This is a genomic window from Acinetobacter sp. UC24323, from assembly GCF_024151445.1.
Classification (GTDB): domain Bacteria; phylum Pseudomonadota; class Gammaproteobacteria; order Pseudomonadales; family Moraxellaceae; genus Acinetobacter; species Acinetobacter baumannii.
This window is the reverse complement of sequence record NZ_JAHIBY010000005.1, coordinates 1-57671: the sequence shown is the minus strand read 5'-3', so window position 1 is coordinate 57671 and position 57671 is coordinate 1. Positions and strand designations below refer to the sequence as shown.

Below are 57671 nucleotides of genomic sequence, written 5' to 3'. Positions count from 1 at the left end.
GATGATTTATTGGCTTGGGGTGCAATTGGAGCTCGTACTAGTGAGTCCCAGATTCACCGTGAAATCTCAAGTCATATGCCATACAGTATCGGTTTCAAGAATGGTACGGATGGTTCAATTCAAATTGCTTTGGATGCTATTCAGTCTGCACAAAATGAGCATCAATTTTTAGGTATGAATCAGCAAGGTTTGCCTTCAGTGATTCAGAGTGCTGGAAATCCATTGCCACACTTGATTTTACGTGGAGCCAATCATGGCCCTAATTATGATTTGGCTTCAATTCAGGCAATTAGAGAAAAGCACAAACAAAACCTACCTGCCTTAGTTATTGACTGTAGTCATGGTAACAGTGGTAAAGATCCTTTACGTCAGCCAGAAGTTTTGCAGCAAATCGTTGCTGAACGTCTAAAAACTCAGGTAAAGGGTGTCATGATTGAAAGCCATTTAGTTGATGGTAACCAGAAGATTTCATGTGAAATGACTTATGGTCAGTCGGTAACGGATGGTTGTTTAGGGTGGGATAAAACTGAACAGCTTTTGTTAAATGTTGCTAAACAATTAAAAGCAAGTGAATTAGCTCATTCGGCTTAATGATGTAAACATTTAAAAAGGGATCTGTTTTAGCAGATCCCTTTTTTTAAGAAGCATGTTTAAGTTCGGATAAAAAAGTAGTGATTTCATGCCCGAATTTTTTTGGCTCGGTTAATAATGGCGTGTGGCCTGAACGTTCAAAATAAATTGTTTTTGCATGTTCGACACTATGTGCAATCAGGGTTTGGCCCGTTTCTGGATAGAGTGTCGAATTGCGTCCAATAAAGAAAGTTGTTGGGCACTGTAATTGCTGAAGTGCTTCACGATAATCTTCGTTGTGGAAAAGATAATTTTCGACATACCAAAATAAGTAGTCTAAACGCTGAATCGGAAGAAGATATTTTTGTAAAAATGGTTGTTTTAACGCAGTTTTAAAAACAAAAGGACTAAACGGATTGCTACTTTGCAATTCAATAAAATCTACCCACAAACGCACCAACTTTTGACGGTCCGGAAGTGATAATTCATAAAGATATTTAGCATTTTTATGGATTGATAATAACTGATAAATATCATTGAGTAATTGTTTAAATTGGGCATGTAATGGCCCAAATAACCCATATTGCCATGTAGCATCTACTGAAATTTTAGGCGTTTGATCGATATGTAAATAGGCCTTTAACTGCTGAGCGAGATGAGCATGTTTCATGCCATGCATTGCAGTGGTGGCTCCCATTGAGTAGCCCATTAAAATAAATTTATCTAATTTTAATTGCTCAATTAAGTGAGCAACATCTTGCCAGTGGCTTGATATGGCATCTTGCTCGGGAATTGCACAATTTTTTGAACCGCCAAAGCCCCGCCAGTCGGGAATAATAAACTCGTATTCTTTACGATTTGCATAGATAAAAGGTAGCCATTGCCAACTTTGCATACCTAAGCCAGATAAAACTAATACCGGTTCACCACGACCAACACGGCGTACAAATAAACTTTCCTGATCGGGCATGGTGTAATAAGGCATGATTATTCTCCAGATACATTATCTTGAGCAAAGAGTTTTAATTGCGGGATGACTTGTTCCAACCATTTGATCCACTCAGTTTCCATAGTAATGCCGAGTTCTAAGATCATTTTATGAATATATAACACTCGATTATTCAAATCATCGCTATCTTTAAAATCTTTATCGTAAATAGTTTGGTAAAGCTTAAGCTTTTCTTGGTGTAGACCAAGATGTCGTAACAGTTCGGGTAATATTTGATTATTGCCCAATTGCGCCTCAGCGCGCAATCTTACCATTAAGTCATCTCTAAGCTGTGCGGGTTCGCTTTGCTGCGTCATCCATGAAGCGAGTTCAATACGGCCAAGTTGTTCGACTTGATAAGTTTTTTTTCGGCCACTATCCATCTCATTTTCTAAAGTGGAAACCCAGCCTTTTTTAAGCATGTTATTGAGTTCACGATAAATTTGCTGATGTGTGGCATTCCAGAAAAAGCCCATAGATCGGTCAAAGCGGCGGGCGAGTTCAAAGCCCGTGCTTGGCCGTTCTAGTAAACTGGTCAATAAAACATGAGGAAGTGACATGGCAATCCGTTTGTAAGCAAAAGTAAAGTGTGACTCATTAGATTATGCAACATGTTGCATAAAAGTCAAAATTTGATTATAAATTTGTGCAACAAGTTGCATTAAGCAAGCAGATTAGCAAGCCAAGGAGTTGTTATGTCGTTATATCCACATTTATTAAAACCATTAGATTTAGGTTTTACGACATTAAAAAATCGCGTATTGATGGGGTCTATGCATGTTGGTCTAGAAGAAGCGCCTGGTGGTTATGAGCGTATGGCAGCTTTTTATGCAGAACGTGCTAAAGGTGATGTTGGGCTCATTGTTACTGGCGGTATTGCACCCAATCAGGCAGGTTTAACCTTTGCTCATGCTTCTAAGTTAGATAGCACAGAAGAAGCCGAAAAACATAAAGTCATTACCGAAGCTGTACATGCTGCAGGCGGGAAGATTGCATTACAAATATTACATACGGGCCGATATTCTTATCAGCCAGAGATTGTTGCGCCTTCGGCAATTCAGGCACCTATTAATCCCATTAAGCCTAAGGCAATGACTTCTGCTGAGGTTCAACAAACGATTGATGATTTTGCAAACTGTGCGAAGCTTGCTCAATACGCTGGATATGACGGCGTTGAGATTATGGGTTCAGAAGGTTATTTAATTAACGAGTTTATTGCAGCCAGAACAAACCATCGTGATGATGAATGGGGTGGTAGCTATGAAAACCGTATTCGTTTTCCTGTTGAGATTGTAAAACGTACACGTGAAATAGTGGGTGAAAACTTTATTATTATTTACCGTTTATCGATGCTTGATCTGGTTGAAGGTGGTTCTACTTTAGAAGAAGTTATTCAACTTGCTAAAGCGATTGAAAAAGCTGGGGCTACGATCATTAATACGGGTATTGGCTGGCATGAAGCTCGTATTCCAACAATTGCCACCAAAGTTCCAAGAGCTGCATTTACTTGGGTCACTGAAAAATTAAAAGGTGAAGTTTCAGTTCCATTAATTACATCGAACCGTATTAATACACCAGAAATGGCTGAACATGTATTAGCGTCGGGTCATGCGGATATGGTTTCAATGGCACGTCCAATGCTTGCAGATCCTGATTTTGTTTTAAAAGCAAGTGAAGGCCGTAGCGATGAAATTAATACGTGTATTGGCTGTAACCAAGCTTGTCTCGACCACATTTTCTCTATGAAAATTGCAACATGTTTGGTTAATCCTCGAGCATGTTATGAAACAGAACTAATCTTTAAAGAAGTACAAAGTCAGAAAAATATTGCTGTCATTGGGGCCGGACCAGCAGGTTTAAGTTTTGCTGTATATGCGGCAGATCGTGGACACCAAGTTAAAATCTTTGAAGCAAGTCATCAAATTGGTGGTCAGTTTAATATCGCTAAAACTGTGCCAGGCAAAGAAGAGTTCTACGAAACATTGCGTTATTTCAATCGTCAAATTGAATTACGCCCGAACATTGAGCTTGTATTAAACCATCCAGCCACTTATGAAGAGTTAAGCCAATCAGACTTTGATGAAATCGTAGTTGCAACTGGTGTAACACCTCGTCAATTACAATTTGAAGGTATTGATCATCCAAAAGTGTTGAGCTACTTACAGGTGCTTAAAGAGCGTGTACCAGTAGGTCAGCGTGTTGCCATTATTGGTGCAGGTGGTATTGGTTTTGATACGGCTGAGTACCTAACCCATGAAGGTGAAAGTGGCAGTTTAAATCCAGAAAAATTTTATGAAGAGTGGGGTATTGATACTCACTATGAACATGTCGGAGGTTTAAAGCAGCCAAAAGTTGAAGCTTCTGAACGAGAAATCTATTTGTTGCAGCGTAAAGCTTCCTCAGTAGGCGCGGGGCTGGGTAAAACGACTGGTTGGATTCACCGTACCGGGCTTAAGAACAGAAACGTGAAAATGTTAGCAGGTGTGCAATACGACAAAGTAGATGATCAAGGGCTTCATATTACTGTTGATGGCAAACCAACAGTGCTTGAGGTTGATAATGTTGTGATTTGCGCGGGTCAAGAATCATTTACTGCGATGTATGACCAATTAAAAGCAGATGGTAAGAGTGTTCATTTGATTGGTGGCGCTAAAGAAGCAGGTGAGTTGGATGCTAAACGTGCTATTCGTCAAGGTGCTGAACTAGCAGCGGTTCTTTAATGACTTAAATGAGCATTGTCTTGGGTAAGAGAATGCTCATTACTAAAACCTATTTGAAGGAAAAATAAAAATGACACTCGAAATAACTAAACAGTCATTAGAAAAATGGCATCACATGATTCAATCAAATGACTTATCGAACTTAAATGATTTGCTAGCAGATGAAGTCATTTTCCATTCACCGGTTGCTTATAAACCTTATGAGGGAAGACAAGTTGTTTTCTTTATTCTCACCAATGTAATTCAGGTATTTCAGAATTTTACCTATCATCGAGAATTTTATACGGAAGATGGTGAAAATGTAGTGCTAGAGTTTAGTGCGAATGTAGGTGATAAGTCATTAAAAGGTATTGATATGATTCGTTTTAATGAGCAGGGTAAAATTGTTGATTTTGAAGTAATGATTCGTCCAATGAGCGGTTTAGCTGTATTAGCTGAGCAAATGGGCATACGAATAGCTCAATTTAAACCTCAATAATTTTGTTAAATAGCCTAAGAATATTGAGGTATATAAAAATGTGGTTAAAACTTTCAACGTTGTTTTTATTACCCGTATTATTCATACAAGGCCATAAAGTTCGGAAGAACACACCACGTTTAGCAGAAGCTAAAGGTGAACGAGAAGGTAGAGCTGGTCAAGGTAAATCTTTATCTCTGCTTATTTTGGGGGATTCTGCCGCAGCAGGTGTTGGTGTAGAAAATCAGAAAGATGCCTTGTCTGGTGCTATTATTCAAGAACTGCAAAATGAATTTTCCCTACAGTGGAAACTTCATGCTAAAACTGGTGATACAACTCGACAAGTTTTTAATGCTTTGCAGCATTTGGAAGAGCAGAAGTATGATGTGATTGTGACATCTATTGGTGTAAATGATGTCACAAAGTTGACCTCTGCTAAATCATGGATTAAACAACAGAAGCAATTATTTGAGCATATACAGAAACGTTTTCAGCCAAAGTTGATTATCGTTTCCGGTGTGCCTCCAATGCAACATTTCCCGGCTTTACCGAATCCATTAGCTTGGTTGTTTGGGCAATATGCAGAGCAAATGAATCAAAAATTACAACAATGGTTAGCACCACAAAGCCATTTTAAGTTTCTTGAATATGATGTTGAAACTTTTCAAGCCATGAACTTGCATATGGCAAGTGACGGTTTTCATCCAAGTAAAGAAGTTTACGCAGTTTGGGGACGGCAGGTTGCAGCCATAGTGCGGCAATCATTTAACTCATAGTCATAGGTAGTTATTGGATATGGGCATATCTGTTTTTAATAAAATTAAAGATTTCGGTTCGGAGCTGTTCGATTTAGTGTTGGGCGCTGAGCATCCAAAAGTCTATTATCATCCTCAAGGAAAAATAAAAGATATTTTGGATAAGTTGCCACAACTTAAACAGAAATATCGTCCTACGCCTTGGCTCACAAATAGTCATGTTCACTTACTTTATTTTGATCTTATTAGAAAACAAACAATAAAGTTGGCATATGATCGAATTGATCAACTCACTATGAGTGATGGTGGTATTACCGCAATTGCTTGGTATGGCTATAACTTACCGCCAGATACACCAACAGTTGTAATTATGCATACCATTACAGGTACACCTGAGAGTATGCGTGAATTGGTACGCGATTTAAATCAATACACAGGCTGGCGAATTGCATTATGCCTGCGTCGTGGTCACGCAGGTTTGCCAATGCCTGTGCCGCAAATTTCTCTTTTTGGCTCTACGAGTGATTTAAAAGAACAACTTAACCATATTCAAAGTTTATTTCCGGCATCGGATCTATATGCGGTAGGTTCTTCGGCCGGTACGGGGCTACTAGTTCGTTATTTGGGTGAACAAGGCGAAGACACACCTTTTAAAGCTGCGTTTGCGATGTGTCCGGGCTATAACACGGAAATTGGTTTTAAAAATGTCCATCCTTTTTACAGTAAAATGATGACTAAAAAGCTCTTCAAGTATTTTATTTATCCGTACCAAAATACATGGAGTCAGATTGCATCTTTAGAGAGGGTTTTATCAGCAACCAATTTGGAAGAATTTGAAAAAGAATACTTCGAAATGGCGGGTTTTGAAGATTATGAAACTTACTGTAAATCTATTAACCCGATTTATGTGTTCGAAAATATTAAAATTCCTTTAATGATTTTGAATGCTGAAGATGACCCTGTATGTTCTATTAAAAATTTAGAGCCATATAAAGAGCCAATTCAGCAGATGAGCAATGTTGCTGTGGTGACAACGAAAAAAGGAAGTCATTGTGCATTTTATGAGGGATGGCGCAGTACATCGTGGGCAGCACGTCTCATGGCTGATTATTTTTTAATTGAACATAATAAATAGATAATCTTTGAATATAAATAAAGCCCAGATCTTGGGCTTTATTTTTTATACCTTAAGATAAGAGGAGTGATCTATCATTTATTCCAAGTTTTACTTTTGTAGCGGCAACTAAAGCTTTTTCATCTGTTTGATTAGGGTGAAAATCAAAACGGTAGTATTCAAGAAATTTAGGAATCAACACTTTATATTGTTTGCTCGCAAACTTAAAAAAGTTGCGCCAAGTTTTGAAATTGGTCAGTTGCTTATCTCGTTTCATTAAAACAATATGGTAAATAGTTGAAAAGGCTGTAATCAAAACTAAACTGAATGTAAAAATTCCAACACGTGGAATATATGCATCTAATCCGTTGCCATATAGATGTTGATATAAATCGAATGCAACAGCTTTATGCTCGGTTTCTTCTACACTGTGCCATAACCATAGGTTGCGAATAGTGTTGTCGGTCATAAGCTCATTTACGGATTGCATCATGCTGACTACCAGAACAGCTGTATAGTGTTCTAATCCAACAGTTATCAATAAATTCCATTTTTTACTAAAAACTTTCTCAATAGCTTTAAGAACAATACCTGTAGCTTTCTCTAGTGATTCTGGGTTTAAACCATATTGTTGTGCACTGACATGGAAAGCATGATGTTCTTTAGAATGCATTGCTTCTTGACCAATAAATGCGCCTATTTCTCTGTCTAGAATTTCATTCTCTTTAGCTTTAGCTCGTAAAGCACGGACAGATCTAACAAAGTATGATTCACCTTCAGGAAATAAAGTCGAAAGACCCGTGAAATAGTGGGTGAGAGAAGGCTCATGATTGCACCAATAGCGCGGAGTATCTTCAAAATTGTAGTCCATGCGGCGGACAGGAAAAGAGGCTGGTGTACGGTTTAAAGCTGTTTTCATTTTCTTGCTCCAATCTTCTTTTAGATTAGGTTCCAAAAAGGAACTTGTTAATAAAAATTATAAGCAGACTAGATTGGAGTCAATAAATTTCGAATGATTGAAAATAGATTGTCCTAAAATGATAGACAGGAGAGCTTTAAAGACAAAAAGTAATAAAATTAAATTTATTTGTATTATGACTATTTATATAAATACCCAAATTAAAAAAATAATTTGGGCATTCTTGAACAGAAGCTTAGTTCTTAAGTGCTGGTGTTGCAGCAGCAATAGCAGCAGCAACGGCATCATCTTCTGTGTTCGCAGGTTCAGTTGCCTTAGCAGCTGGTTTTGACTGAGCTTTTTCCGGTTTAGGTTCAGCTTTAGGCTCAGGTTTTTTTTCTGGTTTAGGTTCTACTTTTGGTGTCTCAGATTTAGGTTGTTCAGCAACTTGTGTCTGTGAAGATTCATCAGAACGCGCAGGACGAGTTTCACGGCGAATTTCAGTTGTCGTGTTAGCAGTTTCTTCACGATGAACTTCAACTTGTGGTTGCTCTTGAACTTGAGCTTCTTGAGTATCTACACTCTCTAAAGATTCAAATTTTGCAGGCTTCTGTGGTTGAGGTTCTGAAACAGCAGTTTCAACCTTGTCTTGCTCTTCTTCTTTCGGTGTCTCTTTTTTAACGCATGCGGTTAACAATAGTCCAGCCGCAATTGCAGCACAGATTAAAAGTTTTTTATTTGCCATTGCCCTAAACAACATTTAATTGAGGAATTGGCATTATAACAGTAAATAGCTATGAAAAAATCATGTCAGATTGAGCTAATTTTTTATTAAAAATGCTGATAGAATAACCAGTTGTTTATTGTTCTTTGAATTGATGCGGTTTGACTTTGCTTTATAGGGGCAGAGTACAGTAAAATTGCCAAACATTGTAGGCCGATTTCGGCTTGATTGTACGAGAAACTTAATGACCCATTTTATTTTTGTCACTGGTGGTGTGGTTTCATCGCTAGGTAAAGGTATTTCTGCTGCTTCTGTTGCTGCACTTTTGGAAGCTCGTGGCTTAAAAGTCACAATGGTTAAAATGGATCCTTATATTAATGTCGATCCAGGGACAATGAGCCCATTCCAGCATGGTGAAGTTTTTGTTACCGAAGATGGTGCAGAAACAGATCTGGATCTGGGTTATTACGAACGTTTCTTACGTCGCGCGAAAATGACCAAACTAAACAACTTCACTAGTGGTCGTGTATATCAAGACGTTTTAAATAAAGAGCGTCGTGGTGATTACTTAGGTGGTACAGTTCAGGTTATTCCTCATATTACCGACAATATTAAAGAACGTGTACTCCGCGCGGGCGAAGGCTATGATGTTGCTATCGTAGAGATCGGTGGTACCGTAGGTGATATCGAATCTTTACCGTTTATGGAGTCGGTTCGTCAGTTAATGGTTGAGCTTGGTCATAAACGTACCATGCTTATGCATTTAACTTTGTTGCCATATATTAAGTCAGCAGCGGAGTTAAAAACAAAACCAACTCAGCACTCTGTAAAAGAGTTACTTTCAATCGGTATTCAGCCAGATATTCTTATCTGTCGTACTGAGTATGATGTTGATGCTGACACTAAACGTAAGATCGCGTTATTCACGAACGTAGAAGCTCGTGCGGTTGTCGTGTGTAAAGATGCGAAAACGATCTATCAAATTCCACGTGGCTTCTATGAGCAAAATGTAGATGACCTGATTTGTGAACGTTTTGGTTTTACTGATTTACCAGAAGCTGACTTAACTGATTGGGATAATGTTGTAGAAGCATTACTTAACCCGGAATACACAGTACGTGTAGCAATGGTCGGTAAGTATGTTGAATTACCGGATGCTTATAAATCTGTAAACGAAGCATTGTTACATGCTGGTATTAAAAATCGCGTAAAAGTACAAATTGATTATGTCAATGCTGAAGAGCTTGAAAGTCAAGATGTTTCTATTTTGAAAACAGCTGATGCGATTTTAGTTCCTGGTGGTTTTGGTGAGCGTGGTACTGAAGGCAAAATGAAAGCTATTCAATACGCACGTGAAAATGGTATTCCTTTCTTGGGAATCTGTTTGGGTATGCAGTTGGCTGTTATTGAATATGCTCGCCATGTTGCAGGTATGCCAGAAGCTTCTTCTACAGAATTTAACCGTTCTACAAAATATCCATTGATTGGTTTAATTACCGAATGGTTAGATGAGCGCGGTGAATTACAACAGCGTAGCCTTGAGTCTGACTTAGGCGGAACAATGCGTTTAGGTGCACAAAAATCAGAATTGGTTGAAGGCACAAAAACTCGTGAAGTTTACGGAAAAGCTGAGATTACCGAACGTCATCGTCACCGTTATGAAATGAATAATCGTTTCATTGAAGCGATTGAACAAGCGGGCATGAAGATTTCTGGTTATTCTTCAGCGCAACATTTAGTTGAAACTGTAGAAATTCCTGAACATCCTTGGTTTATTGCTGTACAATTCCACCCGGAATTTACAAGTTCACCACGTGATGGACATCCATTGTTTGCTAGTTTTATTGACGCTGCAAAAACACAGCATCAAAAAAGTAAGTAATGCGATTTAAAAATAAACTGGGAAAGTTTAAATGTCACAATTAAAACCACAAGAAGTTGTACGTTTAGGCGATATACAAATGGCAAATCATTTGCCATTTGTACTATTTGGCGGAATGAACGTACTCGAGTCAAAAGATTTAGCTTTTGAAATTGCTGAAACTTATATTGATATTTGTAAACGCCTAGATATTCCTTATGTATTTAAGGCGAGTTTTGATAAAGCAAACCGTTCTAGTTTGCATTCATTCCGTGGTCCTGGACTTGAAAAAGGTATTGAATGGTTAGGCGACATTAAAAAACATTTTAATGTACCCATTATTACCGACGTTCACGAACCATATCAGGCAGCGCCAGTTGCCGAAGTCGCTGATATTATCCAGCTTCCTGCTTTCTTAAGCCGTCAAACTGATCTTGTTGAAGCAATGGCGAAAACCCAAGCTATTATCAACATTAAAAAAGCACAGTTCTTGGCTCCTCATGAAATGCGCCATATTTTGCATAAATGTTTAGAAGCGGGAAATGACAAACTTATTCTTTGTGAGCGTGGCTCAGCATTTGGCTATAACAATTTAGTTGTAGACATGCTTGGCTTTGACATCATGAAAGAAATGAATGTACCTGTATTCTTTGACGTGACTCATGCTTTACAAACTCCAGGTGGTCGTTCAGATTCAGCTGGTGGTCGCCGTGCTCAAATTACAACTTTAGCGCGCGCAGGTATGGCAACAGGTTTAGCGGGATTATTCCTAGAGTCTCATCCAGATCCAGATAAAGCGAAATGTGATGGACCATCTGCATTGCGCTTGTCACAGCTTGAGCCATTCTTGGCACAACTAAAAGAATTGGATACTTTAGTTAAAGGATTCAAAAAGTTAGATACTCATTGATGCAGGAATTTGCATCGCGTTATTCATTCAACTGAGGAATTGTTCATGAGCCAAATCGTTGACATTCGTGCACGTGAAATTTTGGACTCTCGTGGTAACCCAACCATCGAAGCAGACGTCATCTTAGAATCTGGGGTGGTTGGTCGTGCATGTGCACCATCTGGTGCTTCAACTGGTTCTCGTGAAGCTTTAGAACTTCGTGACGGCGACAAATCTCGTTACTTAGGTAAAGGCGTTCGTACTGCTGTTCAGAATGTAAATAGCTCAATTCATGAATTGCTTGTTGGTCAAAGTGTTTTTGAACAAAAAGCGCTTGATGAAAAAATGATTGCTTTTGATGGCACTGAAAACAAATCTAAATTAGGTGCTAATGCAACTTTGGCGGTATCTTTAGCAGCAGCTCACGCAGCAGCAGCTGAACAAAAACTTCCATTGTTCCAATACATTGCTAACTTACGTGGTCAAACTACTTTGACTATGCCTGTACCAATGATGAACATTTTGAACGGTGGTGCTCACGCAGATAACACTGTTGATATTCAAGAGTTCATGATTGAGCCAGTTGGTTTCACTTCATTCGCTGAAGCATTACGTGCTGGTGCAGAAGTATTCCATTCTTTGAAATCAGTTCTTAAGAAACAAGGTTTGAACACAGCTGTAGGTGATGAAGGTGGTTTTGCGCCTAACCTTCGTTCAAATGAAGAAGCGATTACAGTAATTCTTCAAGCAATTGAGCAAACTGGTTATAAAGCTGGTTCAGATATTATGCTTGCACTTGACTGTGCATCTTCAGAATTCTACAAGAATGGTCAATATATTCTTGAAGGTGAAGGCAACAAGTCTTTTACAAGCAATCAATTTGCTGATTACTTAGCTGGTCTTGTTAAGCAGTATCCAATTATCTCTATTGAAGATGGTTTGGATGAGTCTGACTGGGAAGGCTGGAGTTACTTAACTTCAATTCTTGGTGATAAAATCCAATTGGTTGGTGACGATTTATTCGTAACTAATCCTAAGATTTTACAACGTGGTATTGATGAAAAAGTTGGTAACTCAATTTTGATCAAATATAACCAGATTGGTACATTGACTGAAACTTTAGATGCAATCTACCTTGCTAAAGCAAATGGTTACACTACTGTTATTTCTCACCGTTCTGGTGAAACAGAAGATTCAACTATTGCTGATTTAGCAGTAGGTACAGCAGCAGGTCAAATTAAGACTGGTTCACTTTGCCGTTCTGACCGTGTTTCTAAATATAACCAATTGCTTCGTATTGAAGAGTTAACTAAAGCGGTTTACCGCGGTAAAGCTGAATTCAAAGGTTTAAACTAATCTTTTGAATAAAGCTTTATATATTTAAATATTGATGAAAAATTAATATCTAAATATAAGTGCTATTTCTAAGTGTTAGAAATAGCACTTTTTATTTACCCTAAGCGCCGGGTTTTTAAAGATTCAGCCCAACTGTGGTGATGACAACGAGAGCATTCTTGGTCTAGCTTATTTAAAATTTTAGTTTCGCCACATTTCATACAGGAATAAAAAGTATTAATTTTAAGAACTTCTGCTTTACGATAAGCATCAGGGAATAAGGGAAGTCCCCATTTGACATCTTCATCTTCATAATAAAGCAAGCTCAGAATACCATCCGATTCAAGCAGGGCTGTTCTGACTTGGCCTAAATGTTCAACGTTTTGTTGGCGCATTTCCGAAAAAAACTCATCATGAGAATAAGTCTGTTTTTGGAAATCTTTGTAGACTAAAAGGCCTTCTTTAACGACACAGAGCGCTTTTCCTTCCAATAAATCTTCAATTTTTTTATGTTTTACCATACCCCAAGTGACCAGGCGATATAGAGAAAGAATAGCGATAAAAGCTATCAATGCATGGGCAATCGGTAAATCTTTAGTAAACATAGGATCGCCAGCAGCAGAACCTAAACATAAAATAATGGCAAGCTCAAATAAGGAGAGTTGCCGAATACCACGTTTACCAGATAGCCTTAGAAAACTAATGATAATGATAAACATGATGGTACAACGGACCAAAATTTCTAAAACAAAGGACCACGTTGTGTCACCTATAAGAATATTAGAAAGATCCATCTTTTTCTCACTTGTTTAAATATGTATAAAAAATACATTTAAAATTCATATCAGAATAAAATTAAAAAAAATATACTTTTTAAGTGGTTATTGGTTAAGAAATTGATATATGTGTATTGTTATATGAAATTAAAAGATATAAATCTCATATATAGAATAGAAGGGCCGAGCTTGAAAAAAATGACGATACAGCTATTAAATTTTAAAAAAATTCTGTTTTATTAATTTATCATCTTGAATAAAACTACGGCCGGAATCAAGCATTGTAAGTAATACAATATTTAAACTTTGGTCATTGGTGGTAAGAAGATAGTCTTTATGTTCAGAGAATCTATTTCTTTATATCTTTCAGGAAGCTTTTTTATATTTACTGAGATGCTTTTTTTGTTAATTAGAAGTATTTTTATATGCATAGATTGATTTATAAGCAGTTGTGTTCATAAACATTATTTTCCTTTCCAATTGAGTTGAATTTTGACAAAATGAAACATGTCACAATGGTCAATTTAAAGTAATATGATCATTCATCGTTTTGCAGGAACTTTGCAGGAATTTTGCATGCTGCTTGTAAATTGTCATACAATACAAAAACTTAATCAAAGTTTTTAATTAAAGCTCTTAATGCTATGTTAGAAGTATTTCGTTCCACTTCAAGCAAACTTATATTGCTACTGGTTATTGTTTTAGTGGTTATATTGCAATATCAGTTTTGGTTAGGTGAGGGTGGTTATTTTCCTCATCAAGCGCTTATGCAGCAGATTCAACAACAAGCCGAAGTAAATGACGAGCTTAAAGAGCGAAACCGTATTTTGGCAGCTGAAGTTTTCGACCTAAAGAATGGTACGGAGGCGATAGAAGAGCATGCTCGCCTAGATCTAGGTTTGGTTAAGCCACATGAGACATTTGTTCAAATGAGTACAATTAGTACCCATTACAAACCTATTTATATTGACCCGAACGCTAAAGTAGATTTGGAAACTAATGAGACACCTCCATCACCAGACATCCCAGACTAAATTATGGGCAGTTATCCCTGCCGCTGGTTCAGGAAGTCGGTTTTCCAAAACTGAATTAAAGCAATACCAATATATTCAAGATGCTACTGTTATAGAACATACGGTTAAGCGTTTAAGTCAGCTTCCGCTTACGGGTTATGTTTTGGCAATTGGAAAACAAGATACTTTTGCCTCAACTTTATCTTTTCAAGATAAGCATAAAGCGCATTTTTGTAATGGTGGTGTTGAACGTGTGCACTCGGTATTAAATGCGCTGAATTATCTATCACAGATTGCGGATGAGGATGATTGGGTATTAGTACATGATGCAGCAAGGCCTTGTGTGACTTTTGAATGTTTGAATACTCTTGTTAAAAATGCAATTGAGACTAATCAGAGTGCTATTTTGGCAATTCCGGTACGCGATACGCTAAAACAAGTAAATCAGGAACAGCAAATTGATAAAACTGTGAGTCGAGAGCTGTTGTGGCAAGCTCAAACTCCTCAAATTGCTAAAATTGGAATTCTTAAAAAAGCAATAGAAACAGCGCTAAAAAATAATTTGATTATTACAGATGAGGCGAGTGCACTTGAATCTATAGGAGAGAGTGTACAGGTGGTCATGGGGCGTTCTGATAATATAAAAATTACTTACCCTGATGATTTAGAACTTGCTCGCTTGATTTTACAATCACAAAATTAAGATTTTATATACAGGATAGATGGTAATTTTTACTTATAAAATAGCCTAAGTGAATATGGTGTTTCTACATATCTATCCAAAATAATTAGTATTTTTTTACAACTTGTATTTGTAAGATTGAATAAGTAATTTACTTAGATAATGTTCGATAGTCGAACAAAAAAATCCTAAATCGAACAAAACTATATATAGCTGACTAGATCAAAATCTGAAAATTATCAAAAATGTTTAAAAGGGAAATCTAAGGGAAACACTCGGGATTGAGTGAAATATTTATCTATTCTTCTCGCCTCAGTGTGCCTAAATCTCTTACCTCTCTCTTCTTCAATGAGCACAATGGAGTTGTCTAATGATTGACAAAAGTAAGTCCTCACTAAGCGAGGTTTTATCGCAGATTAAAGATGGTGCAACCATTCTGATTGGTGGTTTCGGTACCGCAGGACAACCCGCTGAACTCATTGATGGTCTGATTGAACTAGGTGTTAAGGACCTGACCATTGTGAGCAACAATGCCGGTAATGGGGATTATGGTCTGGCTAAACTGCTCAAAGCCGGTTCAATTAAAAAAGTGATTTGCTCTTTCCCACGTCAGTCGGACTCTTATGTGTTTGATGAACTGTACCGTGCCGGAAAGGTTGAACTTGAACTGGTACCGCAAGGCAATCTGGCGTGCCGTATTCAGGCAGCAGGTATGGGTCTTGGGGCGGTGTTTACCCCAACAGGCTTTGGAACACTTTTAGCTGAAGGCAAAGAAACCCGTCATATTGATGGTAAAGACTATGTGCTTGAGTATCCAATTAAGGCTGACTTTGCCCTGATTAAAGCCTATAAGGGCGACCGCTGGGGCAATCTGGTTTACCGTAAATCTGCACGTAACTTTGGCCCGATCATGGCCATGGCTGCTGATGTCACCATTGCTCAGGTTTCTGAAGTGGTTGAACTGGGTGGATTAGACCCGGAACACATCATTACCCCAGGTATCTTTGTACAGCATGTTGTACAAGTAACGCCAGCACAGTAAGCAATAAGGAGAAATAACATGAGCTACCAGAAACTCAGCCGTGACCAGATTGCACAACGTGTGGCACAAGATATTCCAGATGGCGCCTATGTGAACTTGGGCATTGGCTTACCGACTAAAATTGCCAGCTACTTACCTAACGATAAAGATATTTTCCTTCATTCTGAAAATGGCCTGTTGGCTTTTGGCCCGCCACCAGCGGCAGGTGAAGAAGACCCTGAACTGATTAATGCGGGTAAAGAGTTTGTGACTATGCTTGAAGGCGGCAGCTTTTTCCACCATGGCGATTCATTTGCCATGATGCGTGGTGGTCACCTTGATATTGCGGTGCTTGGGGCATTTCAGGTGGCAGCGAATGGTGACTTGGCGAACTGGCACACGGGTGCGCCGGATGCGATTCCTGCTGTTGGTGGTGCGATGGATTTGGCGGTTGGTGCCAAGAAAGTATTTATCACTACAGACCATGTGACTAAACAAGGTGAGCCGAAGATTGTGGCTGAGCTGACCTATCCGGTAACGGGTAAACACTGTGTTGACCGTATTTACACTGACCTGTGTGTGATTGATGTGACCAAAGCTGGTTTAAAGGTGATTGAGAAAGTTGAAGGTCTTAGCTTTGATGAGTTACAGGCTTTAACCGGTGCAACTTTGATTGATGCGACTCAAGGGTAAGGAAGTAGGGAAATGACATTAAAAAACGCTTATATCATCGATGCCATCCGTACTCCATTTGGCCGTTACGCCGGTGGCCTTGCACCCGTCCGTGCCGATGACCTTGGCGCTGTGCCGATTAAAGCGCTCATGCAGCGTAACCCAAGTGTAGATTGGGAACAGGTCGATGATGTGATCTATGGCTGTGCCAATCAAGCCGGTGAAGATAACCGTAATGTCGGCCGTATGTCAGCACTGCTTGCTGGGTTACCGTATCAGGTTCCAGCAACCACCATTAACCGTTTGTGTGGTTCATCACTCGATGCCATTGCTATTGCTGCCCGTGCCATTAAAGCAGGTGAAGCGAATCTAGTGATTGCAGGTGGTGTGGAAAGCATGAGCCGTGCACCTTATGTGATGGGTAAGTCTGACAGTGCCTTTGGCCGTAGCCAGAAGATTGAAGACACCACTATGGGCTGGCGTTTCATTAACCCTAAACTTAAAGAATTGTATGGTGTAGACACCATGCCCCAGACTGCCGAAAACGTCGCTGAACAGTTCAACGTCAATCGTGCAGATCAGGACCAGTTTGCCTTGGTGAGCCAACAACGCACCGCAAGCGCGCAAGCCAAAGGCTTTTTTTCTAAAGAAATCGTGGCAGTTGAAATCCCTCAACGTAAGGGTGATGCTGTTGTGATTGATACCGATGAACATCCTCGTGCATCAACCACCCTTGAAGGTTTAAGCAAACTTAAACCTGTGGTTAAAGCAGATGGCACAGTTACTGCGGGGAATGCTTCAGGCATTAATGATGGTGCAGCGGCTCTGCTGATAGCTTCTGATGATGCAGTTCAGGCTTACAACTTAAAACCGCGTGCCAAGATCATTGCCTCAACAGCGGTGGGTGTAGAACCACGCATTATGGGTTTTGCTCCGGCTCCAGCGATTAAAAAATTACTTAAACAAGCCAACCTGACTTTAGAGCAAATGGATGTAATTGAGCTCAATGAAGCCTTTGCTGCACAGGCTTTGGCAGTGACCCGTGATTTAGGCTTACCAGACAACTCTGACAAGGTAAACCCAAACGGTGGTGCCATTGCATTAGGTCATCCACTTGGTGCATCAGGTGCACGTCTTGTGACGACAGCTTTAAACCAGCTTGAACAAACAGGTGGCCGTTATGCCTTGTGTTCAATGTGTATTGGGGTAGGTCAAGGTATCGCATTGATTATTGAGAGAGTCTAATCATGAGCCAGTTATATGCCAGCTTGTTTTACCAAGAGGAGGTCACTGACATCTTTAGTGACTCATCTTTAATCACCTACATGATTCAGGTTGAAGTTGCGTTAGCCCAAGCGCAGGCACAAGTTGGCGTGATTCCTCAAAATGCAGCAAATACCATTGCCCAAGTAGCTGAACAGGCGTTAGAAAAGTTTGACTTTTCGGCTTTGGCGGTAGCAACTGGCTTAGCTGGGAATATCGCAATTCCATTTGTAAAACAGCTTACGGCAATTGTTAAAGATACTGATGAAGATGCTTCGCGTTATGTGCATTGGGGAGCAACCAGTCAGGATATTTTAGACACAGCTTGTATTTTGCAATGCCGTGATGCGTTGAATATTGTGGAAGGTCAACTTCAACAGTGCTACACCACAGCATTACAACAAGCTAAACAATATCGCCATCAAGTCATGATTGGGCGTACATGGTTACAGCAAGCTTTACCTATTACTTTAGGGCATAAGCTTGCTCGTTGGGCTTCTGCATTTAAACGTGATTTAGATCGTATACAAGCTATGAAATCACGTGTGCTCACTGCTCAGTTAGGCGGTGCTGTGGGTTCGTTGGCTTCATTGCAAGACCAAGGTTCGCTTGTGGTCAGTGCATTTGCGGAGCAACTGAATCTGACAGTACCAACAAGTACATGGCATGGTGAGCGTGACCGTATTGTAGAAATTGCAAGTGTGCTTGGCATGATTGTCGGGAATACGGGCAAGATGGCACGGGATTGGTCACTCATGATGCAAACTGAAATTGCAGAGTTGTTTGAGCCAACCGCAAAGGGTCGTGGTGGTTCATCGACCATGCCTCATAAGCGTAATCCAGTTGCGGCAGCATCCGTATTGGCCGCGGCGAATCGTGTACCAGCACTGATGTCTAGCATTTATCAAAGCATGGTACAGGAACATGAACGTAGCTTAGGTTCGTGGCATGCAGAATGGTTAGCAGTTCCAGAAATCTTTCAGCTTTGTGCTGGAGCATTAACTCGTACTGGTGAAGTTCTACAAGGTTTTGAAGTTAATGCTGAGCATATGCAACAGAACCTTGAGTGTACCAACGGGTTAATTATGGCAGAAGCGGTGATGATGGCACTTGCACCCAAGATTGGACGTTTAAATGCTCATCATTTGGTTGAAGCTGCATGTAAAACAGCAGTAGCACAAAACCAGCATTTGTTTGATGTTGTTAGCCAACTAGATGAAGTAAAAGGGCAGTTTAGCCAAGAAGAGATAAGGAATATTTTCAAACCAGAAAACTATTTAGGCAATATTCAGCAACAGATTGATGCGGTTTTGAAAGAAGCACAAGGAGAGTCAAAGTGAAACAGACTATTAGCAATCGTCAAGGAAAACAGTTAGCAGTTTATACAGATTGTCTAAAAGATGCTCCTGTACTTGTGTTTTCTAATTCATTAGGAACAGACCATGGTATGTGGCAATCTCAGCTGAATGAATTAAAAAGTCATTTTAATGTCATTACATACGACACACGTGGTCATGGTGAAAGTGATGTAATTAGTGACACCACATTGCAAAACTTAGCTGAAGATGTTGTTGATATTTTAGATGCCTTGAATATTGAAAAAGCTCATTTTTGCGGCATTTCAATGGGCGGAATTACAGGGCTGTGGTTGGGTATTCATCATCCAAATCGTTTTAATAGCATTACAGTTGCAAACTCAGCAGCCAAAATTGGTCAAACCGAGGCTTGGTTAAGTCGTGCTGAATCGGTAGAAAAAAATGGTTTAGCCGAGCTAGTTAAAACTACCCATACCCGCTGGTTCAGTGAAAAATTTGACTATCAGCATAATGTGGTTGCACAGACAACGATTCAAAGTCTCGCAAACACGCCAGCACAAGGTTATGCCAATGCATGTCGCGCTTTAGCGTATGCCGATTTGAGAGATGAAATTGCACAAATCCAAATTCCAACGCTACTGATTGCAGGAACAGAAGATCCGGTAACGACAGTAGCAGATGCCGAATTTATGCAGAAGGCGATTAATAACAGTCAGCTTGCAAAACTCGAAGCATCTCATCTTTCTAATATTGAGCAACCACAAAGATTTACTCAGGAATTGACTAGATTTATTCAGCAAATCTAATCGCTTAGTAATTTAAAAGGAATTGGCCTTAAGGAGGCAAATATGGCGTCTCAGGATTACGCTACACCAAGCAAAACCATCGATGCTCAAGCACTGATTAATGATGCTCCACTTAGTAAATATCAATGGATGATCGCAATCATCTGTTTCTTAATTATTTTTACTGATGGTATCGATACAGCTGCAATGGGTTTTATCGCTCCAGCATTGGCTCAGGACTGGGGCGTTGACCGTTCTCAGTTAGGGCCGGTGATGAGTGCCGCACTTGGTGGAATGATTATTGGAGCTTTAGTTTCTGGCCCGACAGCTGACCGCTTTGGCCGCAAAATTGTTTTAGCCTTTTCGATGCTTGTATTTGGTGGGTTCACCTTGGCATCTGCTTATGCAACCAACTTGGATAACCTTGTCGTTTTACGGTTTTTGACAGGTATTGGGCTCGGCGCAGCTATGCCGAATGCGACCACTTTATTTTCTGAGTACTGTCCAACCCGCATTCGCTCGTTACTCGTGACATGTATGTTCTGTGGCTACAACTTGGGTATGGCTACAGGTGGTTTTATTAGCAGTTGGCTTATCCCGACCTACGGTTGGCATAGTTTATTTTTGCTCGGCGGCTGGTCACCTTTAATTTTAATGATTTTAGTGATTTTGGTGTTACCTGAGTCTTACCGCTTTTTAATTGTGAAAGGTAAGAATCCAGAAAAAGTACGCAAAATCTTAAATCATATTGCACCAGCACAGATTCAAAATGCGACAGCATTTCATGTGCCTGAAGAGAAAACAGAAGTTGTTCAAAAGAAAAATGTCTTTGGAATTATGTTTTCTAAGCCATATGCCAAAGGTACGGTTTTGCTTTGGGTGACTTACTTCATGGGACTCGTGGTTGTTTACTTGCTAACAAGTTGGTTACCAACACTTATGCGTGAAACAGGTGCTTCGATGGAGCGTGCTGCATTTATTGGCGGTTTGTTCCAGTTCGGCGGTGTAGTGAGCGCATTGTTTATTGGTTGGGCAATGGACAAATTCAACCCGAACCGAGTCATCGCCATTTTCTACTTTGCCGCAGGTCTATTTGCAATTGCTGTCGGTCAAAGCTTAGGCAACTCAACCTTACTTGCAGTATTGGTGCTTTGTGCGGGTATCGCCATTAATGGTGCGCAATCTTCGATGCCGGCGTTAAGTGCACGCTTCTATCCAACTCAGTGCCGTGCAACAGGCGTGTCTTGGATGACGGGTATTGGGCGTTTTGGTGCTGTATTTGGTGCGTGGATTGGAGCTGTGTTACTCGGTAATGATTGGTCGTTTACCGCCATTCTTAGTTTATTACTCATTCCAGCGACCGCTGCTGCTGTTGCGGTATTTATTAAATCAATTGTTGCGCATACCGATGCAACTTAATAGAGGTCTATCACAATGAATGATGAACAACGCTATAAACAAGGCATTGAGGTGCGGACTGAAGTTTTGGGTGAAAAACATGTTGGTCGGTCTTTGCAGAACCTAAATGACTTTAACCAGGATTTCCAAAATTTTATTAGCCGTTATGCATGGGGCGAAGTGTGGTCTCGCCCAGGCTTACCACGTCATACCCGTAGTTTAGTGACTATCGCAATTTTATTGGCACTGGGCCGCGAAGATGAACTACGCATGCATTTACGTGCTTGTTTCAACAACGGTGTAACTAAAGAAGATTTAAAAGAGCTGATCTTACACAGTTCACTCTATGCGGGTTTACCTGCTGCAAACGCTGCAATGCACATGGCTGAAGAAGTCTTTAAAGAGTTGGGGATAGAAGTAAACCCAATTGCAGCGAAAGAACAGGATTAAGGAGATAAAGATGTCACAACATAGCTGGGGTGCTTACGCCCAACGTAATACAGATGATCATCCACCAGCGTATACGCCAGGTTATAAAACAAGTGTATTACGTTCGCCAAAAAATGCATTGATCTCAATTAATGAGACTTTAACTGAAGTCACTGCGCCGCATTTTTCTTCAAACCTGTTTGGCCCAAAAGATAACGATTTGATTTTGAACTATGCCAAAGATGGTTTGCCAATTGGGGAGCGTGTCATTGTTCATGGCTATGTTCATGACCAATTTGGTCGTCCTGTAAAAAATGCACTTCTAGAAGTATGGCAGGCCAACGCTTCTGGTCGTTACCGTCATCCAAACGATAAGTTTATTGGTGCAATGGACCCTAACTTTGGTGGTTGTGGTCGTACCTTAACTGATGAAAACGGTTTTTATATTTTCCGTACCATTAAACCGGGTCCGTACCCATGGCGTAACCGTATTAATGAATGGCGTCCTGCACATATTCATTTCTCTTTAATTGCTGATGGTTGGGCTCAGCGTCTGATTTCGCAGTTTTATTTTGAAGGCGATACGCTCATTGATACTTGTCCGATCTTAAAAACGATTCCTTCTGAAGATCAACGTCGTGCCTTGATTGCACTAGAAGATAAAAACAACTTTATCGAAGCAGATAGCCGTTGTTACCGTTTTGACATCACTTTACGTGGACGTCGAGCGACTTACTTCGAAAATGATTTGACTTAATCGGGAGCACGAGCATGAACAACTGGAATTTTCAGGAATTAAAAGAAACTCCATCTCAAACAGGTGGTCCTTACGTTCACATTGGTTTATTGCCACAACAGGCCGGTATTGAAGTTTTTGAAAATAACTTTAATAACCAGTTGGTTCAAGACCAGACAAAAGGTGAGCGTATTCGTCTTGAAGGTCAAGTGTTTGACGGATTAGGTTTACCGCTACGTGATGTACTCATTGAGATTTGGCAGGCTGATGCGAACGGTATTTATCCAAGTCAGGCAGATACGCGTGAGCAAAAAGCTGACCCGGCATTTCAGGGTTGGGGCCGTACAGGTGCAGACTTTGAAACGGGTGTTTGGAGCTTTAATACAATTAAGCCGGGCGCGACAGCAGGCCGTAAAGGTTCAACTCAAGCACCTCATATTGCATTAGTCATTTTCGCTCGCGGTATTAACTTGGGTCTTCATACACGAGTTTATTTTGAAGATGAAGCAGAGGCAAATGCCAACGATCCGATTCTAAATAGCATTGAATGGGCACCACGTCGCCAAACACTTATTGCAAAACGTTTTGAAGAAAATGGTGAAGTTGTTTACCGCTTTGATATTCGTATTCAAGGCGATGACGAAACTGTATTTTTTGATATTTAAGAAACACCTAAGGCTACACCTGATTATTCAAGGATGCGTGTAGCCTTTTTAAGGATGAACATATGAACATGAAAACATTATTAAGCCTAAGTTTGCTTGCACTCCCATTTTTTACTGCACAGGTAAATGCTGAACCTGTTGCTTTAGCTGCTCAGACACAACCTGCCGCTACAGCCGTTAAAACGATTGTTCCGATTACTGCAACAAACAAAGAACAAGCTTTGGCACAAGCTCAAGTCATTGCAAATACAGCAGATGCTGATTTAGCAGAGTTCCGTATCGATTTATTAAGCTTTGCCAGCGATACAAAACAAGTCATTGCCTTAGGTCATGAGCTGAAAAAGATTTTAGGCAATAAGCCAATGATTGCCACTATTCGTACCAAAAATGAAGGTGGTCAGCTTGAAATTAGTGATGCTGATTATGGTAAGAATTATCAGGCTTATTTAAAAAATCCGTTCATGGACTGGTTAGATGTTGAAATGTTCCGTGATCAAAAAGTAGTTTCAGAAATTGTTCAAAAAGCACATCAAAAGAAAGTGCTGATTGTCATGTCTAATCACGACTTCCAAAAAACACCAAGCCAAGATGAAATTGAAAAACGCTTGTTAAAACAAGATCAAATGGGCGCAGATATTCTCAAAATTGCCGTAATGCCAAAATCTAAACAAGATGTTTTCACTTTAATGAACGCAACTTTAAAGGTAAGCCAGCAAACCACTAAACCATTATTGACAATGTCGATGGGGCAATTAGGTACGATTTCTCGTGTTGCGACTGCCAATATGGGCGGAAGTTATAGCTTTGGCATGATTGGTCAGGCTTCTGCACCGGGTCAAATTGATGTGACTAAGCTCAAACAGATTTTACAAACAGTTCAACCAACAAACCCATAAATCATAAGGATATGATGAAATGAATACATTACGTTTAACTACTCTTGCATTAGGTTTGATGGTTTCAGGCATAGCTGCGGCCCAAACTTATGTGGTTGACCGTTATCAAGATGATAGCAATAAAGGCTCTTTACGCTGGGCAATTGAACAAGCCAATGCAAACCCAAGCGAAGCTAGCGAAATTTTGATTCAAGCAGTAGGCAAAGCGCCTTATGCGATTAAATTAAATAGTGCACTTCCTGAGATTAAAGCACCTGTCAAAATCATTGGTACTCAGTGGGATAAAACTGGCGAATACATCGCAATTGATGGTTCAAACTATATTAAAGGCGAAGGTGCAAAAGCTTGTCCAGGTGCAAACCCTGAACAGTACGGCACCAATGTACGTACTATGACTTTACCAGGGTTGGTATTACGTGACGTCAACAATGTCACTTTAAAAGGTTTGGACATTCATCGCTTCTGTATTGGGGTATTGATTAACCGTTCAAGCAATAACCTGATTCAACATAACCGTATTAGTAATAACTACGGCGGTGCTGGTGTTATGTTGACGGGTGATGATGGTAAAGGTAACCCAACTGCAACCACGACTAATAACAACAAAGTCTTAGATAACATTTTCCAAGACAATGGTGATGGCTTAGAACTGACACGTGGTGCAGCATTTAACTTAATTGCGAATAACCATTTTGTTTCAACAAAAGCAAATCCTGAACCATCACAAGGTATTGAAATTTTGTGGGGTAATGACAATGCCGTAGTTGGTAATAAATTCGAAAACTATTCAGATGGTTTACAGATTAACTGGGGCAAACGTAACTATATCGCCTACAACGAAATGACCAATAACTCGATTGGTTTCAATATGACGGGTGATGGCAACATTCTTGATAGCAATAAAGTACATGGTAACCGTATTGGTGTAGCCATTCGCTCTGAAAAAGATGCAAATGCAAGAATTACATTGACTAAAAACCTGATTTGGGACAATGGTAAAGATATTAAACGTTGTGAAGCGGGTGGTTCATGTGTACCAGATCAGCGTTTAGGGGCAATTGTATTTGGAGTTCCTGCACTTGAGCATGCAGGATTTGTAGGTTCTCGTGGTGGTGGTGTGGTTGTCGACCCATCTAAACAACAAAAAACATGTACTCAGCCAAATCAACAGGACTGTAATGCTCAGCCGAATCAGGGTATTAAAGCTCCTAAGTTAACAGCGAATAAAGGTTCAGTTACAGTAGAAGTTAATGGCTTACCAAATCAACGCTATCAAGTTGAGTTTTTTGGCAACCAAAATACTGTATCAAAAGAAGCTGAGCAATATTTAGGAACAATAACAGTAGCTACAGATACCGAAGGTAAAGCAAAAGCCAATTGGAAACCAACAGTCAAAGTTGCCTCAATTACAGCAAATGTGACTGATCGCTTTGGTGCTACATCTGAACTCGGGTTTGTGCAAGTTAAATAACAAAAAATAAAGCGCCTCAAAACAGGGGCGCATTTCAGAAAAGACAAAAGGGACTTGAAATGCCAAATGTAATGAAATTGAGTGTGCTAACAATTGCTGTATTGGGCAGCCAATTTGCACTTGCAAATGAGCCGTGGTCACAAGACCGTCAATGGTTGCTTGGTGATTGGAATGGAAAACGCCAGCAATTAGAGCAACAGGGCTATAAATTTACTGCTTCTATTATGAGCCAAAGCGCCACCAATTTAGATGGTGGTTATAACGACAGCAATACTTTTGAAAATGCCGCACAACTTTCTTTAGGTGCAAACCTAGATTTAGAAAAAATTGCTGGTTGGAAAGATACAACAGCGAGCCTAGTCGTGACTAAACGTGACGGCAATGCATTAACTCTTGAGCGTATTAAAGACCCACGTTCTAGCCAATTGGGCAATGCTCAAGAAATTTATGGTCGCGGGAAAATTTGGCGTTTATCCCAAGCATGGGTGAAGAAGGGCTTTGTTGATAATACTGTACAGGTCAAATTTGGTCGTATGGGAATGTCAGAGGACTTTAATAGTTCTCAATGTGAGTTTCAGAACTTATTGCTTTGCGGTGGGCAGTTAGGAAAATCAATTGGTTCAATTTGGTATAACTCACCAGTCGGTGTTTGGGCGACAAACGTTAAATATCAGTTTGCACCTGAGTGGACTTTAGGCATTGGTGTGTATGAGGTCAATCCAGACAATATTAAAACCGAATCAAACAGTGATGGTTTTAATCTAGATATGAACAACGTGAAGGGCGCTACCATACCAGTTGAACTTGCATGGAAACCAAAACTTGCTGCTTTTAATGGTTTACCGGGTGAATATAAAGTAGGTGCGCTGTACTCAACCGCAGAAGCAAATGATATTAAAACTGCGGGTAAAGTGCATGACGGAAAACAAAGCTTCTGGATTAATGCACAGCAACAACTTAGCCATGCCGGCCAAGATCCGAAACGCGGTTTATATGTCAGTTTTAACGGCGTTGTAAATGATAAAGCAACGACTTTTGTTCAAAGTACACAACAACTTGCTCTTTGGTATAAGGGACCGTTTGATAGCCGTCCAAATGATTCGATTGGTTTTGGTATTGCCAATTATGTAGTCAATGACCGTGCTAAAGATAAACAGATCTCGACAAACGAAAGCCGCGGATACTATAGCTATGATTCGATTGCATCTGACTATATTCCAATTCAAGACGACGAGTTAAATGTCGAGTTGAACTATACCTATCAATGGTCTCCGGCCGTCATGTTACGTCCAAACATTCAATATATCCATCAACCTGCTGGTGTGAAAGAAGTCGATGATGCTTGGGTGGCAGGCCTGAGTGTAAAAGTTAATTTTTAATAATATTGATGGCTGGTTAGACATAGTTTAACTGGCCCAAATGCTTGAACTATTCGGGTTCAGTATATGTGGAGTAGGATCTATGTCTGAGTCAGATTCTAAGTTTCATATCTTATTCAAAATATGGTGTTTTATTTTAGGTTTAGCTTTATTGGCTACTGGTATTTTTTATATCGTGGGCGGTGGAAAGCTAGTATCTCTCGGTGGTTCTTGGTATTTCCTTATCTCAGGACTGTTTATAACCATTTCAGCAATTAGTATTTTCCGAAAAAAAGCGCTGGGCGTCTGGATTTTTGGGGCTGTTTTTGTTGGTACCGTAATTTGGTCACTCATTGATGCTGGATGGGAATTTTGGCCGTTATTCTCGCGGTTAATGTTTCCTGCTGGTCTTTTTGCTGCGTTGTTATTTACCTTACCTTCAATTCGACGCTACCAATTTCAAACTAGTTTGGCATCTTCAGCCTATGCAGTAGGTGGCTTAGTTGTTGTGGGTATGTTGATTGCGCTCTATCAAATGTTCCAACCGCATCCAACGGTCGCAAGTTCAGGTGAAAAACTACCTTTAGTGCCAGTTGACCCTGCAAAAAAACAGGTGAATTGGGAAAATTATGGTAATGATGCAGGCGGTAGCCGCTTTGTTGCTCTCGATCAAATTAACCGAGATAACGTTCATAAACTAAAAGAAGCATGGCGCTTTAGAACAGGTGATTTTACAACGGGTAGCGGTAATGGTGCCGAAGACCAAATGACGCCACTACAAGTTGGAAATAAAGTCTTTTTATGTACGCCACATAACAACATTTTTGCAATAGATGCCGACTCGGGCAAACAGATATGGAAAGCTGAGGTGAACTCAAAAGCCGATGCTTGGGAACGCTGCCGTGGTGTTGCATACTTCGATTCAACTAAACCACTGGTGCAACCAACTTTAGCTGGTGCAACTCCGGTCAATACTGTTGCCAGCAACACAGCCTGTCCACGCCGTGTATATACCAATACGCCAGATGGCCGTTTAATTGCAGTCAATGCAGATAATGGTCAGCGCTGTGCGGACTTTGGTGTAAATGGAACGGTTGATCTACTCGAAGGCTTAGGCGGTGGGACTAAGGCTCCACGTTTTGAAGTGACTTCTGCACCGACTATTGCCGGAACAACTATTGTGGTGGGTAGCCGTATTGCCGACAACGTGGCAGCAGATATGCCGGGTGGTGTAATACGTGGTTATGACGTGATTACGGGTAAACTTCGCTGGGCATTTGACCCGCGTAATCCAGATCCTAACTATGTTCTTAAACCGGGTGAAACTTATAAACGTAGTTCGGCAAACTCTTGGGCTGCAATGTCATATGATCCACAAATGAATACAGTGTTCCTACCGATGGGTAGTTCATCTGTCGACATTTGGGGGGGTAACCGTAATCCGTTAGATCACAAATACAATACTTCTGTTTTGGCACTTGATGCGACAACGGGTAAAGAAAAGTGGGTATATCAAACTGTTCATAATGACTTATGGGACTTTGACTTACCAATGCAACCAAGTCTAGTCGACTTTCCATTAAAAGATGGTACGACTAAGCCAGCTGTTGTGATTGGAACCAAATCAGGTCAATTCTTTGTCCTTGACCGCGTAACTGGTAAACCACTGACTAAAGTGATTGAACAACCAGTGAAAGCGGCAAATATTCCGGGTGAGCAATATAACTTAACTCAACCGCGTTCTGTTGAAATGCCTCAAATCGGTAATCAGACTTTAACCGAGTCAGATATGTGGGGTGCAACGCCGTTTGATCAGCTCATGTGCCGTATTAACTTTAAGTCAATGCGTTACGAAGGTTTATTTACTGCACCGGGTACTGATGTCTCATTAAGCTTCCCTGGTTCTTTAGGTGGCATGAACTGGGGTAGTATTGCTTTTGACCCGACACATCGTTACATGTTCGTAAATGATATGCGTCTTGGTTTATGGGTTCAACTCATTAAACAAACACCTGAAGACATTAAGATTCAGGCGAGTGGTGGCGAAAAAGTAAATACAGGTATGGGTGCTGTACCAATGAAAGGTACACCATATAAAGTGAATAAAAACCGCTTTATGTCCGCTTTAAGTATTCCTTGTCAAAAACCACCGTTTGGTACCATGACAGCAATTGACATGAAAACTCGTCAGATTGCATGGCAAGTACCACTTGGTACAGTTGAGGACACTGGACCACTTGGTATTAAGATGGGCTTGAAAGCACCGATTGGTATGCCAACTATTGGTGGGCCAATGGCAACTCAAGGTGGTTTAGTTTTCTTTGCTGCAACTCAAGATTATTACTTGCGTGCTTTTGATTCATCTACAGGTAAAGAGCTGTGGAAGTCACGTATGCCAGTAGGTAGTCAAGGTACACCAATCAGCTATGTTTCACCTAAAACAGGTAAACAATATGTAGTGGTTACCGCGGGTGGTGCACGACAGTCTCCGGACCATGGTGATTATGTGATCGCATATAGTTTAGAGAAATAATGAAAGAGGGCAAAAGGTTAAATTTTCTTTTGCCCTTATTTTTTTAATATCTTTTTTCTATTAGGGTGTTTGCGTAAATTCTGTAATTTTAGTGAGATAGCTTTACCAAATAGTAAAAAAGTGCTTGAAGTTATTGCTAAACTTAAAATATTCCTATAATTGATTTATCCTGAACACTAGATATAGCCGAACTATTAAGCATTTTTTTATAATGTTTTACCTATAAATAAAATTTCAAAATTTATTAAGTTTTGTTTAACTTAAAGTTGTGAATTTTAATTAAAAATAAACATTATTGAGTTTTTAACTCTAAAAAACAGGTTTTTTTTGTTGGAAAAACGAGCGTAAATATATACTTATATTATATTTAAATAATGTATTGCATTAAGATAGAATGGTCGGCGCAGGTTATTACTACCCAGTAATAATTTGTATTTCAGGAATTTAAGCTTTAATTGGCTTAAGGCTCATCTAACGATGGGCCTTTTTTTATGTGCTTTATATTTTAATTTTCTTGATAACTAGAAATAGCCTAAGTAATAGTAAATAAAACTATGAAAAATGAGTCTTTAATGACAATTTGGATATGATTTGTTAGATTAATGTCACTTGATAATAATAGGTGATGTAATGAGATTTTTAGTTCTTGCAACTTTATCCGGTTTGGCTTTAATGGGTTGTGCTTCTGTTCAACAAGCACCTAATACACAAGAAACCATTCGTTATGCTTCTAGTCCATGTTTCGGCGCATGCCCAATTTACTCAGTAGAAGTAACACCTACAGGTTTAATTCGTTTTGAAGGTAAGCAATATACAAAAGCAATTGGCGTTAAAGAAATTCAAGGTAGCGTAAAAGATTATCAAAAACTTGCTGATGAATTAAAAACTTATCGTCCGCAAACAGGAACTCAATCTAAAACTGCAGGTTGTCAGCAAACTGCGACCGATATGCCTAGCTATTACATCACCTGGATTCAACCCAATGGCACAGAAACAAAATTAAGCCATTACACAGGTTGTATCTCTCCAGCAAATAATAGATTAAATAAAGTTATGGAAAAATTACCTGAACAATTAGGCATTAAAGATCTAATTTAATGATAAAAGCCCCAAAATCTTGGGGCTTTTTCTTGTTAAGAAGAATTATAAACTTAAAAGTTTTATATTAAGTATTTCTAAAAGAATCAGCGTATAATACAGATTATAAAAACATATATTGTTAAGAGTGCTTATATGTCAAGTATTGTCTATGCCTTTGTGGGTGGTTTATTACTCGGTATCGCAACAGTTGGGTATTTATATATAAATGGTCGTATAGCTGGAATTAGTGGTTTACTTGCTCAATTCATTAGCCCATCTAGAGATATATTTAAAAGTTCTGCATTCTGGTTCATTGCAGGACTCGTGATTACACCTTTCATATATGGTTATTTCTATCAGCCTGAAATCGAAATTAAAGCCAATTCATTTGTACTTATTCTAGCAGGGTTACTTGTTGGTTTTGGTACTCGACTTGGATCAGGCTGTACAAGTGGGCATGGTATTTGTGGTATGAGCAGGCTATCAAAACGCTCAATAATAGCGACCGCAATTTTTATGTTTGCTGGCATGCTGACTGTTTATATTATTCGCCATGTGTTGGGGTAATCTTATGAAAAATATCTTTGCTTTTATATTTGGTGGTTTGTTTTCATTGGGGTTAATGATTTCTGGTATGTCTAACCCTGCAAAGGTTTTAGGGTTTCTAGATATTTTTGGGCAATGGGATATTAGCTTAATGTTTGTGATGCTAGGTGCTATTGCTGTGGCATTTATTCCGTTTCAAAGGGCCATTAAAAAACCAAAAACGATTTTTAATGAACAAATTCAATTACCAACAAATACACAGATTGACCAAAGGTTAATTGTAGGCGCTTTTATTTTCGGTATAGGCTGGGGAATAGCAGGTATATGTCCAGCGCCCGCTTTAACTCTTATTGGATTAGGGCATTTTGAAGCACTTTATTTTATTGTCGCGATGTTAGTAGGAATGTTTATTTACCGAATTTTAAATAAAGGAAATTAAAGCTATGCAACAACCTCTAGTAAAAGATTTTTTTGATGAAAATACCAATACTTTTAGCTATGTTGTTGCGGATTTAGCAACCCGTCAATGTGCAATTATTGATAGTGTGCTTGACTATGATGCTGCTTCGGCCACTACAAAAACAACTAATGCTGATCTGATCGTCGATTATGTCTTGGCGCAAAACTTCAAAGTACAATGGATTTTAGAAACCCATGTACATGCGGACCATATGACTGCGGCTCAATATTTAAAATCTAAATTGGGCGGTACAATTGCGATTAGTCAAAAAATCTCGGTAGTACAAGAAACATTTTCGGCTATTTATAATTTTGATTTTAAGAAATTCAATGAAAATCAGCCTTTTGATTATTTATTTGAAGATTATGAACATTTCAAAATAGGGGAGATAGAAGCCTATAACATTCCTACACCAGGGCATACACCTGCTTGTTTAAGCTATGTGATTGGTGATGCTGTTTTTGTCGGGGACACTTTATTTATGCCCGATTATGGTTCGGCTAGATGCGACTTTCCTAAAGGGAGTGCTGCTGCACTTTATGATTCGGTACAAAAGCTTTATACACTTCCCGACGACATGCGTATGTTTCTATGCCATGACTATAAGCCTGAAGGCCGTGACGAATATATCTGTCAAACAGATATAAAAACTCAAAAACAAAGCAATATCCATTTAAATCGACGAGTTTCCAAAGAATCATTCATAAAAATGCGTCAAGAAAGAGATGCTACTTTGGCAATGCCAAAATTAATTCTGCCTTCAATTCAAATTAATATGAACGGTGGAAATTTTCCGGAACTTGAAGCGAATGGCATCCGCTATTTAAAAATCCCATTTAATTACTTTTAGAAATAGCCTAAGCATACATTCTGATCGTTTTACTTATTCAAATAGCCTAAGCAAAAAATTAATCTTATGGAAATAGCCTAAGTGAGATTTAAAGAACTTGCCTTAAATCCCGCGCAGTCTCTTGCAATAGCGGCAAAATATGTTGAATTAAATATTCTTCAGTTGTTCTCATGGTTGGAGAAACAATGTTTAAAGCAGCAACCACTTTAAAATCTTGTCCATAAATCGGTACGGCGAGCGCATGAACACCTAATTCATGCTCTTCACGTGAATAACACCAATCTTGTTCTCGGATTTCTTTTAGTAACTCTAAAAATTTATCATTTTCGACATGCGTATATTTAGTTAAACGCTGAAGTGGATATTTTTGAAGCCAGTCCAATTGTTCTTCTTGGCTTAAATGTGCCAGTAAAATTTTACCCGCTGAAGTTGCATGAGCAGGTAAGCGGTTACCCAAATGCAAACCATATGGATTTACGCGGTCGGTTTGTTGATGCGCGGCACTACGGGCAATGGTAATGGCTTCATAACCATCAAGAACCATCACTGAATAAATAAGGGAAGTCTGGTTAGTTAACAGATTTAATAAAGGCTGGGACACTTTTGGAAGCTGAGCTGCACCTAAATAAGCTCCTGAAAATTTAAGAACCTTTGGGGTTAAATAGTAATAGTGGCCATCTGACTCAAGATATCCTAAATATTCTAATGTTAATAAATGGCGTCTTGCTGCCGCTCGGGTGAGCCCGGTTTTTTCAGCCGCCATAGAAATGTTTAAACGATGTTGATTACTACTAAAACTATCTAAAATCGCCATGCCTTTACCAATGCCAGCAATGTAATCTTCATGACGAATCGTTTTTTTGTTGTCCTGATTCTGGATTATCCGTTCATCTTTACTCATTACTGATCCTTGTACGATAGAAGCTTAGTAGATCAATTTGCTTTACTGAAAAAGTTTAATAATTTCATGTCGCAAAAATTGATGCCTTAAATTATCCCTTAAATCTTCGTGCCAAAACATACCCATTTTAATATTGGTCATCTCAAAAGGTAGAGAATGTAACCGAATCTTAGGGCTATAAGATAAATGCTGCAAAATCATACGGGGCATGGTGAGTATTGCGTCGGCTTGGGCTCCCAAGACTTGTAACGCGGTTGAGTAGTTTTGACAGCGCATAAATACATTTCTTGAAATTTTTTGGTGTTGGTTTAAATAAATATCTTCAAGTAAAGCGCCCGTACGGCGTGACGAAACACCAATGTGCCGACCACTGATGTAAGTAGATAAATCAACTTCTTTAAGTTGGCTGCAAATAACGAACTCATCTGTCACCAAATGATCAAAGGTAATTTTTGGAGATAAGTATTGTTCTAGATCAATCACGAAATCGAGCTGCTGTGTCGCCAAGTCCGCCATGATGTGTTTTCGATCTAGCTTCATACTCACAAACTGCAAATCTAAATTAAGATTTTGAAAATGTTGAGCTAACCTTGGAAGAATAATTGGCTCAATTTCATCATGCACGGCGATTTTTAAATTTTTTAAACTTATTGGATCAAAGACATGTTTTTGCTGGCTAATATTTTGAATAGTTAAAAGCGCCTGTTTCACTGTCGGATAAATTTGTTCTGCAAAAGGAGTAGCTGACATTTTATTGCCTACTCGTATGAATACATCATCTTCAAGTTGCTGGCGTAATCTTTGTAAAGCATGACTTGCTGCTGACTGCGTAATATTGAGACTACTTGCCGCATTTGAAATACTTTTTTGCTCATAAATCGCGATAAAAAGCGGATATAAATTAATATCAATTCGGTGAAAAAAACTTAGGTCTAGACCATGTAGGTTATGAATATTATTCATGACACGTTATTTAATAAAATCATTTCATTCATATTAAGTTTCAAGTTATGTTGATGTAAAGATCAGATAATGATGTAAAGGAAAAAGAATGTTTGAACTCTCCAAGAAAGCTCAAGATTTTGCTGAGCGAACTAAAAAATTTATTCAAGAAGAAATAGAACCTGTCGAAGCAAAATTTTGGGAAGAAGTTCACGAGTTAAATCCAGATGGAAACTGGAAAAAATGGCAGTGGCCTGAGCTTTTAGAAACTCTAAAATCTAAAGCCAAACAGGCAGGCCTTTGGAATATGTTTTTACCCGATGAAAAACTCGGTGCAGGGTTAACTGTTCAAGAATATGCGCATATTGCTGAATTAACTGGTCGTAGTTTATTAGCACCAACCGTTTTTAACTGTAATGCACCAGATACGGGAAATATGGAGGTGTTATGGCGCTATGGCAGTGAGCAGCAAAAACAGCAATGGTTAGAGCCTTTATTGGACGGAAAAATTCGCTCTGTTTTTTGCATGACTGAACCAGATGTTGCATCAAGTGATGCCACCAATATGCAAGCGACCGCACTCATCGATGGTAATGAAATTGTTTTAAATGGCAAAAAATGGTGGTCGTCTGGTTTAGGTGATCCAAATGCTAAAGTCATTATTTTTATGGCCCATACTCCAGATGAAACTAAAGACCGCCATCATCAACACTCTATGGTTTTAGTACCGATTGATACGGCGGGTGTTGAAATTCAACGTATGTTACCTGTGTTTGGTGACTACGATGCGCCGCATGGACATGGTGAGGTTCACTTTAATAATGTTCGAGTGCCTATTGAAAGCTTTATTGGTGGAGCGGGGCAAGGTTTTGAAATTGCACAAGGTCGTTTAGGGCCGGGGCGTATTCACCATTGCATGCGCTGTATCGGAGCTGCTGAAAAAGCACTAGAGCTTATGATTGATAGAGGCATGTCTAGAACGGCGTTTGGCAAAGAAATTCTAAAACTCGGTGGAAACCTCGAACGCGTAGCCGATGCGCGAGTAGCCATAGATCAAGCTAGACTTTTAACCTTGTATGCTGCTTATAAAATGGATACTTTAGGAAACATGGCCGCTTTAACAGAAATATCTGCAATTAAAGTAGTCGCTCCAAGCGTATTAGAAAAAGTAGTCGACATGGCAATTCAGCTACATGGCGGTGCGGGCGTTTCAAGAGATACGCCATTAACAGGTTTCTTTGCCCAAGCACGCAGTTTACGTTTAGCTGATGGTCCAGATGAAGTACATAAAGGCATGATTGCTAAATTAGAGTTGGCCAAACGTGGTTATGGTCGTCATAAGAAAGTATAAGTTTAAAGGAAGTGAATATGTCGGTAATTGATGTAGGCGGTGAAGTACGTGATGGTGAAGAACTTGATATTGGGGCAGTTGAAAACTGGTTAAAAAACCAAGGTGTTGAGCTAGTTGGTTCAGCAGTGGTTACTCAATATACGGGCGGGGCGTCGAATTGGACTTATCGTTTAAAGTATGAAAATACGGATTTAATTTTACGACGTCCACCAAAAGGAACAAAAGCCAAGTCAGCCCACGATATGGCCCGTGAATATATGGTGCAGAAAAACCTTGCCCCTTATTATCCAGTTCTTCCTAAAATGGTAGCGCTTTGTCAGGATGAAACCGTTATTGGCTGTGATTTTTATGTCATGGAACGCATTGAAGGAATTATTCCTCGTGCAAAATTACCGCCTGAGCTTGGCTTTACTGAAGAAGATGTTCATGAGCTTTGTGTAAACGTTATTGATAAATTGATTGAGTTACATCAAGTTCCTTATGAGAACACGCCTTTAGCTGAACTAGGTAAAGGTACAGGATATTGCCGTAGACAAGTTGAGGGTTGGGATAAACGCTATCAAAAAGTCCGCACAATCAACGTTCCTTCTTTTAAATATGTTCGAAAATGGCTAAACGATAATATCCCTCAAGACTCTACGACTTGTATTATTCACAATGATTGGCGTTTTGATAATGTGATTTTAGATCCAAAACATCCAACTGAAGTGATTGGGGTGCTGGATTGGGAAATGGCGACTTTGGGTGATCCTCTAATGGATTTAGGTAGCGCTTTGGCCTATTGGGTTGAGCCCACGGATAATATGATTTTTAGATCGACACGCCGTCAGCCTACTCACTTAAAGGGAATGTTCTCTCGTAAAGAAGTCGTTGACTATTATTTGCAAAAAACAGGTCTAAAACCTCAAAACTGGACTTTTTATGAAGTCTTCGGTGTATTCCGTTTAGCCGTGATTGCTCAGCAAATCTATTATCGTTATTACCATAAACAAACCCGAAACCCTGCTTTTAAAGATTTCTGGATTGTCATTCATGCACTACATATCAGAGCTTTAAAACTTATCGCCCAGCAAAAATTGCAAGAATCGGAATTTGCTCAGCAATCTCTACAGAAAATACAGGGTATTTTAAGAAGATGACCACAATTTATCTGGTAAGGCATGGACAGGCATCATTTGGTAAAAGTAACTATGATGAGTTGTCTGAAAATGGTGAAGCTCAAGCGACTTTATTAGGCCAATATTTTAAGAAAATATTGAAAGAACAACCTTATGTAGTTGCAGGAACTATGCAGCGCCATGAACAAACTGCACAGCTTGCACTAAAAGAATGTTTTCCAGATGCGGTAATTCATCATAATAATTTATGGAATGAGTTTAACCATCAACAGGTTTTTGCCCGTTATGAGCCGCGTTTTGAACAGCCTGAACTGTTAAAAGCCGATGTCGCAAAAGAGCATAACCCTCGCGCGTATCTTGCCAAAATCTTTGAAGGTGCGATTGAACGATGGACCGAAGGCGATTTTCATCATGAATATGATGAGTCTTGGCCGCATTTTAAAAATAGAGTCGAAACGGCGCTACAGCAACTTTGTGATGAGTTGGCAAAAACCAAACCTCGTTATGCAGTCGTTTTTACCTCGGGTGGTGTGATTTCGGTAGCAATTGGCAAGCTGCTTGAACTGAGCCCTAATCGAACTTTTGCTTTGAATTGGGCAATTACCAATACAAGCCTCACGACTTTACGTTTAGTTGGAAATGAAGCTCAGGTTTTAAGTTTAAATGAACACCATTTTATAAAAGCTGAGCGTCCAGATTTACTGACATGGATTTAAAATAAGGATAAAAGCATGGCGAAGACAATTTTAATTACAGGTGCAAGTTCTGGTTTAGGCGCAGGTATGGCGCATGAATTTGCAGCAAAAGGTTATAACTTGGCGATTTGTGCACGCCGTTTAGACAGATTGGAAGATTTAAAAACGGAACTTGAGAATCAGTACGGTATTAAAGTCATTGCGAAAAGTCTGGACGTTACCAATTACGATCAGGTTTTTGAAGTTTTTCGTGCCTTTAAACAAGAATTTGGCTATTTAGACCGAATTATTGTAAATGCCGGAGTCGGAAATGGTCGCCGTATTGGTAAAGGTAATTTTGAAATTAACAGAGCCACGGCCGAAACAAACTTTATCTCTGCTTTAGCACAGTGTGAGGCAGCGATTGAAATTTTTAGAGCGCAAAATGCAGGTCATTTGGTGGTCATGTCGTCTATGAGTGCGATGCGTGGGTTACCAAAACATTTATCGACCTATGCGGCAAGTAAAGCTGCCGTTGCTCACTTGGCCGAGGGTATTCGTGCTGAATTACTTGATACCCCAATTAAAGTCTCAACCATTTTCCCGGGTTACATCCGAACTGAAATGAATGAAGGTGCTAAACATCTACCTTTTGAAGTCGACGCCAAAACAGGGTGTAAAGCTTTAGTCAAAGCGATCGAAAAACAACCTGTAAAAGCTTATGTACCGCAGTGGCCGTGGTTACCAATGAGTATTGCCATGAAGGTTTTACCTTTGAGATTGGTTAATAAATTAGGATAAAAAATTACCCCCTAAAATTAGGGGGTAATTTTTATTTAGAATTTTTTGGTGTAATTGACGAATAAACGGTCTTCGCCAAAGTCATTCCCATGTTTTACATTGTAATCAATACGAATATATTGCAGGGCCACGCCTTTTAGGAAAGGTTGCTGAAATGCATAGTTTAAAATCACATTAGACTCAGTTTCGTGGTTTTTCTCACCATTAGCTGCTTTAAAGTCATGACCGTAAACATATTTCACCATCGCGTTTAAGCCAGGTACATAATCTTTAAAGTCATAGCCATACATGACATGGTAAGACTTTTCATCCTCTTTAAAGAAACCTGTAGCATTCCAGTTAATGAAATAAGTTTCTGGTAAGAAGCCATCTGGTAATGGGTAAGCCGACTCTCCAATAATTTGTTGGTAACCCAAACCAAAGGTATGGTTTTTTACTTTAACGGTTTCAAGTAACCCAATGTTCTGGGCATCAATATCAAAGGTATTGCCGTCATCTTTTGCATTAAAGTATTTAAATTTGGAGGTCAGGGCAAAAGTTGGTTGTTTCCACGTATGCTCAAGCCCTACATAGTGTTTATTGTAGAGATCTTCTAAATTACCAAAATAATATTCACCCTTCAAAGACGGCGTAAATTGATAGCGCAGGTCAATATAATTTAAGCCATCAGATTCTTTGGTAATTCCATTTGCTGTGAACGAAAACTTTTTAAAATCTTCTTCATTTCGTGGCGAGACTTTTTCAACTCGACCAATTTCTGCATAGAGTTGATCTGAAAGTTGTGACTTAAGATTGGTTCCCCAATACGAAGTGAGTAACTGACGACTAGCATCTACGGCAGTGACGGGTAAATCTAGCCAGAGTTCACCGACACTTAAAAGTGTTTTGTTATAACCTAGTTTTAAAGTCGCGCCGTATTTTAGATAATCAGATGCTTGAGATTGCGTTTCTTTATTAAAAGGCAAAACTGTATCTGCGACATGTTTGTCTGAACTCAAACGTACGGCGTATTGAACGGAAGCATCAGCTCCAATCGTAATAGGTTTATCTGCTATGACTAGTGGAGTGTCATGCATTTTCGACTTATAAAATAATGACGCTGCCTGAGACCAACTACCAGTATCTTTAAGGGCGTCATTATCAAAATCACGATTGATATAGGCATTTTTTAAAGTGAATTTCCACTCATCTTCAGTTTGCTGATTTGGATTTGCAGCCCAAGAACTGCTACACATAATAAATAAAGTGGCAAAAGCTAAAGTGTGTGGTTTAAAACGGTGAAATAATTCCATAATCCATTTCCAAGATATATGCCAGTCCTCGGCATTACGTATTGTGAAATATTGGTGTGGTGTTCCCTAAATTGTTTAAAGGGAACTCCTGTTTTTATAAGTGGCTGTTGCTTCAATTAACGTAATTTTTCAAGCTTCATGCTTTCACTAAAGGATTTACAGCCTTTAAAAAGTAGAGCCAAAGCCAGTACACAGGACAAACCACCCACAATAGATAAAGAAGAACCCACCATTAATGGATTGCCAAAAACCTTATCTGTAATAATTGCGACTAATGTTGTACCAACACCTAGTCCAATTAAGTTACTTACCAAAAGGAATAGGGCAGAAAGGCGTGCTCTAAATTGGTTGGGGGCTAACATTTGCAATGCTGTTGCCGAAATCACAAGTGGGAAAGAGGCAAAGAACATTGCAGGAATGAGCAAAGTTACTGAAAGCCAGAGTTGATCTGTTTGGGTGAAAAATGCAATTGGAATAATCAGGCCAACAATACCAATCACCCCCGTGAACATCGGTGCATCTTGGCGTCCTTTTTTAATAAACCAGTCGTTTAGCCAGCCTGCACAAAATACGCCTAATGTATTTGCGACTAACAGAATCGTACCGAGCATATAGCCTGTTTCAGTCGGCGCGAGTTGAAACTTACGAATATAAAATGCAGGTGTCCAGCTAGTTAGGCTATAGAGTGCCATTGCATAAAAGGTAAAACCTAAATAGTGACAAGCAAAAGTTTTTGCATGTTTCTTGATAAACTGAAGGCACTGCGTGAATTTAACTTGGTCAACTTGTCCGCTTTGGTTGAGCTGTTGTCCTTTACGTGCAGGATCTTTAACTGTCAAAATAAACAGCAAACCAATAATAATGCCGGGTAATCCCACCACTAAAAAGGCAATTTGCCATGCCTTGAGTGCACCTAATAAAGGAACTTCAATGAGTGTCACGCCTTTAAGTAGGTTAATCACGTAACCTCCAACTAAAAAGGCGATACCTCCACCTAAGAAAGCACCAATTGAATAGATCCCGACCGCGCGGCCTAGTTTGTCTTTACTAAACATGTCACTAAACATTGAATAGGCCGCTGGAGATAAAGCTGCTTCACCAACGCCCACAGCCATACGGCTTAGGAATAGTTGAATAAAGTTTTTACTTAAACCGCAAGTTGCTGTTGCTAAGCTCCAGACAATAATCCCGATTGAAATCAGTTTTGGTCGGGAAAAACGGTCGGCAATATAGGCTAATGGTAAGCCCATCACAGCGTAGAATAGTGAAAAGGCAAGGCCATGTAACAAGCTAAATTGAGTATCTGAAAGTTGAAGGTCTGCTTTGATGGGTTCAATCATCAACGCTAGAATTTGACGGTCAATAAATGAAAAAATATAGGCCAACATACAAAGTATGACCACATACCATGCATATGCATTGGTTTTCTTTTGTGTCCTTTCAACAGCGATATTACTTTGGTTCATACACTTAATCCTTATGTATAAAACGCTTTAAAGAAATTGATCTCTAGCTTCTATTCATCCTCAAAATTTTTGATACGTCCCCATTTGAAATGAATAATGAAACGGCTAGAAATGATTGAATTTGGTTTGGTAAGGGGCCTTGAAGAAGGTGACTTAACACAAACGGAAATAGTTATGCTGACTAGATTATTGAATTATTATTTTCTTTTTATATGTAAAATTCCATTACTTGTTGAGTATGTTTAGATACCTAAAAAGTATGTTAAGTGAGCTATTGGGAGGGTTTAATTGTTTTAAGTATTTGAATTTAATAAATTTTATTATTTATATTGGATTTTTTTATAGTGAGCAGCTAAAGAAAGACTAGCTTTAACTGCTCTAGAGACAAGTTAATTTAGTGTCGATGGAAATAATTAACTTGATGGCATGAGATCAAATAACTTTTTTAACTGATGATTTAGGTTATGCAGTTCATCTTCTGAAAAAGCATTGAGGATCCCCGCTAAGGTAACCACACTAATTTGGTTAATCTGTTCAACCAGCTCAACACCTTTAGCCGTTAATTTCACCATCGAAATCCGTTCATCAGCGGTAGAAGAATAGACTTCCACAATTCCATCTTCTACCAAACGATATACAGCCTTTGTTGCTGTTGTGAGTTTTAAAGTAGAAAGATTGGCAATGTCAGTGATACTGGCTTCCCCAAGCGCATTGGTACTTAAAATAATTTTGCGGCGAGTATTATCAATGCCAAGTTTCTTTATAGATTTTTCAATAAGTTGTGAATATTTACCATTAACTTGGGAAATCCAGAAAAAGGGGAAGTTTTGAATACTCGACGGTTCTTTATTGGGAAGAAATTGTTCTAAATGATCAAGCATAGCTAAGCAATAACTTAGTAAAAAAAGGGTAATTCTATTATAAACAAAATTTTGCATATTTCCTTGAACGCACATTAGAAAAATTACTTGACAATTCCATTAAATTTTCTGATATTTTAATTAATGGATAAAAATACATGGAAAAGTGAATGAATATTATTAGCCAAAGTGTGCACAAAGGAAGTGGCAAGCTCAAGGTGATGGTGAAGGACACAATTGATATTCAAGGTCTAAAAACCATTGCTGGCAGTAAAGCTTTATTAGAAGTTGAACCTGCGCACGATGATGCAGAGGTGGTTAAAAACATCTTAAAAGCTGATTGCGAAATTATTGGCAAGACAAATTTGCACGAATTGGCTTTTGGAATTACAGGTATTAACCACGCTTTTGGTACACCTATTAACCCTAAATATCCTGAACTTATTCCAGGTGGGTCTTCGAGTGGTTCGGCTGCAGCCGTCGCTGCAAAACAAGCTGATTTTACTTTAGGGACAGACACTGGCGGCTCAATTCGTATGCCCGCTGCGTGCTGTGGAGTTTATGGTTTAAAACCGACTTTCGGTCGGGTAAGTCGCGAAGGTGTATACCCGCCGTCAAGTTCTTTAGATTGCGTTGGTCCTTTTGCAAATTCAGTCGAGATGATTGAAAAAGCCATGCAAATTATTAATCCAACTTTTAAGCCGGCTGAATGCACTCGTACACCAAAACTTGCGCTGCTCAATGTCAAAGCAGATGAGGTTGTTTGGAACTGTATTTATCAAGCACTTCAAAAAGCGAATTTAGAGACCGTTTTAGAAAAAGTTGAACATTTTGAAGCAGCTTATGATGCAGGCATGCAGATTATTAACTATGAAAACTGGCAAGCTTTTGGTGAGTTAACCCAAACAGGCTTAATTGGTTCTGATGTAAATAATCGTTTATTAAAAGCAGCCCAAACCACTTTAGAGCAAGTAAAGCAAGCAGAAGTTGTGAAAGCGCAGCTAACAAAGGAACTCGATGCTTTATTAGAAAAATATGATGCATTGGTTCTGCCGACACTTCCACAAATTCCACCAAAAGTTTCTGAAGCTGAAAACACGGTCGCTTTTTTGAACCTAACCGGTTTAGTTCGACCATTTAATTTATCAGGACATCCAGCCATTTCAGTGCCACTTGAAACCAGTGAAGGTTTGCCTGTGGGCTTACAGATCGTATCAAAGCATCAAAAAGATGAGCAATTATGTGCAATAGCTAAATTTTGTGTTGATGCAATGCAATAAATTACAAGGAGTTAGATGATGAATAAGTTGTCTAAAATGGAGTTTGCTTCTCAAGACAAAGCAGTTGACTTAGATGCTTTGTGCCAAGAAATTCGTGAGCGTGCCTGTGCAGGTGAATTTGATAATCAGGCCTATGTAAGCCAAGACATTATCGAAAAACTTAAAAAAATTGGTGTTTACCGTGCTTTGGTGCCTAAACGTTTTGGTGGTGAAGAATGGTCACCACGGCAGTTTTGTGAGTTGATCGAAACTTTATCTAAAGCTGATGGTTCAGTGGGTTGGGTGGCAAGTTTCGGTATGAGCCCTGCGTATTTAGGAAGTTTGCCCGAAGAAACGCTGAAAGAGTTATACCAAAACGGGCCAGATGTCGTATTTGCCGGAGGTATTTTCCCGCCGCAGCCTGCCGAAATTACCGATGAAGGTGTGGTGGTGCGCGGACGTTGGAAATTTTCAAGCGGCTGTATGGGCGCTGACATTGTTGGTGTGGGAATTTCACCCCTTAAAAATAATGAAATGCAAGGTTTACCACGTATGGCCGTGATGCCTGCCAACAAAGCCAAAATTGAAATGACATGGGACACTGTTGGCCTAAAAGGTACCGGAAGTCATGATTTGGTGGTTGAAGATGTATTGGTCGAAAAGAAATGGACCTTTGTACGGGGTGAACCTTCAAAACTCAGCGAGCCATTTTTTAAATATCCATCACTGTCTTTAGCGACTCAAGTATTAACCGTGGTGGGTATTGGTGTTGCAGCTGCCGCATTAGAAGAATTTGAAAAATTAGCACCGGGTAAAGCATCTATTACGGGTGGGTCAGAAATTGCAAACCGCCCAGTGACTCAATATGAGTTTGCTCAAGCTGATGCAGAGTTTCAGGCGGCAAAGTCTTGGTTTTATCAAACCATGGATATTGTCTGGAATGAAATTATTGCTGGTCGTGAAGCAACTGCTGAACAGATTAGTGATATGCGTCTGGCATGTACACATGCAGCTCGCGTTTGCGCCAAAGTGACCCGAAAAATGCAAATGCTCGCGGGTATGACAGCGATTTATACCAACAATCCATTTAGCCGTTTTGTAAATGACACCAACGTGGTGACCCAACATGCCTTTATGGGTGATGCAACTTTACAAAATGCAGGTTTAGTCAGTTTCGGGTTAAAGCCAACCCCAGGTTATCTATAAGTTTAAATTTTGAAAAAGGAATATTGAGATGGAAGCTAAAAAACCATTACGCGTGTTGTTTTGCATGGGTATTAACCAGAACTTTTTTGATGCAGAACCTGCTGAAGCAAAAGCGGTTTGGGCAGCATTTGGTGAAATGTGGAATGGCATTCATGACCTACCTGGTGTGCATGTTTTTGGGAATCTTGATGATGACCAAAGCATGGTGGGTGCAAGTACGGGCTGGCCTTGGACCACTTATTTGCTTGCAGATGTTCCGGATATTGAGACAGTACATGCAGCTTGTAACTTGTTTAGAACGACCGTGGTGGGTGAAGGGCCATACAAACTTTGGAAATATTGCAAAGTTGAAGCTCGTGTTGGGCGTGAATTGATTATTCAACGTTAGGGCGACCGCAATGACTGACAAAGTGAATATTGCAGAAATTATAGAACGGCTAGAACAGTTGGAAGCACACAATGCCATTCGTAACTGCATAAACCGTTATATGGAAATCTGCGACGAGCTCAATGCAAATACAGATCTTTATGAGTTGATGAATCTTTTTGATCAAGACTGTATTTGGGAAGGTATTGGTGACAAATATTCCAAATCTTTTGGTCGTTATGATTCTTGGCAGTCGATTTATGACATGTTCAAACGCTATACACAAAAAGAATCTCACTTTGTCATGAATGCACACTTTGTAAATTCAGAACAAATTTATGTAAATCAAAATGATGCAAATGCTTCATGGCTGATGTTGCAAACTTCAACTTTTCAAGATGGCCGTAGTCATCTAAATGCAGCAAAGCTCAAGGTGAAGTTTCAGAAGCAAGCAGATGGAACATGGAAAATTAAACATTTCCAAACACAGAATATTTTCAGTCGTCCGGTATCGCATTGGCACAGTGAAGCCGAGTTGCCGGTACCTTCCCAGGAATGACCCAGGACATATTTAAAAGGACTATTGATATGAACAGTATTATCCCAACGCATAACATTGGCATTGATTATGATGCTTTAGTTAAAAGTGACCGTGCCCATACCTCTCTTTATAAAGATGAACGCATTTTTGATGAAGAGATGGAAAAAATCTTTTATAGCACTTGGGTGTGGGTTGCGCATGCCAGCGAAATTCCAGAAGGCGGAAGCTATAAAACCATTAATATCGGTAAACAGCCTGTTGTAGTGGTGCGTGACCGTAAAAAGAAAGTCCATGTACTTTTAAACCGTTGCCGTCACCGTGCAGCAACCGTATGTGAACATAAAAAAGGAAAAACTAACAGTTTTGTATGCCCGTATCACGGTTGGAGTTATGCACTTGATGGCAGTTTACGTGGTGTGCCATCTCCGGAAAGTTACGGCGATTGTTTAGATAAGTCAGAATTACCGCTGGTGAGTCTACAGGTAGAAGAATATAACGGCATGATCTTCGCTTCATTTAAAGAAGACATTCAACCACTTGAAGAGTTCCTTGGGCCTGCGAAAAAATGGATTGATCTGTTTATGAAACAAGGCGCAGGTTATCCAATTAAAGTGTTGGGCGAACACCGTTTCCGTTTCCCGGGTAACTGGAAAATCCAGCTTGAAAATACCACCGATGCATATCACTTCCCGTTGGTACACAAGTCATTCTTAAGTTCTGTCGATGAAAAAACCGAAGAACTCTTTAACTTCGAAAACCAGCCGGGCTTTGTTGAAGACTTAGGAAACGGTCACAGTGTCATGGTGATGATTCCTGAACTGGTCGATTTAGAAGAAGACTTAATGGAGCGTCCAATTCAAGAGCGTTTCGAAGACTTGGCTCAAGCTTTACGTGACGAAGGGCATGAAGAATTAGAAGTACGCCGTATTGTTCGAGCAGTTGGTGGTTCGGGCTTTAACTTAAATTTATTCCCGAATATTGCATGTTCAATGGCGTTCTTCCGTGTGTTACAGCCAATTTCAGTTGCTGAAACAGAAATTCATCACTCGGTGATTACGATGGATGGCGGTCCACAAATTGCCAATCAATATCGTTTACGTTTGCATGAACATTTCCAAGGCCCATTTGGTTTTGGTACGCCAGATGACTCTGAGGCTTGGGAACGCGTGCAACACGGTGCCAATGCCGGTAATGATTTATGGATCATGCTCAACCGCGGTTTACCGGGTGAAGTCAAAACTGAAGATGGCTTAAAAAGTGATGTCAGTGCTGAAACAGGTATGCGTGCAGCATATCAGCAATGGAAAAAGATGATGACAGCTTAAGGAGAGAGCAATGAATATGAATCTGCAATTATTAAATGAAGTCACTGCTTTCATCTGGGCTGAAGCAGATATGTTAGACCACAGCGAGTACCGTGAATGGCTCAATTTATGGAATGAAAAAGGTGTTTATATCATTCCGATTGACCCGAACCTCACAGACTACGAAAACAACTTAAATTATGCCTACGACGATAATCATATGCGTAAGTTACGGGTAGAGCGTCTTGAGAATGGTGAGGCAATTTCTACGGCACCAAAGGCGAATACGGTACGCAGTATTTCGCGAGTACGAGTGATTCAAGATCAAGATGATGAAATCGTTTTACGCTGTGCTCAAAATTTACGTGAATTCCGTAAAGAAAACCTCAAGCATTACACGGCCGATATTACGTACCATTTAACTCGTGATGCTGATACAGGTTTCAAGATTAACCGTAAAATCATTAACTTAGTTAACTCAACCGATACCTTGGCTGGTATTAGCTACATTCTTTAGGAGCGGTAACATGAAACAGGTTGTTTTAGTGACAGGTGCTGCTTCTGGACTTGGTAATGTGATTGCTGAATATTTTGCGAGCCAAGGCCATCAAGTGATTTTGTCGGCAAGTACGCTTGAAAAAGCCGAAAATGCTAAGGCACAAAGTCAGTATGCCCAAAATATGTTTCCTTTAAAGCTGGATATTTCGGTTGAGGCAGATTTTCATGCAGCGGTGCAATGGATTGAAGAGAAATTTTCTAAACTTGATGTGTTGATTAACAATGCCACCGTCACCAAAGCAACGCCTGTATTAGAAATTACCGCAGCCGATTTTGATTGGGTGACCCAAGTTAATCAACGCGGCACCTTTCAGTCTTGTCAAATTATTGGCCAATATATGGCCAAAAAAGGTTATGGACGCATCATTAATATGGCGTCTTTAGCGGGACAAAACGGCGGTACTGCAACGGGTGCACACTACGCGGCAACCAAAGGGGCCATTGTGACGTTAACCAAAATTTTTGCCAAAGAGTTTGCGGCAAAAGGTGTTACGGTCAATGCGATTGCACCGGGACCGATGGAGTCACCGATCGTTCATAGTGTGGTGCCAGACGAAAAAATGGAACAGTTCATCCAGAATATTCCGGTTAAAGCCTTAGGAAGTATGCACTTTATTGCTGAAACTTGTGGGTTGCTTGCGAGTCCAAATGCAAGTTTTGTGACTGGTGCAACATGGGATATTAACGGTGGTTTATTCATGCGTTAAACCAATCGCTTAACCATGAAAAGGGAGTTAAATCATGACTACACTTTATGATGTTGTCGTTAAAAATCGCCATGTGGAAGGTGGAAATATTGCAGTTATGGAGTTTGAATCTGCAACTTCTGCTGCATTACCAAAGGTTGAACCCGGTGCACATATTGATGTGCACTTACCGAATGGTATGGTGCGCCAATATTCGCTTTGCCAAAATCCAAATGACGAAGGAAAGTTTCGCCTTGGAATCTTACGTGACCCTGAATCACGTGGTGGCTCGATTTCTGCATTTGATGAAATTAAAGATGGGATGCAAATTCAGGTCAGTGAGCCGAAAAACTTATTCCCACTTTTAAAAGCCAAGCACAGTGTGTTGATTGGCGGTGGAATCGGGATTACGCCGTTAATTACGATGGCATATCAACTTGTACATGAAGGTGCATCATTTGAGCTTCACTACTGTGGTGCTAGCCCTGAAAAATGTGCTTTTGTTGATGAAATTAAAAATGGTGTGTTAGCACAATACACAACTTTCCATTTTAAATCTGAAGGCGCAAGCCACAGAGCATTTTTTGAATCTGCCATTAAAGATATTGACCTAGAGAGTCATATTTATACCTGTGGTCCAGTCGGTTTCATGGATTGGGTGATTAATCTCGCCACAACTCACGATTTTCCTGAGCAGCAAATCCACAAAGAGTATTTCCAAGTCGAAACTGACACCTCGGGAGATTCATTTGAGGTGGTGGCTGAGCGTAGCGGAAAAATCATTATGGTCGAAGCTGGCGAAACCATTTTGCAGGCTTTGGCTAAAGAAGGCATCGAGATTGAGATGTCTTGCGAGCAAGGCGTATGTGGAACCTGCATGTGCGATGTGATTGAAGGCGAACCTGATCATCGAGATGTTTATTTTACTGACGAAGAAAAGGCCAGCAATGAGCAAATATTAGTGTGCTGTTCACGCTCTAAAACACCGAGATTAGTTTTAGATATCTAATGCTCTCGCGATTTATATGGATGTAAGAGAAGGTTTAGGAGAAAGATGATGAATGTATTACAACAAATAGATGAGTTTACGGTCGATCCACTACAGTTTCGACGAGCATTAGGAAATTTTGCAACAGGCGTTACCATTGTGACTGCACAAAATGCACAAGGTGAGAAAGTCGGTGTAACCGCAAATAGTTTTAACTCGGTATCACTCGATCCACCACTTATTTTGTGGAGCATTGATAAAAAGTCTTCAAGCTTTTCCGTGTTTGAAGAAGCGACACATTTTGCAGTCAATATTTTATCGGGTACGCAAATTGAGCTATCTAATAGGTTTTCGAGACGCAATATTGATAAATTTGCCGACACAAATTTTCAACTTGGCGCAGGACGCGCACCCATTTTAGAAAATTGTTCTGCGGTGTTTGAGTGCGAACGTTATCAAGTGATCGAAGGGGGTGACCACTGGATTATTATTGGTAAAGTGGTTCGTTTTCAAGACCAAGGCCGAAGCCCGCTGGTTTACCATCAAGGTGCATATTCTTGTGTAATGCCGCATCCAAGCCTTCAAGTTAAGCAAACTGAACAGAGCGGCTTAGACCAAACACATTATGGGCACTTATATAATAATGTCTGCTACTTAATGAGCCGTGCTTTCAAAGCTTATCAAACCGACTATATTCCAAAGCAAATGGCTTCGGGTTTCCGTACCAGTGAATCTCGTCTCTTGCTTGTTTTGGCAAGTGGTACTGCTTCTAGTAAAGAAGATTTACCGCGCGATATTGCTATGCCAATGCAAGAAGTGGAAAGATCGGCTGAAATCTTAAAATTTGAAGGGTTATTGGTCGATCACGATAATTTGTACGCCCTGACCGAGAAAGGTAAACAAACAGCGCAGTATTTGTTTGATATTGCCGATAGCCACCAAAATGAGGTGTTTAAAAAATATTCTGATGAGCAAAAGGATATTTTTATAACCATGCTGCGAGATTTTGCAGGAGTAGCATAAGCCCCATTAAGCTGATAAATTGAATTGATTTATCAGCTTTTTTACATCTAGCTGACTATCATCAAAACAATTCCACGGATAAGGAATTTTTGGCACACAATTTGTTTATCAATAAAACATGATTGCAAATATGCCAAGACAGTGCACCACCACAAACACAAAATTTTGAGCGGTGGCACATGTATAGAGAGGTAAGGGATGAACCAATATGTAAGTGATGCATTACTCACATGGACGCACCATATTAAAAATGTGTGCGGCAATTTTGAAACCGATTTTGATGGAACCCGTAATTTATTCATTGGTGAGGTTCAGTGCTTTTTATTGGGCGATACCGAAATTGCTTTTATCAAAAACAATGCCAATAAAATTGTCCGAAAAGCCGATGAAATAGATCGAGTAAATAATCGTTTTTGTTTTTTGATTTTGCAGTATTCGGGAAAAATGCTGCTCGAGTATAAAAATGAAACCTTAAGCCTAAATGAAGGCGATATTGTCTTGGTCGACCCAGTCGAAACAATTTCGATGTACCCGCAAGGTTTGGTAAGCCAGATTTCAGTGCACCTGTCGCGTGAAAAATTACTTAAAGAAAATATTAGTACTGAATATTTTGGAAAACTGATTACTCAAAATATGAGTGGTTTTTTACTCAAGAATATTTTGAAAAATATGTCTGCTGAAAACATCAAACTTTGGTATGCAACGGAAGATGGTAATGCTTTTGAAGATGCGCTGATTGCTTTAATCAAACCCACAATCAATTATAAAAATGTTCATAGCTCCAATAACCTGATGGAAGAAGCCGAGCGTTTTATTATAGAGAACTTAGCAAAACCAGATTTAACACCTAAATTAATTGCAGAGCATATTGGGGTATCACTACGACATCTCTACCGTTTGTTCCTTCAAGAAAATTTATCTATTAACAAATATATACAGCTTAAGCGTCTAGAAAAAGTCAAAGCGGATTTACTTGATAAAAAGAACAAACAGAGTTCAATTACCCAAATTGCCTTGAAGTGGGGTTTCTGGGACGGTGCTCATTTTTCAAAGATCTTTAAAAAAACATATGGTATCTCTCCTAAAGAGTTTAGAGAGGGTATGTCGGTTTAAATATTTCTTCTTTTAATGTCATTTTTAGACAAATTCGACGTCATTCTTGAACAAGCTAGCCCTATGTAACTGTGTTGAAATTAAATTCATTAGAGCAGGTTAGATAAGCTTAATAACCATAGAACTATTAAGTTGGTCTAATGAATTTCACTCACAGGAAAGTGCATTTTAACTGTCTGATTCAGATAGTTCAGGGATAGATGAAAAGGATGAAACCAATGCGTAAACAACGATTATTGAATGACATACAAAAAATACTGGCACTTAACTTATCAATCGCTGCAAGCTTTTGGGGACTCAATACTCAAGCGTTTGCTCATGGTGCAAAGGCCGACATGGTCTCACTTTATCAGAACATGAGTGAGCAAGGCGCTAAAGTTGTTAAAGATGACTTTACCAATACCTATACAATTACCAAAGGCTCTATAGTGGTGAGAGCCAAGCCAAACTCAAATCAGGTTTTAGTGAATGGCAAACCTTTAAAACTCAGTGTCCCGTTATTAATTAAAGATGGTAAACCTGTTATTGGAAAAGATTTTTTTAACGAAGTCTTCCAGTCTGGGTTAGATCAAACCTTTAAAATTGAAAATACGTTTCATCCACTCAATAGCTTAAATTCCGATGAAATTAAAAAGACATTTGATGTGATTAACCGCTCGAAATACGCTTATAAAAATATGCGTTTTGCCGAGTTAAAGCTTAAAGAACCTGAAAAAGCCAAAGTATGGGATTACTTTATTAATCATAAAGATTTTAAAGAAGATCGTATTGCCTCATTTATTTTATTAAAGGGCAATCAAGCGATTGAAGGTGAAGTTAATCTTAATACTCAACAAGTCACAAAATGGAATGTACTTAAAGATACTCACGGTATGGTTTTGCTCGATAATTTTGAAGCCGTACAGCGCGTAATTGAGACGAGTAAAGAATATCAAGACGCGTTACGCAAACGCGGCATTACCGATGTGAAGAAAGTGATCGCTACTCCGCTAACTGTTGGATATTTTGGCGGTAAAGATGGTCTGGATAAACAACTCAATATATTAAAAGTCGTCGCTTATCTCGATGTCGGCGATGGCAACTATTGGGCGCATCCTATTGAGAACCTAGTTGCTGTAGTCGATTTAGATAAAGAAAAAATTATCAAGATTGAAGAAGGTGCGATCATTCCTGTGCCAATGGCAAATCGACCTTATATGTCGAATAAGCCCGTAGCAAGTAAGCTAAAACCACTCAATATTACTGAACCTGAGGGTAAGAACTTTAGCATTACCGGTCAAACCATACATTGGGGGAACTGGTGTTTGCATGTGGCGTTAGATTCTCGTGTTGGCTTACAGCTTTCAACAGTGACTTACAAAGATAAAGGCGTAAAGCGGAAAGTCATGTATGAAGGTAACTTGGGTGGAATGGTGGTTCCATATGGTGACCCTGATATTGGATGGTACTTCAAATCTTATTTAGACTCTGGCGAATATGGTATGGGTACACTTACCTCATCTATTATTCCGGGAACAGATGCACCCGACAACGCTGTTTTACTTGATGCCGTGATTGCAGATTACAAAGGCCAACCACAAGTAATTCCAAATGCCATTGCTGTATTTGAACGTTATGCAGGGCCTGAATATAAACATCACGAAATTTTTGGCAATCAGGATGCCAGTGAAGCACGCCGTGAACTTGTCGTACGCTGGATTAGTACGGTTGGAAACTACGATTACATGTTTGACTGGGTATTTTCCCAAAATGGTGTAATTGGAATTAATGCGGGTGCAACGGGTATTGAAGCTGTTAAAGGTGTTAAAGCACGCACCATGCATGACAGTACTGCCAAAGAAGACACCAAATATGGAACTTTAATTGACCATAATATTGTGGGTACAACGCATCAGCACATCTATAACTTCCGCTTAGACATGGACGTAGATGGGGAAAATAACAGCTTTATGCATATGGACCCTGTAGTGAAAGCCAATGACAAAGGTGGGGTTCGTACAAGCACGATGCAAATCGATAGTAAAGTCATTACCAATGAGCAAAATGCGGCTGAAAAATTTGATCCATCTACCATTCGATTACTGTCTAATTTCAATAAGGAAAATAAATTAGGTAATCCGGTTTCTTACCAATTGATTCCGTTTGCAGGTGGAACACACCCTGTGGCGAAAGGAGCTAATTTTTCTAAAGATGAATGGTTATTTAAACGTTTGAACTTTATGGATAAGCAAATTTGGGTGACTCAATACAATCCAGACGAACGCTATCCTGAAGGGAAATATTCAAACCGTTCGACTCATGATACAGGGTTAGGACAGTTCATTGGTAACAACGAAAATATTGAAAATAAAGACCTTGTGGTGTGGATGACAACAGGCACAACCCATGTGGCACGTGCTGAAGAATGGCCAATTATGCCGACAGAATGGGTTTATACCCTAATCAAACCTTGGAACTTCTTTGACAACACCCCGACTTTAAACTTGGGTGAAGAAGAGCAAAGCACGCAGCACGACCATCACTAAAGACAAACATGAACGAGGATGGGTAACGAATAAGTTACCCATACGTGAGCACGTTTAGGCCGTTCGCAAAAGGAATTTCTAAATGAAAAATTTATTTTCTCAGGTTATGAGAGGGACTCTCTTTGTCTCATTTTTTTCAACTGTGCATGCTGGTGAGCTTGAAATTAAGCCAACTTTTGAAGCAACTTTTGGGGCTTTTAGTAGTGGTAAAAGCTATAACGGTGAAAACCTAGAGGATGAAAGAATCAATTGGCAAGAAGGCCATCTTAAATATGGTGCTAAAGGGCAATATACCTTTAAAAACAATCAACTCTATGCAAGCTTGAGCGGTATTAGCTCGGCAACATTTGGTGATGGTGATGCCGGCCAAAATAGTAATGGCAAAGAACGTAAAACAGATATAAATGAATGGGTCATTGGCTTTAAAGATGGCACCAATAAAGATGAGTTGACGACTTATGATTTAAGTATCGGTCGACAAAATATCATGATTGGTGACGGGTTCTTTATCGCGGGTGATGCATTAAACCTCGGTAAAGTGCCGGCGGATGGTGCACTCGATCGGGGCGGCGCATATTATCTGGCAGCCCGTCGAAGCTTTGATTTTACAAGTTTGCTTCAGTACAAACCGCAAGAGAATACAACGCTAAAGATGGCTTATTTAAAGTCAGATAATAAAGCACAATTTTCCCCAGAACTCTTTGTGACTGATCTGATGTATCAGCTTAAAGATAAGGGCGTTGGGTTTACTTACTTAAATGTATTAGACCTTGAAGATGCTGAACACGTTTCAGGGCGCGAAGATCTTAAAAATTATGCTTTACGTTTGAATTATCAACCTTTACCAGAGATACAAGTTAAAACTGAGTTTGTAGTTCAAGATAAAAAAGATGGCCAAGAAAATGCTGGCTACTTAGCGCTGAACTATAACTTTTTATCTTCAAAATATACGCCTTCATTAGGCTACCGTTTTAGTCATTTTTCAGACCAATACGACCCTATGTTTTATGGAAATACCGTCGGCTTTGGTACATGGTTTCAAGGCGAAGTTGCCGGAAACTATGCTGGACCATTCAATAAAAATGCAAATATTCATCAAGTTTCTTACATGATGAACTTGAAAGAAAATTTTATGTTGGGTGCTTTGGCCTATAAGTTCAAAACAGTAAATAAGTCTTTAACTAATGTAGATGGACATGAGCTGGATGTCTTTTCGGTCTGGTCAGTTAATAAAAAATTCAACGTGATTCCTTTGGTGGGGCTTTATAAACCAAAACACGATATCCATAGTGGCGGTACTCAAAACTACGATGACAAAACCAATGTCTATGCGCAGTTAATTTTGCAATACATCTATTAATAAATCCTTTTAAATGAATTGAGAGAAATAAAAAAATGAGTGAAGTTAAGATTTTACAAAGCGTACAGCAATTTATGGCACGTCAACATGGACATTTTATTGATGGAAAGTTAGTTGTTGCCGAGCTTTTAGATAAAGTGGAAATAGTGAATCCATCTACTGAACAAGTGGTTGCTCAAATTAGTATTGGTAGTCAACACGATGTCGAAAGCGCCGTCAAAAGTGCTGAACATGCTTTTCAAAATGCTTGGGCTGAAACTACACCGTATGAACGTGGCGTTAAACTAAATAAGTTGGCAGATTTAATTGAACAACATGGTGAAGAACTTGCACAGCTCGAGACGTTGTCTACCGGAAAACTTATCAATATTTCCCGTCATCTTGAGGTCGCACAATCCGTTATTTTCTTAAGATATTTTGCAGGGTGGGCAACCAAAATTAATGGTCAAACCATGCAACCCTCTATTCCTTCTATGCAAGGAGAAAAATATACGGCCTTTACTTTAAGGCAACCAGTAGGTGTGGTTGCAGGGATTGTGCCTTGGAATTTCTCACTGATGATTGGCGTTTGGAAAATCGGTTCAGCTTTAACCACTGGTTGTACCATTGTGCTTAAACCAAGTGAGTTTGCCAGCTTATCTTTATTACGTTTAGCTGAACTTGCGATTGAGGCAGGTATTCCAGCCGGTGTAATTAATGTAGTGACAGGTAAGGGCGATACAGGGCAATATTTAATTGAATCTCCCCTCGTTAAGAAAGTTTCGTTTACAGGTTCAGTACCAACAGGTATCGCCATCGGTAAACTTGCGATGAGCAGTGATTTAACTCGGGTAAGTCTAGAATTGGGCGGTAAAAATGCCATAGCTGTTTTGGCAGATGCAAATATTGATGAGATTTTACCGACTTTGTTGCAAGCAACTTTTGTGCATCAGGGTCAAGTTTGTGCATCCCCAGAGCGTTTTTTTGTACACCGTAAAAAATATGATGAACTAGTTGATAAACTCTCGAAAGCACTCTCTAGTTTCAAAATTGGTTCGGCCATGGATGAGGGAAGTATGTTTGGCCCACTCTCTAATCAGCCACATTTTAATAAAGTAAAATATTATTTAGATATGGCAAAAGCCAACAACCAAATTATTGCAGGGGGTGAGACTCTAGGTCAGACAGGGTATTTTGTACAGCCGACTTTAATTTCCTTTAAAAATACGGATGATCCTTTATTTTCAGAGGAAACTTTTGGTCCAGTGGTCGGGGTAATGCCATTCGAAACTGATGAAGAGCTCATTCAACTGATGAACCAGTCGCGCTTTGGTTTAACCGCAAGTATCTGGACAAATGATTTGTCTAAAGCTTTACGTTTAATTCCTAAGATTGAAGCAGGGACCTTATGGGTGAATATGCATACGTTCTTAGACCCATCAGTGCCATTTGGTGGGGTGAAAGCTTCAGGAATTGGTAGAGAGTTTTCAGATGCCTTTATTGAAGATTACACCGAATTAAAATCGGTCATGATTCGGTACTAAGTTTCTACGAGATATAAAAAATGGCCTATATAGGCCATTTTTTTGAATCATTAAAATTAACCTAATAAAAAATCTTTTAAAATTTTATTAAAAGCTTCGGGTTGTTCTACATTGGAAATATGAGAAGCGTCTATCTCTGCAAGTTGTGTTTGTGGAATGCGTTGCTGCATAAACTCACCATCTGCAACAGTCGTTACAGGGTCTTGGGTTCCAGCAATCACCAATACAGGAATTTTGATGTCTTTTAACTGCTCACGGACATCCGCTTTAGCCAAAGCCTCACAACAATTGGCATAGCCCATTGCGCTGCCAGCACTTAAGTCGTTACACAGGCTGTTGACAATTGAAGTATGACTTTGGATAAAGGGATCTGTAAACCATCGCGAAGCTGCTGTGGCTGCGATTGGCTGTAAACCTTGCTCACGTACTAATTTTGCACGGTCAAGCCATGCTTGTTCTTGTCCAATTTTAGCAGCAGTATTTGCCACAACCACATGACTAAAACGGTTAGGGTAGTGAATCGCCAGCCATTGACCTGTTAAACCACCCATTGAAATACCACAAAAAGCAGCTTTGCTAACATTCAGGTGGTCAAGTAAACGAACAACATCTTCACCTAATTGCTCTACAGTGTATGGACCATTAGGTGTAGAGGATGAACCGTGACCACGAGTGTCATAGCAGATCACAAAAAATTGATCTTTTAACTCATTAAACTGTTTTTGCCACATACCGTAGTTAGTGCCCAAAGAATTGGAAAACACCAGAGCAGGGGAAGATGGCTCACCAAAAGTTTGATAGTTGATTTGTGCATCGGCAGATTGAAAAGATGGCATTTCTTTCTCCTTAAAGTGCTTGAACACGTTCAATAATCAATGCGATGCCTTGACCCACACCAATACACATTGAACATAAGGCATAACGACCACCTGTTTCTTCAAGCTGGTTTAAGGCTGTCGTCACAAGGCGTGCACCTGATGCACCAAGCGGATGACCTAAAGCAATTGCTCCACCGTTTGGATTTACCTTGTTAGAATCATCTGGTAAGCCTAAATCACGGGTAACGGCCAAAGCCTGTGCAGCAAAGGCTTCGTTCAGCTCAATTACATCCATCTGATCTAAAGTCAGGTTGGCTTGTTTAAGTAATTTTTTAATCGCTGGTGCTGGGGCAAAACCCATAATGCGTGGTTCTACACCTACGGCTGTTGAAGCAATGATCTTGGCACGCGGTTTTAAGTTGTAAGCCTGAACTGCATCATCAGAAGCTATCAGCAGAGCCGCTGCACCATCATTAATGCCTGAAGCATTCCCCGCAGTGACCGTACCCTCTGCTTTAACTACAGGTTTAAGTTTGCTTAAACCTTCAAGGGTGGTTGATGCACGTGGATGCTCATCGGTATCAATCACAACAGCATCGCCCTTACGCTGAGGGATTTCAACCGCCACGATTTCTTTAGAAAAAAAGCCTTTGGCTTGCGCGCTTGCGGTGCGTTGTTGGCTCACCAAGGCAAACTGGTCCTGATCTGCACGATTGACGTTGAACTGTTCAGCG

56 protein-coding genes (1 of these 56 running past the window's edge) are annotated in these 57671 nt (G+C 39.6%); 44 read left to right on the top strand and 12 right to left on the bottom strand.

Annotation, left to right across the window (positions count from 1 at the left end; genetic code table 11):
• A protein-coding gene (locus KNQ97_RS08400) for a 3-deoxy-7-phosphoheptulonate synthase (RefSeq protein ID WP_000993014.1) crosses the window boundary here: on the top strand, positions 1–591 show its 3' portion. It extends 465 nt beyond the left edge of the window; only the last 591 of its 1056 coding nucleotides appear in the window; its start codon lies beyond the left edge, outside the window; it ends in the stop codon at positions 589–591.
• Between the two features lie 46 nt (positions 592–637).
• Here KNQ97_RS08400 and KNQ97_RS08395 read toward each other — a convergent pair whose 3' ends face one another.
• Entirely contained in the window at positions 638–1555 is a 918-nt protein-coding gene (locus KNQ97_RS08395; RefSeq protein ID WP_001147222.1) for an alpha/beta fold hydrolase, read from the bottom strand.
• Between the two features lie 2 nt (positions 1556–1557).
• Positions 1558–2118: a PadR family transcriptional regulator gene (locus tag KNQ97_RS08390; RefSeq protein WP_000056571.1), complete on the bottom strand. Its 561-nt coding sequence runs from the start codon at positions 2116–2118 to the stop codon at positions 1558–1560.
• A 135-nt stretch (positions 2119–2253) separates the two neighbouring features.
• Here KNQ97_RS08390 and KNQ97_RS08385 point away from each other — a divergent pair, with 135 nt between their 5' ends.
• The 4 genes from KNQ97_RS08385 (at position 2254) to KNQ97_RS08370 (ending at position 6625) form a co-directional block, all read left to right on the top strand.
• A complete protein-coding gene (locus KNQ97_RS08385; RefSeq protein ID WP_253612078.1) occupies positions 2254–4278 on the top strand; it encodes an NADPH-dependent 2,4-dienoyl-CoA reductase in 2025 nt (674 codons plus the stop codon).
• Positions 4279–4348: 70 nt separating this feature from the next.
• Positions 4349–4756, top strand: a complete 408-nt coding sequence (locus KNQ97_RS08380; protein ID WP_033853145.1) for a nuclear transport factor 2 family protein — start codon at positions 4349–4351, stop codon at positions 4754–4756.
• Between the two features lie 38 nt (positions 4757–4794).
• Positions 4795–5511 carry an SGNH/GDSL hydrolase family protein gene (locus KNQ97_RS08375; RefSeq protein WP_253612077.1) on the top strand — a complete coding sequence of 239 codons (717 nt, stop codon included), beginning with the start codon at positions 4795–4797 and terminating at the stop codon, positions 5509–5511.
• 19 nt (positions 5512–5530) lie between these two features.
• Positions 5531–6625, top strand: coding sequence for a YheT family hydrolase (locus KNQ97_RS08370; RefSeq protein ID WP_000513050.1), 1095 nt, complete (start codon positions 5531–5533; stop codon positions 6623–6625).
• 52 nt (positions 6626–6677) lie between these two features.
• On the opposite strand, the gene KNQ97_RS08365 is transcribed toward KNQ97_RS08370, so the two are convergent.
• Both KNQ97_RS08365 and KNQ97_RS08360 read right to left on the bottom strand, forming a co-directional pair.
• Positions 6678–7523 carry a metal-dependent hydrolase gene (locus tag KNQ97_RS08365; RefSeq protein WP_253612076.1) on the bottom strand — a complete coding sequence of 282 codons (846 nt, stop codon included), beginning with the start codon at positions 7521–7523 and terminating at the stop codon, positions 6678–6680.
• Between the two features lie 235 nt (positions 7524–7758).
• Complete coding sequence (locus KNQ97_RS08360) at positions 7759–8247, bottom strand: hypothetical protein (protein ID WP_001284535.1); 489 nt, start codon at positions 8245–8247, stop codon at positions 7759–7761.
• A 223-nt stretch (positions 8248–8470) separates the two neighbouring features.
• Here KNQ97_RS08360 and KNQ97_RS08355 point away from each other — a divergent pair, with 223 nt between their 5' ends.
• Genes KNQ97_RS08355 through eno form a run of 3 tightly spaced genes read left to right on the top strand, consistent with a single transcriptional unit; the run spans position 8471 to position 12332 of the window.
• Positions 8471–10108, top strand: coding sequence for a CTP synthase (locus KNQ97_RS08355; RefSeq protein ID WP_000148658.1), 1638 nt, complete (start codon positions 8471–8473; stop codon positions 10106–10108).
• A 31-nt stretch (positions 10109–10139) separates the two neighbouring features.
• Complete coding sequence (kdsA, locus tag KNQ97_RS08350; RefSeq protein WP_000080538.1) at positions 10140–10997, top strand: 3-deoxy-8-phosphooctulonate synthase; 858 nt, start codon at positions 10140–10142, stop codon at positions 10995–10997.
• 45 nt (positions 10998–11042) lie between these two features.
• Complete coding sequence (gene eno, locus KNQ97_RS08345; protein ID WP_000078452.1) at positions 11043–12332, top strand: phosphopyruvate hydratase; 1290 nt, start codon at positions 11043–11045, stop codon at positions 12330–12332.
• Between the two features lie 95 nt (positions 12333–12427).
• Here the strand turns inward: eno and KNQ97_RS08340 are convergent, their stop codons facing one another.
• A complete protein-coding gene (locus tag KNQ97_RS08340) occupies positions 12428–13105 on the bottom strand; it encodes a DUF421 domain-containing protein (protein WP_000366082.1) in 678 nt (225 codons plus the stop codon).
• Between the two features lie 626 nt (positions 13106–13731).
• On the opposite strand from KNQ97_RS08340, the gene ftsB reads away from it, so the two are divergent.
• The 19 genes from ftsB (at position 13732) to KNQ97_RS08245 (ending at position 32261) form a co-directional block, all read left to right on the top strand.
• Positions 13732–14121 (top strand): cell division protein FtsB, encoded by a 390-nt coding sequence (gene ftsB, locus KNQ97_RS08335; protein WP_253612074.1) that lies wholly within the window; start codon positions 13732–13734, stop codon positions 14119–14121.
• Positions 14087–14803: a 2-C-methyl-D-erythritol 4-phosphate cytidylyltransferase gene (gene ispD, locus KNQ97_RS08330; RefSeq protein ID WP_001216216.1), complete on the top strand. Its 717-nt coding sequence runs from the start codon at positions 14087–14089 to the stop codon at positions 14801–14803. The genes ftsB and ispD overlap by 35 nt, the downstream gene beginning before the upstream one ends.
• Before the next feature lie 349 nt (positions 14804–15152).
• Entirely contained in the window at positions 15153–15824 is a 672-nt protein-coding gene (locus KNQ97_RS08325) for a 3-oxoacid CoA-transferase subunit A (RefSeq protein WP_253612073.1), read from the top strand.
• Positions 15825–15842: 18 nt separating this feature from the next.
• Positions 15843–16496 carry a 3-oxoacid CoA-transferase subunit B gene (locus tag KNQ97_RS08320; protein WP_253612072.1) on the top strand — a complete coding sequence of 218 codons (654 nt, stop codon included), beginning with the start codon at positions 15843–15845 and terminating at the stop codon, positions 16494–16496.
• Positions 16497–16508: 12 nt separating this feature from the next.
• Positions 16509–17720, top strand: a complete 1212-nt coding sequence (gene pcaF / locus KNQ97_RS08315; protein WP_005110616.1) for a 3-oxoadipyl-CoA thiolase — start codon at positions 16509–16511, stop codon at positions 17718–17720.
• Positions 17721–17722: 2 nt separating this feature from the next.
• Positions 17723–19078: a 3-carboxy-cis,cis-muconate cycloisomerase gene (locus KNQ97_RS08310; protein WP_253612071.1), complete on the top strand. Its 1356-nt coding sequence runs from the start codon at positions 17723–17725 to the stop codon at positions 19076–19078.
• Complete coding sequence (gene pcaD, locus KNQ97_RS08305; RefSeq protein ID WP_031997780.1) at positions 19075–19860, top strand: 3-oxoadipate enol-lactonase; 786 nt, start codon at positions 19075–19077, stop codon at positions 19858–19860. The genes KNQ97_RS08310 and pcaD (KNQ97_RS08305) overlap by 4 nt, the downstream gene beginning before the upstream one ends.
• 42 nt (positions 19861–19902) lie before the next feature.
• The gene (locus tag KNQ97_RS08300; protein ID WP_253612070.1) at positions 19903–21258 is read left to right on the top strand and encodes an MFS transporter; all 1356 of its coding nucleotides are present in this window, start codon (positions 19903–19905) and stop codon (positions 21256–21258) included.
• A 15-nt stretch (positions 21259–21273) separates the two neighbouring features.
• Positions 21274–21687 (top strand): 4-carboxymuconolactone decarboxylase, encoded by a 414-nt coding sequence (pcaC, locus tag KNQ97_RS08295; RefSeq protein WP_000997505.1) that lies wholly within the window; start codon positions 21274–21276, stop codon positions 21685–21687.
• Between the two features lie 10 nt (positions 21688–21697).
• Positions 21698–22423: a protocatechuate 3,4-dioxygenase subunit beta gene (pcaH, locus tag KNQ97_RS08290; RefSeq protein WP_253612069.1), complete on the top strand. Its 726-nt coding sequence runs from the start codon at positions 21698–21700 to the stop codon at positions 22421–22423.
• Between the two features lie 14 nt (positions 22424–22437).
• Positions 22438–23067: a protocatechuate 3,4-dioxygenase subunit alpha gene (pcaG, locus tag KNQ97_RS08285; protein ID WP_001067206.1), complete on the top strand. Its 630-nt coding sequence runs from the start codon at positions 22438–22440 to the stop codon at positions 23065–23067.
• A gap of 68 nt (positions 23068–23135) precedes the next feature.
• The gene (aroD, locus tag KNQ97_RS08280; RefSeq protein ID WP_253612135.1) at positions 23136–23963 is read left to right on the top strand and encodes a type I 3-dehydroquinate dehydratase; all 828 of its coding nucleotides are present in this window, start codon (positions 23136–23138) and stop codon (positions 23961–23963) included.
• Between the two features lie 19 nt (positions 23964–23982).
• On the top strand, positions 23983–25434 hold the full coding sequence (locus KNQ97_RS08275; protein ID WP_253612068.1) for a nitrous oxide reductase family maturation protein NosD: 1452 nt from the start codon (positions 23983–23985) through the stop codon (positions 25432–25434).
• Positions 25435–25493: 59 nt separating this feature from the next.
• The gene (locus KNQ97_RS08270) at positions 25494–26813 is read left to right on the top strand and encodes a carbohydrate porin (protein WP_253612067.1); all 1320 of its coding nucleotides are present in this window, start codon (positions 25494–25496) and stop codon (positions 26811–26813) included.
• Between the two features lie 82 nt (positions 26814–26895).
• Positions 26896–29325 carry a glucose/quinate/shikimate family membrane-bound PQQ-dependent dehydrogenase gene (locus KNQ97_RS08265; protein WP_253612066.1) on the top strand — a complete coding sequence of 810 codons (2430 nt, stop codon included), beginning with the start codon at positions 26896–26898 and terminating at the stop codon, positions 29323–29325.
• Positions 29326–29955: 630 nt separating this feature from the next.
• Entirely contained in the window at positions 29956–30423 is a 468-nt protein-coding gene (locus KNQ97_RS08260) for a DUF6438 domain-containing protein (RefSeq protein WP_001211835.1), read from the top strand.
• A gap of 135 nt (positions 30424–30558) precedes the next feature.
• A complete protein-coding gene (locus tag KNQ97_RS08255; RefSeq protein ID WP_000095338.1) occupies positions 30559–30972 on the top strand; it encodes a YeeE/YedE family protein in 414 nt (137 codons plus the stop codon).
• Positions 30973–30976: 4 nt separating this feature from the next.
• Positions 30977–31390, top strand: a complete 414-nt coding sequence (locus tag KNQ97_RS08250) for a DUF6691 family protein (RefSeq protein WP_000789128.1) — start codon at positions 30977–30979, stop codon at positions 31388–31390.
• 4 nt (positions 31391–31394) lie between these two features.
• Positions 31395–32261, top strand: coding sequence for an MBL fold metallo-hydrolase (locus KNQ97_RS08245; RefSeq protein WP_001187026.1), 867 nt, complete (start codon positions 31395–31397; stop codon positions 32259–32261).
• An 88-nt stretch (positions 32262–32349) separates the two neighbouring features.
• On the opposite strand, the gene pcaU is transcribed toward KNQ97_RS08245, so the two are convergent.
• Positions 32350–33162, bottom strand: a complete 813-nt coding sequence (gene pcaU / locus KNQ97_RS08240; RefSeq protein ID WP_000030961.1) for an IclR family transcriptional regulator PcaU — start codon at positions 33160–33162, stop codon at positions 32350–32352.
• 42 nt (positions 33163–33204) lie between these two features.
• On the bottom strand, positions 33205–34125 hold the full coding sequence (locus KNQ97_RS08235) for a LysR family transcriptional regulator (RefSeq protein ID WP_118978026.1): 921 nt from the start codon (positions 34123–34125) through the stop codon (positions 33205–33207).
• Positions 34126–34213: 88 nt separating this feature from the next.
• On the opposite strand from KNQ97_RS08235, the gene KNQ97_RS08230 reads away from it, so the two are divergent.
• From KNQ97_RS08230 to KNQ97_RS08215, 4 genes are read left to right on the top strand one after another with little or no spacing between them, the layout of a single operon-like run.
• A complete protein-coding gene (locus tag KNQ97_RS08230; protein WP_118978027.1) occupies positions 34214–35455 on the top strand; it encodes an acyl-CoA dehydrogenase family protein in 1242 nt (413 codons plus the stop codon).
• Between the two features lie 17 nt (positions 35456–35472).
• Complete coding sequence (locus tag KNQ97_RS08225) at positions 35473–36594, top strand: phosphotransferase family protein (protein ID WP_118978028.1); 1122 nt, start codon at positions 35473–35475, stop codon at positions 36592–36594.
• The gene (locus tag KNQ97_RS08220) at positions 36591–37289 is read left to right on the top strand and encodes a histidine phosphatase family protein (RefSeq protein WP_000208318.1); all 699 of its coding nucleotides are present in this window, start codon (positions 36591–36593) and stop codon (positions 37287–37289) included. The genes KNQ97_RS08225 and KNQ97_RS08220 overlap by 4 nt, the downstream gene beginning before the upstream one ends.
• A 15-nt stretch (positions 37290–37304) precedes the next feature.
• Complete coding sequence (locus KNQ97_RS08215) at positions 37305–38048, top strand: SDR family oxidoreductase (protein ID WP_001140447.1); 744 nt, start codon at positions 37305–37307, stop codon at positions 38046–38048.
• A 35-nt stretch (positions 38049–38083) separates the two neighbouring features.
• Here the strand turns inward: KNQ97_RS08215 and KNQ97_RS08210 are convergent, their stop codons facing one another.
• The 3 genes from KNQ97_RS08210 to KNQ97_RS08200 all read right to left on the bottom strand — a co-directional run bounded on the left by KNQ97_RS08210 (position 38084) and on the right by KNQ97_RS08200 (position 41687).
• Positions 38084–39340 carry an OprD family outer membrane porin gene (locus tag KNQ97_RS08210; protein ID WP_253612064.1) on the bottom strand — a complete coding sequence of 419 codons (1257 nt, stop codon included), beginning with the start codon at positions 39338–39340 and terminating at the stop codon, positions 38084–38086.
• Positions 39341–39456: 116 nt separating this feature from the next.
• A complete protein-coding gene (locus KNQ97_RS08205) occupies positions 39457–40806 on the bottom strand; it encodes an MFS transporter (RefSeq protein ID WP_001076619.1) in 1350 nt (449 codons plus the stop codon).
• 413 nt (positions 40807–41219) lie between these two features.
• Complete coding sequence (locus tag KNQ97_RS08200; RefSeq protein ID WP_000884019.1) at positions 41220–41687, bottom strand: MarR family winged helix-turn-helix transcriptional regulator; 468 nt, start codon at positions 41685–41687, stop codon at positions 41220–41222.
• A 149-nt stretch (positions 41688–41836) separates the two neighbouring features.
• Between KNQ97_RS08200 and KNQ97_RS08195 the strand changes: the two genes are divergently transcribed.
• The 13 genes from KNQ97_RS08195 to KNQ97_RS08135 all read left to right on the top strand — a co-directional run bounded on the left by KNQ97_RS08195 (position 41837) and on the right by KNQ97_RS08135 (position 56119).
• Positions 41837–42946 (top strand): amidase, encoded by a 1110-nt coding sequence (locus tag KNQ97_RS08195; RefSeq protein WP_253612063.1) that lies wholly within the window; start codon positions 41837–41839, stop codon positions 42944–42946.
• A gap of 36 nt (positions 42947–42982) precedes the next feature.
• Positions 42983–44131 (top strand): acyl-CoA dehydrogenase family protein, encoded by a 1149-nt coding sequence (locus KNQ97_RS08190; protein WP_060706136.1) that lies wholly within the window; start codon positions 42983–42985, stop codon positions 44129–44131.
• A 28-nt stretch (positions 44132–44159) separates the two neighbouring features.
• On the top strand, positions 44160–44519 hold the full coding sequence (locus tag KNQ97_RS08185; protein WP_000387550.1) for a hypothetical protein: 360 nt from the start codon (positions 44160–44162) through the stop codon (positions 44517–44519).
• 10 nt (positions 44520–44529) lie between these two features.
• On the top strand, positions 44530–45057 hold the full coding sequence (locus KNQ97_RS08180; RefSeq protein ID WP_000130498.1) for a nuclear transport factor 2 family protein: 528 nt from the start codon (positions 44530–44532) through the stop codon (positions 45055–45057).
• Between the two features lie 29 nt (positions 45058–45086).
• Positions 45087–46364, top strand: a complete 1278-nt coding sequence (locus KNQ97_RS08175) for a Rieske 2Fe-2S domain-containing protein (RefSeq protein WP_253612062.1) — start codon at positions 45087–45089, stop codon at positions 46362–46364.
• Positions 46365–46374: 10 nt separating this feature from the next.
• Positions 46375–46860, top strand: a complete 486-nt coding sequence (locus KNQ97_RS08170) for an aromatic-ring-hydroxylating dioxygenase subunit beta (protein ID WP_001056937.1) — start codon at positions 46375–46377, stop codon at positions 46858–46860.
• A 10-nt stretch (positions 46861–46870) separates the two neighbouring features.
• Complete coding sequence (locus tag KNQ97_RS08165; protein WP_253612061.1) at positions 46871–47608, top strand: SDR family NAD(P)-dependent oxidoreductase; 738 nt, start codon at positions 46871–46873, stop codon at positions 47606–47608.
• A 34-nt stretch (positions 47609–47642) separates the two neighbouring features.
• Entirely contained in the window at positions 47643–48596 is a 954-nt protein-coding gene (locus tag KNQ97_RS08160) for a PDR/VanB family oxidoreductase (RefSeq protein WP_086443259.1), read from the top strand.
• Between the two features lie 45 nt (positions 48597–48641).
• On the top strand, positions 48642–49598 hold the full coding sequence (locus KNQ97_RS08155; protein ID WP_253612060.1) for a p-hydroxyphenylacetate 3-hydroxylase reductase component: 957 nt from the start codon (positions 48642–48644) through the stop codon (positions 49596–49598).
• 198 nt (positions 49599–49796) lie between these two features.
• Positions 49797–50711: a transcriptional regulator FeaR gene (gene feaR, locus KNQ97_RS08150; protein ID WP_253612059.1), complete on the top strand. Its 915-nt coding sequence runs from the start codon at positions 49797–49799 to the stop codon at positions 50709–50711.
• A gap of 209 nt (positions 50712–50920) precedes the next feature.
• Positions 50921–53236 (top strand): primary-amine oxidase, encoded by a 2316-nt coding sequence (tynA, locus tag KNQ97_RS08145; protein WP_253612058.1) that lies wholly within the window; start codon positions 50921–50923, stop codon positions 53234–53236.
• Between the two features lie 142 nt (positions 53237–53378).
• Positions 53379–54596: a hypothetical protein gene (locus KNQ97_RS08140; RefSeq protein ID WP_253612134.1), complete on the top strand. Its 1218-nt coding sequence runs from the start codon at positions 53379–53381 to the stop codon at positions 54594–54596.
• 35 nt (positions 54597–54631) lie between these two features.
• Complete coding sequence (locus tag KNQ97_RS08135; protein WP_253612057.1) at positions 54632–56119, top strand: NAD-dependent phenylacetaldehyde dehydrogenase; 1488 nt, start codon at positions 54632–54634, stop codon at positions 56117–56119.
• Between the two features lie 56 nt (positions 56120–56175).
• Here the strand turns inward: KNQ97_RS08135 and pcaD (KNQ97_RS08130) are convergent, their stop codons facing one another.
• The gene (gene pcaD, locus KNQ97_RS08130; protein ID WP_133237330.1) at positions 56176–56955 is read right to left on the bottom strand and encodes a 3-oxoadipate enol-lactonase; all 780 of its coding nucleotides are present in this window, start codon (positions 56953–56955) and stop codon (positions 56176–56178) included.
• Between the two features lie 10 nt (positions 56956–56965).
• A partial coding sequence (locus KNQ97_RS08125) for an acetyl-CoA C-acyltransferase (protein WP_253612055.1) occupies positions 56966–57671 on the bottom strand: 706 nt, incomplete at its 5' end.

Excerpts from the sequence above, each read along its gene's own strand:
- KNQ97_RS08260 (WP_001211835.1), top strand. The coding sequence starts at position 29,956 with ATGAGATTTTTAGTTCTTGCAACTTTATCCGGTTTGGCTTTAATGGGT.
- KNQ97_RS08270 (WP_253612067.1), top strand. The coding sequence starts at position 25,494 with ATGCCAAATGTAATGAAATTGAGTGTGCTAACAATTGCTGTATTGGGC.
- KNQ97_RS08320 (WP_253612072.1), top strand. The coding sequence starts at position 15,843 with ATGAGCTACCAGAAACTCAGCCGTGACCAGATTGCACAACGTGTGGCA.
- KNQ97_RS08310 (WP_253612071.1), top strand. The coding sequence starts at position 17,723 with ATGAGCCAGTTATATGCCAGCTTGTTTTACCAAGAGGAGGTCACTGAC.
- KNQ97_RS08265 (WP_253612066.1), top strand. The coding sequence starts at position 26,896 with ATGTCTGAGTCAGATTCTAAGTTTCATATCTTATTCAAAATATGGTGT.
- KNQ97_RS08360 (WP_001284535.1), bottom strand. The coding sequence starts at position 8,247 with ATGGCAAATAAAAAACTTTTAATCTGTGCTGCAATTGCGGCTGGACTA.
- KNQ97_RS08275 (WP_253612068.1), top strand. The coding sequence starts at position 23,983 with ATGAATACATTACGTTTAACTACTCTTGCATTAGGTTTGATGGTTTCA.
- KNQ97_RS08220 (WP_000208318.1), top strand. The coding sequence starts at position 36,591 with ATGACCACAATTTATCTGGTAAGGCATGGACAGGCATCATTTGGTAAA.
- KNQ97_RS08175 (WP_253612062.1), top strand. The coding sequence starts at position 45,087 with ATGAACAGTATTATCCCAACGCATAACATTGGCATTGATTATGATGCT.
- eno (WP_000078452.1), top strand. The coding sequence starts at position 11,043 with ATGAGCCAAATCGTTGACATTCGTGCACGTGAAATTTTGGACTCTCGT.
- KNQ97_RS08200 (WP_000884019.1), bottom strand. The coding sequence starts at position 41,687 with ATGCTTGATCATTTAGAACAATTTCTTCCCAATAAAGAACCGTCGAGT.
- KNQ97_RS08375 (WP_253612077.1), top strand. The coding sequence starts at position 4,795 with ATGTGGTTAAAACTTTCAACGTTGTTTTTATTACCCGTATTATTCATA.
- KNQ97_RS08390 (WP_000056571.1), bottom strand. The coding sequence starts at position 2,118 with ATGTCACTTCCTCATGTTTTATTGACCAGTTTACTAGAACGGCCAAGC.
- KNQ97_RS08365 (WP_253612076.1), bottom strand. The coding sequence starts at position 7,523 with ATGAAAACAGCTTTAAACCGTACACCAGCCTCTTTTCCTGTCCGCCGC.
- pcaH (WP_253612069.1), top strand. The coding sequence starts at position 21,698 with ATGTCACAACATAGCTGGGGTGCTTACGCCCAACGTAATACAGATGAT.
- tynA (WP_253612058.1), top strand. The coding sequence starts at position 50,921 with ATGAAACCAATGCGTAAACAACGATTATTGAATGACATACAAAAAATA.
- KNQ97_RS08215 (WP_001140447.1), top strand. The coding sequence starts at position 37,305 with ATGGCGAAGACAATTTTAATTACAGGTGCAAGTTCTGGTTTAGGCGCA.
- KNQ97_RS08235 (WP_118978026.1), bottom strand. The coding sequence starts at position 34,125 with ATGAATAATATTCATAACCTACATGGTCTAGACCTAAGTTTTTTTCAC.
- pcaF (WP_005110616.1), top strand. The coding sequence starts at position 16,509 with ATGACATTAAAAAACGCTTATATCATCGATGCCATCCGTACTCCATTT.
- KNQ97_RS08245 (WP_001187026.1), top strand. The coding sequence starts at position 31,395 with ATGCAACAACCTCTAGTAAAAGATTTTTTTGATGAAAATACCAATACT.
- KNQ97_RS08370 (WP_000513050.1), top strand. The coding sequence starts at position 5,531 with ATGGGCATATCTGTTTTTAATAAAATTAAAGATTTCGGTTCGGAGCTG.
- KNQ97_RS08180 (WP_000130498.1), top strand. The coding sequence starts at position 44,530 with ATGACTGACAAAGTGAATATTGCAGAAATTATAGAACGGCTAGAACAG.
- pcaG (WP_001067206.1), top strand. The coding sequence starts at position 22,438 with ATGAACAACTGGAATTTTCAGGAATTAAAAGAAACTCCATCTCAAACA.
- pcaC (WP_000997505.1), top strand. The coding sequence starts at position 21,274 with ATGAATGATGAACAACGCTATAAACAAGGCATTGAGGTGCGGACTGAA.
- KNQ97_RS08135 (WP_253612057.1), top strand. The coding sequence starts at position 54,632 with ATGAGTGAAGTTAAGATTTTACAAAGCGTACAGCAATTTATGGCACGT.
- KNQ97_RS08355 (WP_000148658.1), top strand. The coding sequence starts at position 8,471 with ATGACCCATTTTATTTTTGTCACTGGTGGTGTGGTTTCATCGCTAGGT.
- ftsB (WP_253612074.1), top strand. The coding sequence starts at position 13,732 with ATGTTAGAAGTATTTCGTTCCACTTCAAGCAAACTTATATTGCTACTG.
- ispD (WP_001216216.1), top strand. The coding sequence starts at position 14,087 with ATGAGACACCTCCATCACCAGACATCCCAGACTAAATTATGGGCAGTT.
- KNQ97_RS08195 (WP_253612063.1), top strand. The coding sequence starts at position 41,837 with ATGAATATTATTAGCCAAAGTGTGCACAAAGGAAGTGGCAAGCTCAAG.
- KNQ97_RS08385 (WP_253612078.1), top strand. The coding sequence starts at position 2,254 with ATGTCGTTATATCCACATTTATTAAAACCATTAGATTTAGGTTTTACG.
- KNQ97_RS08250 (WP_000789128.1), top strand. The coding sequence starts at position 30,977 with ATGAAAAATATCTTTGCTTTTATATTTGGTGGTTTGTTTTCATTGGGG.
- KNQ97_RS08380 (WP_033853145.1), top strand. The coding sequence starts at position 4,349 with ATGACACTCGAAATAACTAAACAGTCATTAGAAAAATGGCATCACATG.
- KNQ97_RS08170 (WP_001056937.1), top strand. The coding sequence starts at position 46,375 with ATGAATATGAATCTGCAATTATTAAATGAAGTCACTGCTTTCATCTGG.
- pcaU (WP_000030961.1), bottom strand. The coding sequence starts at position 33,162 with ATGAGTAAAGATGAACGGATAATCCAGAATCAGGACAACAAAAAAACG.
- KNQ97_RS08325 (WP_253612073.1), top strand. The coding sequence starts at position 15,153 with ATGATTGACAAAAGTAAGTCCTCACTAAGCGAGGTTTTATCGCAGATT.
- KNQ97_RS08230 (WP_118978027.1), top strand. The coding sequence starts at position 34,214 with ATGTTTGAACTCTCCAAGAAAGCTCAAGATTTTGCTGAGCGAACTAAA.
- aroD (WP_253612135.1), top strand. The coding sequence starts at position 23,136 with ATGAAAACATTATTAAGCCTAAGTTTGCTTGCACTCCCATTTTTTACT.
- KNQ97_RS08190 (WP_060706136.1), top strand. The coding sequence starts at position 42,983 with ATGGAGTTTGCTTCTCAAGACAAAGCAGTTGACTTAGATGCTTTGTGC.
- KNQ97_RS08340 (WP_000366082.1), bottom strand. The coding sequence starts at position 13,105 with ATGGATCTTTCTAATATTCTTATAGGTGACACAACGTGGTCCTTTGTT.
- KNQ97_RS08210 (WP_253612064.1), bottom strand. The coding sequence starts at position 39,340 with ATGGAATTATTTCACCGTTTTAAACCACACACTTTAGCTTTTGCCACT.
- KNQ97_RS08255 (WP_000095338.1), top strand. The coding sequence starts at position 30,559 with ATGTCAAGTATTGTCTATGCCTTTGTGGGTGGTTTATTACTCGGTATC.
- KNQ97_RS08395 (WP_001147222.1), bottom strand. The coding sequence starts at position 1,555 with ATGCCTTATTACACCATGCCCGATCAGGAAAGTTTATTTGTACGCCGT.
- feaR (WP_253612059.1), top strand. The coding sequence starts at position 49,797 with ATGAACCAATATGTAAGTGATGCATTACTCACATGGACGCACCATATT.
- KNQ97_RS08300 (WP_253612070.1), top strand. The coding sequence starts at position 19,903 with ATGGCGTCTCAGGATTACGCTACACCAAGCAAAACCATCGATGCTCAA.
- KNQ97_RS08165 (WP_253612061.1), top strand. The coding sequence starts at position 46,871 with ATGAAACAGGTTGTTTTAGTGACAGGTGCTGCTTCTGGACTTGGTAAT.
- KNQ97_RS08160 (WP_086443259.1), top strand. The coding sequence starts at position 47,643 with ATGACTACACTTTATGATGTTGTCGTTAAAAATCGCCATGTGGAAGGT.
- KNQ97_RS08155 (WP_253612060.1), top strand. The coding sequence starts at position 48,642 with ATGATGAATGTATTACAACAAATAGATGAGTTTACGGTCGATCCACTA.
- kdsA (WP_000080538.1), top strand. The coding sequence starts at position 10,140 with ATGTCACAATTAAAACCACAAGAAGTTGTACGTTTAGGCGATATACAA.
- KNQ97_RS08185 (WP_000387550.1), top strand. The coding sequence starts at position 44,160 with ATGGAAGCTAAAAAACCATTACGCGTGTTGTTTTGCATGGGTATTAAC.
- KNQ97_RS08225 (WP_118978028.1), top strand. The coding sequence starts at position 35,473 with ATGTCGGTAATTGATGTAGGCGGTGAAGTACGTGATGGTGAAGAACTT.
- KNQ97_RS08205 (WP_001076619.1), bottom strand. The coding sequence starts at position 40,806 with ATGAACCAAAGTAATATCGCTGTTGAAAGGACACAAAAGAAAACCAAT.
- pcaD (WP_133237330.1), bottom strand. The coding sequence starts at position 56,955 with ATGCCATCTTTTCAATCTGCCGATGCACAAATCAACTATCAAACTTTT.